Source organism: Myxococcus qinghaiensis, from assembly GCF_024198215.1.
GTDB lineage: Bacteria > Myxococcota > Myxococcia > Myxococcales > Myxococcaceae > Myxococcus > Myxococcus qinghaiensis.
The window spans coordinates 286,283-327,242 of record NZ_JAKCFA010000011.1 but is presented as its reverse complement, the minus strand read 5'-3'; the positions used below and the strand labels follow the sequence as shown (position 1 = coordinate 327,242).

Here is a 40,960-nt window from a genome sequence, read left to right as displayed (position 1 = left end):
CCGCCCGTGCTGCCCCGTCCTGCGTGCTGCCCCGTCCAACCCGCCGCCCGTCCTGCGTGCTGCCCCGTCCAACCCGCCGCCCGTCCTGCGTGCTGCCCCGTCCAACCCGCCGCCCGTGCTGCTTGCTACCCCGTGCTGCCCCGTCCTGCGTACCGCCCCGTCCAACCCGCCGCCCGTGCTGCTTGCTACCCGTGCTGCCCCGTCCTGCGTGCTGCCCCGTCCAACCCGCCGCCCGTGCTGCCCCGTCCTGCGTGCTGCCCCGTCCAACCCGCCGCCCGTGCTGCCTCGTCCAACCCGCCGCCCGTCCCGCCGCGCTTCGTGATGCCATCCCATAGCAGGGCGCGTGCCGCGTCCTTCGCCTCGGTGGATCCAAGCGTTTCCAAGGACTTGCGACACAGGCCCCGCAGCTGATCGGCCCGGGTCCGGTAAGAAGTCGGGTGAACCCTTCCGGAATGGGCACCAACTCCACCGCGTTGCCCCGGGATGCCCATCAAGACCCGTCGCTGGTGTGTGCCTGGCGAGCCCGATGATGGCTTGCGACTCCTCATCTGCCGCTACAGGCCGCGCGGCCTCCCCAAAGCCAAGGAGACCTGGGACGCGTGGCGCCGCGAACTCGCCCCCAGCCCCGACCTCTTCGAGGCCTTCTACGGCAAGGGCCAGGCGCCCATCACCCTCGATGCCTACCGAGCGCGGTACATCCAGGAAATGCAGTCACAGCGGGAAATCATCACAGAGCTGGCCGAGCGCGTGAACCGGGGTGAGACGGTGACGCTGCTCTGCTCCAAGGACTGCATCCTGGAGCCCGTCTGTCACCGCACGCTGCTCGCCGAGCTCATCGAAGCCGCCCGACGCTCCTGAGCTGCCGGAGCGTGGGCGGCCTCACCGCCGGGACATGGGAGCCGGTCGCTCCCTCGCCTGCCAGCGGCGTCCTTCACTTCCTCACGGCGCCGGAGCCGGCGCCGGGATTTCGTCGTCGTCCGCCGCTTCCCGCCGGGACTCGCCGCGCACCTTCTGCATCAGCACGTAGAGGCCCGGGATGAAGATGAGGTTGACGATGGTGGACACCAGCATGCCGCCGAACACCGTCGTGCCCAGCGAGTTGCGCGCCGCCGCGCCCGCGCCCTGCGCCGTCATTAGCGGCACCACGCCGAGGAGGAAGGCGATGGACGTCATCAGGATGGGCCGCAGGCGCACCTCGGCGGCCATCACCACCGCCTCCAGCGCGTCCTTGCCGCTCTCCCGCAGCTGCTCGGCGAACTCGACGATGAGGATGGCGTTCTTGCTGGCCAGACCCACCAGCATCACCAGACCCACCTGACAGAACACGTCGTTGGCGTAGCCGCGCAACAGCTGCAGCCCCAGCGCGCCCATGATGGCCAGCGGCACCGAGAGGATGATGACGAACGGGAGGCTGAAGCTCTCGTACTGCGCCGCCAGCACCAGGAACACGAACAGGAGCCCCAGGCCGAAGATGATGACGGTCTGCCCGCCGCTCTCCTTCTGCTCCAGGCTGATGCCCGTCCACTCCGCCGTCATGCCCTGGGGCAGGACCTCCGCCGCCAGCGTCTCCATCGCCTCGATGGCCTGACCGGAGGACACGCCCGGCGCCGCGGCGCCGTTGACCTCCGCCGAGCGGAACAGGTTGTAGTGACGGATGACCTGCGCGGACACCGTGGGCGTCACCTTCACCAGCGACTCGAGCGGAATCATCTCCCCGTTGTCGCTGCGCACGTAGAACGCGCCGATGTCCTGCGGGCTGTCGCGGTACTGCTGCTCGGCCTGCACGTAGACGCGGTACGTCCGGTTCGCGTAGTTGAAGTCGTTGACGTACTGGCTGCCCATGTAGACCTGCATCGTCCCGAAGACCTGCTCGATGGGGATGCCGAGCGCCTTGGCCTTCTGCCGGTCCACCTCCACGTCCAACAGCGGCGTGTCCGCGTTGAACGCGGTGAGCACGCCGCGCAGTCGGGCATCCGCGTTGGCCTTCGCCACCAGGTCCTGCGTGGCCGTCGCCAGCTCGTCCAGCGTGCGTGAGCCCGCCGTGTCCTCGACGATGTACTGGAAGCCGCCCACGCTGCCCACGCCACGGATGGCCGGAGGCTGGAAGGGGATGACTCGCGCGCCACCGATGCGGCTCAGCGGCCCACGCAGCCGCTCCACCATCGCCGCCACCGACTGGTTCTTCCCCAGGCGCTCCTCCCAGGGAACGAGGCTGGTGAACACCGTGGCCAGGTTGGGGCCCGTGCCCTGGAAGGAGAAGCCGCCGATGGCGAACATGGCGCGCACCTCCGGCTGCTGCTTGAGCACCTCCTCCACCTGGACCAGCACCTTCTCCGACTGGGCCAGCGACATGCCCTCCGGGCCCTGGATGGAGATGATGACGTAGCCCTGGTCCTCGTCGGGGATGAAGGCCGTGGGCGTCACGCGGAACAGCACCGCCGTGGCCGCGATGCAGGCCAGGAAGGCGACCAGGACGATGAGCGGGTGCTTGAGCAGCGCGCGCAAGCCCCGGCCATACCAGGCGCGCGTCGCGTCCAGCACCTTGTCCACCCAGCGGAAGAACACCCACTTCTCACCCACGTGATGCTTGAGCATCCGCGCGCTCAAGGCCGGGGTGAGCGTCAGCGCGCAGAAGGTGGACAGCGCCACGGACGCGGCGATGGTCAACGCGAACTGTCGGTAGATGGCGCCCGTCGTTCCAGGGAAGAGGGCCACCGGGACGAACACCGCCACCAGCACGACGGAGATGGCGATGACCGCGCCGGCCACCTCCTTCATGCCCTCGCGCGCCGCCTGCCGCGGCGTCAGGTGCCGCTCCACCATCAACCGCTCGATGTTCTCGATGACGACGATGGCGTCGTCGACGACGAGGCCCGTCGCCAGCGTGAGGCCGAAGAGGGTGAGGGTGTTGATGGAGAACCCCATCAACTGGACGAAGGCGAAGGTGCCCACCAGCGAGACGGGCAGGGTGAAGGCCGTAATCAGCACGCTGCGCCAGCCGTGCAGGAACAGGAAGATGACCAGGATGACCAGCGCGATGGCTTCCACCAGCGTCTGGAGCACCTCGTGGATGGAGGCGCGCACCGCGAGCGTGGTGTCCGTGCCCGTCTGGAACGTCATTCCCGGGGGGAACTGCGCGGACAGGCGCTCCAGCTCCTTGAAGACGCCGTCGCGCACGTCGAGCGCGTTGGCGGTGGGGAGCTGGAAGATGGCCAGGCCCACGCCCGTCTTCCCATTGAAGCGCAGCAGCGTGCCGTAGTTCTCCGCGCCCAGCTCCACCCGGCCCACGTCCTTCACGCGCACGGCCTTGCCGCTCGCGTCACGCATCAGGACGATGTCGCCGAACTCCTCCGGCTCCACCAGACGGCCGCGCGCGCGGACCGCGAGCTGGTAGGGCTGCTCTTCACTGGAGGGCGGCTGGCCCACCTGGCCCGCGGCCACCTGGAGGTTCTGCTCCTGGAGCGCGCGTGTCACGTCCTGGGGCGTGAGCTTGCGGCGCGCCAGCTCCGTCGGGTCCAACCACAGGCGCATGGAGAACTTGCGCTCGCCGAAGATGCGCACCTCACCGACGCCGCGCACGCGCTTGATGGCGTCCTTGAGATTCACGTCGGCGTAGTTGCTGAGGAACTTCGCGTCGTAGCGGTTGTCCGGGCTGGACAGACCCACCGTCATCAACATCTGGCTGGACGCCTTGTTGACGACGATGCCCGTCTGGTTCACCTGTGCGGGCAGGCGCGCGGCGGAGCGGCTGACGCGGTTCTGCACGTCGACGGCGGCGACCTCGATGTCGCGCGTGGGCTCGAAGGTGACGGTGATTTGGCTGGTGCCGTCGTTGCTGCTGGTGGAGGTGATGTAGCGCATGCCCTCCACGCCATTGAGCTCCTGCTCGATGGGGATGGTGACGGCGCTCTCCACCACTTCGGCGCTGGCGCCCACGTAGTTGGCCGTCACCGTCACCTGAGGCGGTGCCAGGTCCGGGTACTGGGAGATGGGCAGGGTGGGGATGGCAATCGCCCCCACCAGCGTCAGCAAGATGGAGCAGACGATGGCGAAGACGGGTCTGCGGATGAAGAAGTCGACGAACACGGCGTTCAGGCCCTCATTCTCATGGCGATATCCGAGCCTCGCGCTGCTGCCCGCGAAGCCCGGCCCATCCCCTGCTCAGCGGCTGCCCGCCGTGGCGGCACCGGACCCGGCGGCCGGAGCGGCGTCGGGGGACTTCACCTTCACGGCCATGCCGTCGCGCAGCGCTTGCAGCGAGGACACGGCGACGCGGTCGCCCTGCTTCAGTCCACCTTCGATGACGTAGGACAGGTCGCCCAGCGAGCCGAGGACGATGGGACGGCGCTCCACCACCGTCTTGCCTTCCTTGTCCTGCACCACCATGGCGAAGGGCTGACCGCTCAGGCGCACCACCGCGAGCGCGGGAATCTGCAGCGCGTCCCGCTTGGCGTAGACGATGCGCGCGCGCACCAGCTCGCTGGGGCGCAGGCCCACGGTGTTCTGGAAGGCCGCCTTCACCTCCACCAGCTGCGTGCGCGGGTCCGCCTGCGGCGCGACGAAGAACAGGGGGCTGGTGAGCACCACCTTGCCCTGCGAGTCCAGGACCTCCAGCACCGTGTCCGGCTTGAGCGCGCGGGCCCGCTCGGACGGCAGCGCCACGCTGACCTCCAGGACATCCGCCTGGGCAAGCGTCGTCAGCTGCGTCGTCGCGCCCACGAAGTCACCGATTCGCACCAGCACGTCGCCCACGGTGCCCGCGAAGGGCGCGCGCACGGCGTGGAACTGCAGCTGCACCTGGCGCTGGGCCACCTGCGCGGCGGCGGAGCGCGCGGCGGCCTCGGCGGCCTCCACCTGGGCGCGGCCCTGCTCCAATTCCTGCGCGCTGGCCAGACCCTCCTTGTAGAGGGCCTCCGTGCGCGCCAGCGTGGTGCGCGCCAGCTCCCGGCTGACGTGCGCGGAGCTCTGCTGCGCCTGGGCGCTGTCGAGCGCGGCCGTCTCCGTGCGGGAGTCGACCTCCAGGATGGGCGCCCCGGCCTCCACCTTCTGACCCGGCTTCACGTGGATGCGGCGCACGTAGCCGGCCACTTGAGGCAGCACGGTGATGTTCTGCCGCGACAGCAGCGAGCCCAGGTACTCCCCGGTGTCCCGCACCTCGCTGGGGGTCAGCGTCAGCACCTGCACCTCGCGAGGAGGTGGAGCGGCCGGAGCCGCCGCCTTGCCCGAGCAACCCGCCGCCATCAGCAGGGCGGTACTCCACAACGTCATCTTCAGCGCCTTCAGGGGGCGCACCCGCATCACCAATCGCACCGGGCCTCCGTCAAGAATGCGTCCAGGCGCGCCTGGACGAGCTCGAATTCACGCAGCGCCAGCGTCAGCTCCGCCTGGCGAAGGGCCGCTCCGCTCTGCACCAGCTCCAGGCTGTCGCCGCGGCCCACTTCAAAGGAACGTCGGGTGAGCCGGTCCGTCCGGTCCGCCAGCTCGCGCGACTCGGACGCCGTCTTCACCAGGGCCTGCGCCACCTCGATGCTGCGCCGGGCCTGCGTCACCTCGACGGACACGTCGCGGCGGCTGCCCTCCAGCGCCTCGGCCGCCTGCCGCTCGATTCCCTCGCGCTCCTTCACGAGGCCGCCGCGCAGGCCACCTTCCCAGAGGGGGACGGACAGCACCGCGGCGATGCTCCACGTGGAGAAGCGCCCGAAGCCCGGGTCCGTCGTCACGCCTTGCAGGTTGCTCGTCAGGCCGAGCGTGGGCAGGTAGCCCGCGGACGCCTGTCGGCGGCTGTCGCGAGACGCCTCCACCTGCGCGCGAGCGGCGGCCAGGTCCGGCCGGGCATCCAGGTCCTCCAGCGGGGTGCACGCCTTGCGCGCATCCTCCATCAGCCCGTTCAGGTTGAAGGACGTGTCCACGCCCACCGCGTTGCCGAAGCCCAGGGCGATGCCGAGCGCCTCGCGGGCCCGGCGAAGCTGCTCGTCACCCGCGACGAGCGCGCCGCGCGCCAGCGCCACGTCCTGGTTCACCCGCACCACGTCGAGCTGGTTGCTCGCGCCCAAGTCAAACGAGCGCGTCGTCAGGGCGGAGCGCTCCAGCGCCTGGAGCAGTCCCACGCGGTTGAGCTCCGCGGCCCGCTCGGCCGCTACGGTGGCGACCAGCGTGCGCGCCAGGCCCAGCGTGAGGCGGCGCCGCAAGTCCTGGAGGCTGGCCACCGCGCCGCGCTCGGAGGCCGACGCCGACGACAGGCCGCGCCAGGCGCCCACGTCCACCAGCGACTGGCTCAGCGACGCGGAGACGGTGCCCAGAATCGGCGCGGTGCCCGTGCGCCCATCCAGGGCCGGCGAGGGGAACACGCCCACCGCAGTGTCCGGGTTGAGGAAGTCATGCGTGGCGCTCGCCTGGGCGCGCGCGTTGGGCAGGAGCGTGGCCAAAGCCTGACGCCACCGGCCCTCGGCCCGTTGGACTCCGGCTTCGGCGGAACGCAGGTTCGTGGAGCGCTCCCGCACGAGCGTCAGCGCCTGCTCCCAGGTGCTCACCTGCTGAGGGGCGGGAGGGACCGGGGCCAACATCGCGTCCTCCACCTTCGGCTGAAAGGGGACGGGCGAAGCGACAGGAGGATTCGGCGCGGCCGGCGTCGAGGCGGCGACGAACGCCAGGAGGAGAACGGTGGGGGCGGACATACCAAGGGGGTAGGTGAGAGTGACTGCAGGTGCGACTCGACTCCCCCCATGCGACCAATCGCGTCAGGCAGATGTAATTGACAACCATTGTAGGCGACAACTATTTCTTCAGACGAATGACTTTCGCGGAGCACCTCGCCTCGCTGCGTCGCAGCGTTCGCCGCCACCTGACCGAGAAGCTCGGGGCGCGGACGAGTCGTCCGTTCAATCAACTGCTGGCGCTGAAGGCCATTTCCGAGGGCGTGCGCAAGCAGTCCGCGCTCGCCGAGCGGATGATGGTGGATGCACCCGCGGCGAGCAGGCTGGTGGATCGCCTGGAAGAGGAGGGGCTGGTGCTGCGGCGGGCCGGAGAGGACCGGCGCTGCTTCCGGCTGGAGCTGACGGCGGCGGGCGAGCACGACCTGGCCCACCTGCTCGACGTGCTGCGGGAGATGGACGGCGAATTGGGGGAGTACCTCCCGGAGCCGGAGCTGTCCGAGCTGAAGCGGCTGATGGAGAAGCTCCAGGTGGGCCTGACGATGCGCGCGGGCGGCCCGGACTCCTCTGATGGCGGTGGTGGCTGCGGCGGGGAGTGAGCGGACTTTCGAAACGACGAAGGGCCCGGCCCCCGGAAGTGAATCCGGGAACCGAGCCCCTCGGCTCGAAGCGGTGAGTCGGCCTGTCAGGCCTGCTGCGCGCTCTTCGGCTCGGCCTCGGCGGCGGCCGTGACTTCGGCGGCGGGGGCCTCGGCGGGCGCCTGCTGCGCGGCGGACTGGGCCTCCGACTCGGCGCGTACGCGAGAGGTCTCCTCGGTGCGCTGGTCGCTGGCGGCCATCTCCTCCGGGGTGAGCTCGGTGCGCTCGGCCAGGGTGCCCGTCTTCTTCTCCAGGTCCTTGATGGCGCGGCGCATGAGGTCGCGCTCCAGGAGCGTGCGGTTGAGCCGCTTCTCCAGGGCCTTGTACTTGTCCTTCATCAAGTCCAGGTCGCCCTTGGTCGCGGCGTAGACGCGCTGCTGCGTCTCGTTGCGGCCCTTGATGCGACGCACTTCCTTCTCCAGCTCCGCGGCGCGCGCGCGGTCCTTGTTCGCCGCCTGCTCCAGCCGGTCCATCTTCTCGCGGTCCGCCTCGCTCAGCTCACGGATGACGCGGCGGGGAGTCCGGTCCTCGCGAGCGGCCTCGGCCACCGGCGTCACCGGCACGGCCGCGGCCACCACCTGCTCACCCTCCTTGGCGGGGGCGGCGATCTGCTGCGCCACGGGCGCGGCGGCGGCGACGGGCGCCACGGCAGCGGCGGGGGCCTGCGGCGGACGACGGCCACGGCCACCTTCCGACTCCGCCTTCAGCCGCTGGTTCTCGGTGAGCACCTGCGCCAGCTCCAGGCGGGTCTGCTCCAGCTGCAGCGACGCGTTGCGCTCCACCTCGGCGCGGGCCTTGGCCAGGTCCTGCGTGCCCTTGTCGCCCTCCTTCTGCTCGAAGACCTTGCGCTTGGTCTGCTTGAGCTGCTCCTTCACTTCCTGGAGCGCGGCGCGCTGTTCATCCAGTTCCTTCTGCTTGCGCTGCAGCTCCGCTTCGGCCTTGGCGCGCGCGGCCCTGTGGTCGGCTTCCAGCTCGACGCGGGGCGTGTTGGAAGACGAGGAAGAGGACGGGAGCGCCGTCTGCTTCGCACCGCCGACGAAGAGGTTGAAATACAGCGAGATGGCGAGCCCGACTGCCAGGGCGATGACCAGGAGAACCACGGGACGACCTCCACGGGAGGGATATGCAAAAAGCGGGGCAGCCTATCGTCCAGCGCGGGCCCGTCAAGGGTGCGCAGGAAGGACGGCCCCGGTACCCCGCCTCCATGCCCTGTTCGGAGCAGGGGTGCACGTGCGAAATCGAAGGCTCTCTCGGAGGGCATTCGCCCGGACGGGGTCTTCCCCGCCCCGTCGGGAGCCGCGATGCTGCGCCGCGCCCGCGTCAAGCCCCCACGCTCCCATGCCCACGAGTGACACATGGCTCATCTGGAGCTGAGACCCAAGCAGCGCGTGTCGAGCTTCCGCAAGCTGGCGATTGGAAGCTGGGGGACGGCGTATGACCCCACCGTCTACGGCACGCTGACGGTGCGGATGGACCGGGCGCTCGTCTATATGGAGGCCTTCCAGCGGAGCACGGGCCTGCGGCTGACGGTGACGCACCTGGTGCTCAAGGCGCTGGCGGAGGCGCTGCGGCGCTGCCCTGACGCGAACGCGGTGCTGCGCTTCCACCGCATCTACCTGCGTCAGCGAATCACGGTGTCCGCGCTGTTGCGCTCGGAGGCGGGCTGGGCGCCGGTGCGGGTGGAGGACGCGGATCGGAAGGGGCTGCGCGACCTGGTGCTCGCCCTGGACGCCGGGCGCGCGGAGGCGGGGAGTCGCCGGGCCTGGCGCTGGGTGGAGAAGGTGCCCGCGCCATTGATGCGGTGGTTCACCGGCGGGGTGTCGTTCCTGGCGGTGACGCTCAACCTGGACCTGGGCCGCTTCGGCCTGCCGAGGGACGCCTTCGGCGCCGCCGTCGTCACGGACGTGGGGGAGCTGGGGTTGGACGCGGCCTATCTGCCGCTGGTGCCCTTCACGCGGGTGCCGGTGTTCCTGGCGCCTGGAGCGGTGCGCGACACGCCGGTGGTGGAGGAGGGGCGGGTGGTGGTGGGGAAGGTGATGAGCCTCAACGCGTCCATCGACCACCGCTTCATCGACGGCTTCCACGCGGGCGTGCTGGCCAACACGTTGAAGGCGCTGCTGGAAGACCCCGAGGCGGCGTTCGGGCCGCCGGACGCGCCGGCCTCGGGGGGCTGAAGCGCGGGGAGCCTGGGCGTCGCTCCCCGCGCGGGTGCTTCACGTCAGTACGCGTACTCCCAGCCGCCCCGGCCACCGCGAGCGCGCGAGCCGCCCGTGCGAGCGCTCATCGCGCGCAGCCTGCGCACCCGCTCGGGGATGGGCGGGTGGGTGGAGAACAGCGCCATCACGCCTCCCCGGTGCAGCGGGTTGACGATGAACAGGTGCGACGTCGCCGGCGCCCTGTCGTACGGCATCACCTCCGCGCCGCGCTCCATCTTGAGCAGCGCGTCCGCCAGCGCGTCCGGGTCTCCGCTCAGCTCGGCGCCCGTCGCGTCCGCGCCGTACTCGCGCGAGCGGCTCACGGCGAGCTGCAGCAGCGTGGCGGCGATGGGCGCGACGAGCAGCAGGCCCAGGTTGGCGAACGCGCCGCCGATGCCGCCCTCGTCGTCATCGCTCCGGCTGAGCATGGAGCCGCCGAACCAGAAGAGCATCTGCGCCGCGTAGCTGATGATGCCGGCCAGCGTGGCCGCCACCGTGCCGATGAGCGTGTCGCGGTTGCGCACGTGCCCGATTTCATGCGCGAGCACGCCTTCCAGTTCGCGCTGGTCGAGGATGTCCATGATGCCCGCCGTCACCGCGACGGCGGCGTGCTTGGGGCTGCGGCCCGTGGCGAAGGCGTTGGGCGCGCGCGTGGGCAGGATGTAGACCTTCGGCTTGGGCATGCCCGCGCGGGTCGCCAGCTTCTCCACCATCTGGTGCAGCCACGGCGCCTGCTCGTAGGGCAGCGGCTGGGCGCCATGGATGGCGAGGGCAATCTTGTCGCTGAACCAGTAGGAGCCGAAGTTCATCACCACGGCGAAGAAGCCGGCGAACATCAAGCCCTGGGCGCCGCCCAGTCGCTGGCCGATGACGAGCACCAGCGCGGTGAGGCCCGCGAGCAGCACCGTCGTCTTGAGCGCGTTGCCCAGGCGGTGCCACCCACCGCCGCCGTGCAGCGCCGGACGTCCGCCGCCGTTCCGGGAAGTTTCGTGGGTGCCAGTGAATGCCATGTCGTCTCGTTCCTTTCCCCCGTCAGGGGCTTCAGAAACGTAAACAGGCGGTCCGGCGCGTCAATGAAAGCACTGAAAAGGTCCCGTGAATCCAGGGGCTTACGTTGCCGCTTGGACGCAGGGCAGGGGAGCGGGCGTGCCGTCACCAGACAGGCCTGAGGGGGCCGCCCGACGGCTCGGAGCAGCCCTGGGGCGCGTGCCTGCCGAGGACCGCGCGCGAGCCAGGTCGGCCAGCGCGCGTCGAAAGGCGGGGCTCCCCAGTCGCTCAGGCCGCGTGAGTGCTTAGAGGGGCTCCGCTCGCGCGGCGCGCAAGGTGGGGCGCAGCCGGATGGGCGGTGAATCGGGCGCGGGGAGAATCCAAGGCTTGGGTGCGAGTCCGTCCACCTCGCGCGCCAGGTCCACGTTCGGGTCCACGAGCACCTCCGCCGGGCGCCCGTTCAACGAGACACGGACGTCCGCGCGGACCTCCACCGCGCCATGGCCCCGGGCCTCGAAGTCACGGGCGATGTGCCGGGCGAGCTGGAGCACGAGGTCGGGCTGCACGGACATCTCCCGCTCTTGCAGTCGCGTGAGGTGCTCGTTCGGCGAGACGTGCCACTCGCGGCCCGTCGTCGGTGAGCGGACGATGAACGTCACGCTGCCGTTCTTCTCCCGCGCCATCACCCGCCAGGAGAAGCGCATGCCCTGCTCGTGCCAGAGCACGTTGCCGCCATACAGGTGCGTGCGCAGCGGCACGGCGAGCTGCACCCCGCCGTACGCCACCGCCGCGCCGAGCGCCACCCAGGCCTTCCAGCCCGGCGCCGCGGACACGGGAGCCAAGGGCACGGGAGCGGAGGGCGCCGCGTCGCGCCGCATCAGTCCGCGCAGGCGCGCCCCCAGGCGGCGAGGCCAGGAGGACTCGAAGAACACGAGCGCCGCCGTCACCATGATGAAGGGGAACATGCCGATGGGGAACAGCACGGAGGTGGCCGCGTGGAACACGATGACCACCCCGTACGCGAAGGGGCGCAGTCGCCGCGACACCAGGAATGCGACAATGGTGGTGTCGAACAGGAAGCCGGACCACGCCGCGGCATAGGCCACCCAGCGCTGCTCCAGCAGGGGCCCCACCCACGGCAGGCTCGTCCGGGCCGACAGCCAGATGCTGAGCGGCTGCGCGTGCAGGAGCCAGTCGGAGGTGAGCTTCGCGAGGCCCGCGAACACGTAGACGACAGTCACCTGGAAGCGCAGCAGCAGCGTGCACCACGCGGGCAGCGTGTCACTCCGGAGCGCGGGCCTGCGCCACGCGTCCACGGAGAAGGCGCGGTGCGCGGGCACGAAGACGAGCAGCCCGAGGAGCAGGCTCACCAGGTAGTAGTGGTTCAGGTAGTTGCTGACGTCGACGAGCTGGACGTACGTGAAGGCGACGAAGAGCAGGACCGTGGTGGCCCGGTAGAAGAGGCCCGCCGACAGGAACACGCCCAGCACCGCCAGCGCGGCGAACACCGCATGCATCCACGGCGCGGGCAGCGCGGGCACCCAGTCGAAACCCCAGTAGGTGAAGTGGAAGCGCGGACGCACGAACAGCACGTCCACCCAGCCATAAGCCAGGAAGCGAATCGACGAGACGGTGATGAGCCCACCGAGCGCCACCCGGAACGCCACCAGCGCCGCGATGTCTCGCGGCGCCAGCAAGTGCTTCCAGAGGCGCTCGGCTCGGGAGGACGGCGCCTGCTCAGTCATTGTCCCCTTCGACGGACTGAGGCAGCTCCAGGTCGAGCACCGTGACGAGCTCCGTCTTGAGCACGTCCGTGACGCCCTTGAAGGCGTCGTGGAGCGCGCGCACGGACGGCTTGTCCTGGGCCAGCGCCTGCCGCAGGTCGTCCTCCTCGATGGTTGCAAAGACGGCCTCGGCGCCGGCGATGCGCTCGCGGAGCTTCTGCGCCAGCGCCTCCGCGCCCGCGGCCACCAGCACGTCGTCGAAGCCCGTGCCGGCGTAGCCCTCGCCGCAGCCCTCCGCGATGAGCCGGAAGCCCCGCACGTTGGCGCGCAGGTTCGCCTTCGAGCGACCCGCGAACTGCGACTCCAGGTGCTCCGGGCAGGTGTCCGTCGAGCACTCGCGCATGCCCAGGGGCCGCGCCAGCTTCAGGTCCTTGCCCTCCTTCTCGAAGTAGAACAGCGCGTCGCTCAGCGAGTTGAGCGCGGCTTGCGTCGACGGGAACACCGTGTTGCCGGAGCCCGCGGTCGCCAGCGTGTTGGCGAAGTTGTCCTGGTCCGCCGCCCACGCCTTCACCAGCTGCGTCGCCCGCTGATTCACGTCCTGCGCCACCGCGAGCGCATAGGCGCGCTTGCGCGAGGCCCGCTCCTCCGATGACAGCGCCGCCCACGTGCCCTGCGCGACGATGGGCGAGGTGCCCTGACACGCCGTGTCCTCGCCCTCGTGGAACAACAGATACTCCAGCGGGTACAGGCCGCGCCGGCTCACCAGCGACGTCGGGAAGCCCGCCGTCTCGTAGCTCTTGCTGACGACCTGCTCCTCCACCGCGCAGCGGCTCACCAGCGGCCACGAGTAGATGTTGTCACGCAGCTCCGCGCCACCCGCCGCGCCGCGAGGCGCCGCCGGCCCCACCTGCATGACTTCCGCCACCTGCCACACGTCCATGGCCGCGTGGAACGCCACGCGCGCCTCCGCCCGCGTCGTGGCGTCCGGCTGGGCCGCGTACCTCGACACCGCCCCCGTCAGCGCGGTGCTCGCCTCCAGGAACTGGCGCGCCGTCTTCTCCACGCAGACGCCCGTCGCCTTCAGCAGGTCCGCTCGCGTCGTGTCCGTTTCGCCCGGCCCTCCTCCCGGTCCCGCATCGTCCTTGCCCTTGTCGGACTCCTTGCAGCCCGGGAGCCACGTCAGGGCGGTGAGGAGCAGGAGCGCGCTCGTGCGGCGCGCGCTGAGGGGGAACGGCGACGGGGTCTTCATGGCGTCTCACTTGTCTCGATGAAAAGGAAGGGCTCGAAATCCTGGTTCTTGACACCCAGTGTGGATCCGTTTTACGAGCCGGCCTCGATTTTGAGAACGATTATCGTTAGCAGGTTACAAAAAATTACACGGAAGAGGGGCACACGATGAAGAGCAGGATGGAGCAGCGCAAGTCGTTCGCGGGGGTCGCGGTTCTTTCGCTCGCGCTGGCCGTATTCGGCAGCGCTTGTGGCGATGACGACGAGAAGGACCCGCAGAACACGCCGGACTCCGGCACGCCTGACTCTGGCACGCCCGACTCGGGCACCCCTGACTCCGGCACGCCGGACGCGGGCCCCGTGACGACGGTGTCGGACGCGGACATCGCGCTGGCGCGGTTCAACACGGACGGCACGCTGGACACGACGTTCGGCGCCGGTGGCACCGCGCGCATGGACCTGAGCAGCGTGGCGGGTGGAACGAAGGACTCCGTGTGGGGCCTGGCGGCGGATGCGACCAACCGGCTCGTCGTCTTCGGCTCGCGCCGTGGCGAGGGTGACCGCGTGGACGCGGACCGCGTGGTGGTGCGCTTCACGGCGAACGGCGCCCGCGACACGACGTTCGGCACCGACGGCGTGCACACGCTCAACATCTCCAACCTGAGCGACGGCGCGCGCTATGGCATCGTCCAGGCGGACGGCAAGATTGTCGCGTCGGGCTACACCAGCCAGCCGACGGGCGTGGGCACGCAGGCGGCCAACCGCATCGTGCTGGCGCGCCTGGATGACAAGGGCGTGCTGGACAACACCTTCGGTTGGAAGGGCGTCGTCAACAACGCGCCGTTCGGTCCCGTCAGCGCGAGCAACCCCGAGTGGGGCATGGCCGAGGCGTACCAGGTGGGCCAGTTCTCCGACGGCAGCTACGTCACCACCGGCTACGGCCGCAGCGCGTCCTCCGGCACGGTGGACGTGGTGAACTTCAAGTACACCGCCACGGGCGATCGCGACATGGAGTGGGGCACGGGCGGCGTCGCCCTGCTGGACCTGGTCAACGACAACGACCGCGGCCGCAACCTGGTGGTCCTCAATGACGACCGCGTGTGCACGGTGGGCAGCGCGACGCCGGTGGCGCAGAAGATCGCCGCCCTGGTGTTCATGCTGGACAAGAACGGCGCCCGCACGACGTTCAATACGGAGGGCTACAAGCTGTACGACTTCGAGCGTCCGGAGCAGGCGTTCTTCGGCGTGGCGAAGTCGGCGGACGGCAACTGGGTGGCGGCGGCGGGTTACCGCGCCGGTGGCGGAGAGGATGACGACGGCGTGCTGGCCATCATCCCGGTGGGCGCGAACGGTACGGAGGTCGCCAAGGTGGCGACCATCTCCGAGACGGACCATGACCGCTTCTGGTCCGTGGCCTTCGACTCGACCAACCGCGTCTACGCGGCGGGCTTCGTCACCGAGGGCGGCGACAACAAGATGGTGGTGGTGCGCTACACGACGACCGGCGAGCTGGACACCACGTTCGGCACGGGCGGCATCGTGAAGCACAACTTCATCGCCAGCAAGACGGAGGAGACGGTGCGCGGCATCGTCATCCAGTCCGACGGGAAGATCGTCGTCGCCGGTACGGCCGACAAGCAGTAACAGCATCAACGCGTAGCACCCAGTCCTGGAGCCGGGGAGTCGGTCCCTTTATGGGCCCGGCCACCCCGGCTTCCTGGTATCTGGCGCAGGGCCACGGCACACCATCGAGACAAGGGCGTACTTCGCAGATGGCATGGTTCAAGGACAGGCTGAGGCGGGCGCGGAGCTGGACTGCTCCGGTGCTCATGGTGGGAGTCGTGACGTCGTCGGCCGCCTGGTCCGTGCCACAGGAGACGGCTTTCACTCCGGACGCGCCCGTCGTCGTGCCTGCTCCGTCGGAGCCGGTGGCGTCCCCCGCGACGCCCGAGGATGCACCCCTGGCCCCGGCACAGGAGCCCGCCGTCGCCGGTGACATCCCGGCCCAGGCCTCTCCCGCCGTGTCTGAGCCCGGAGAGCCTGTGGCGACCGACCCCGCAGAGCCTGTCGTGGCCGAGCCCGTCGTGCCCGAGGCCGGTCAGCGGAAGTTCGAGAGCGTGGTGGTGGGGACCTCGGAGACGCGCACCAGCGGCTCGGTCCACATCCTCAAGCCCTCGCAGTTGGAGCGCTACGAGAAGGACGACCCCAGCGCGGTGCTGACGAGCGTGCCCGGCGTCTACGCGCGCGGCGAGGATGGCTTCGGCCTCCGGCCGAACGTGGGACTGCGCGGCGTGAATCCGGACCGCAGCAAGAAGGTGACGCTGCTGGAGGACGGTGTCCTCTTCGGTCCCGCGCCGTACTCCGCGCCCGCGGCCTACTTCTTCCCGCTCATCACCCGCATGCAGTCGGTGCGCGTGCTCAAGGGCCCCTCCGCCATCCAGCACGGTCCGCAGACGGTGGCGGGCTCCGTGGAGTTCCTCACCCGCGATATCTCCGCCTCCGAGTCCGCGTGGCTGGACATCGCCGGAGGCGGCTACCTGTACGGCAAGGCGCACGGCGTCTTCAGCGCGAGCACCGAGCGCGCGGGCTTCCTGGTGGAGGGCATCCACCTGCGCAGCAACGGCTTCAAGGAGCTGGACGGCGGCGGCACCACGGGCTTCCGGCGCAACGAGTGGATGGCGAAGGCCCGCTACCGCCTGGTGCCCGACGGAGCGGTCCGTCAGAGCCTCAACCTCAAGGTGGGCTACTCCGACGAGCTGTCCAACGAGACCTACCTGGGCCTGTCCGACGCGGACTTCCGGGAGAATCCGCTGCGCCGCTACGTCGCCAGCGCGTTGGACCGGATGAAGTGGCACCGCACCCAGGTGGCCGCCAGCCACGTGCTGGAGTCCGGCTCGCTGGCCCTCACCACCACGGCCTACCGCAACGACTTCTCACGCGCGTGGCGCAAGGTGAACCGCTTCGGCGGCACCGCCATCGCCACCGTGCTCGCGGACCCGACGAGCGCGCGCAACTCCATCTACTACGGCGTGCTCACCGGCCAGATTGACACGTCGTCCACGCAGGACACGCTGCTCATCGGCCCCAATGACCGCACCTTCGTCTCGCAGGGCCTCCAGAGCATCGCGCGGTGGACGACGACGACGGGCCCGCTGAGCCACAGCCTGGAGGTCGGCGCGCGCTTCCACTACGACAGCATCGACCGCAAGCACACCGAGGATGCGTACCGCATGGCGGGCGGCGCGCTCGTCTGGGCCGGCGCCCCCACGTCCACCACGGCCAACAACAAGGACGAAACCCACGCCCTCGCGCTGCACGTGACGGATGCCATCGCCTGGGGGCCGCTCGTCCTCACGCCGGGCGTGCGCCTGGAGGTCATCCGCTCGCGCTCGTATGACCGCATCACCGGCGAGGACACGGACGGCGCGCTCGAGGTGCTGATGCCGGGCCTGGGAGCCTACGGCGCGCTGACGCCGAACCTGGGCCTCTTCGCGGGCGCGTACCGGGGCTTCTCGCCGCCGTCGCCGGGCCAGCCCGACTCGGTGAAGCCGGAGAAGAGCATCAACTACGAGTCGGGCGCCCGCTGGACGCGCCGGGGCGAGCGCTTCGAAGTCGTCGGCTTCTTCAACGACTATTCGAACCTCACCGCCATCTGCACCTTCTCCAGCGGCTGCGTGGACGACGACCTGGACCGGCAGACGGACGCGGGCCAGGCCCACATCTACGGCCTGGAGGTCTTCGCGGAGAAGACCTTCCGCCCGGGTGGCGGCGTGACGTTCCCCCTGTCCGCTTCGTACACCTTCACGCGCACGGAGCTGCTCAACGACTTCCGCTCGGCGGACCCGCAGTTCGGCGACGTGAAGGCCGGAGATGAGCTGCCCTACGTGCCCCGGCACCAGCTCTTCGCGTCGGTGGGTGTGGAGGGCGCGCTGGGTGGCGTCATCCTGAGCGCGCTCTATGTCGACACCATGCGCGAGTCGGCGGGGCAGGGCGAGGCGGCGCCCGGTGAGCTGACGGACTCCCTGCTCACGTTCGACGTCAACGCGAACTGGAACTTCTCGCGCTGGGGACAGCTCTACTTCAGCGCGCGCAACGTGCTCGACGCGGCGGACATCGTCTCGCGCCGTCCGTATGGCGCGCGGCCCAACGCTCCCCGCACGGTGATTCTGGGCTTCAAGCTGTCGCACTGACGACACGCGCGCATGCCCCGGCGGAGCGCGGCCGGTGCATGAGGGGCCGCTTGCGGGTCAGAGGTAGAAGCGGTCCGTCACGCCGGCGGTGCGCTGGAGGATGGCGCTCCAGCCGAGCCACAGCTCGATGCCACTCTTCGCGGTCTCCGGCTCGCCCCCCAGCGCGCCAAGCGAGCCCGTGCAGCCCGCGAGCGTGCACAGCCCGGACTCCGTCAGGTGCTCGAGCAAGGCGCGCAGCGTGGGCATGCCCCGCGACTCGAAGCGGTCGGTGATGTCGGCCCGGCCTGGAAAGTCAGGCTCATCCAACTCGCCGCGCAGGAAGCGCTCGAGCGCCCACCAGAACAGATACACCTCCGCGCGTCGGCCGGAGGCTGTCGCCGCGGCGGCGATGGACAGTCCCTGGTGCACCCGGTCGTAATCTCCGCTGTGGAGGAAGACGACCACCTTGGGTGACGGGGGCGTGCTCATGCGGGCCTCATACCGTTCAGCAGCCCGAGCCGTCCATTGAGTCGCCACTGCGGGCCGCTCGGGCCCTTTGGCTTGCGCCCGTCCCCTTGCGCTTGCTAGGAAACCCACGAGCCATCGGGCACTTACACGCCCTGACGGACACTTGGGACGGGCTGCTTCTCACATGGTCGAGGACATCACAGCGCGACGTAAAGACGCTCACCTCGACCTGTGCGCCACCGGCGACGTCGAGCCCGTCGAGAACAGCACACTCCTGGAGCACGTCCACCTGGTCCACTGCGCCATGCCGGAGATGGCCGCGGACGACGTGGACCTCTCCACCCCGTTTCTTGGAAAGCAATTGCGCCACCCGCTGCTCGTCACCGGAATGACAGGCGGCACCGAGCGCGCGGGCGTGGTCAATCGTGACCTCGCATTGCTGGCGGAGCGCCATGGGCTGGCGTTTGGCGTGGGAAGCCAGCGCGCCATGGCGGAGGATGTGTCGCGGGTCGCGTCGTACCAGGTGCGGCAGGTGGCGCCCACGGTGGCGCTGCTGGGCAACATCGGGCTCTATCAGGCGGTGCGGCTGGGCGTGGACGGGGTGCGGCGGTTGATGGAGGACATCGGCGCGGACGGCATCGCGCTGCACCTCAACGCCGGGCAGGAATTGACCCAGCCCGAGGGCGACAGGGATTTCCGGGGCGGCTACGACGTGGTGGCCGCGTTGGTGAAGGCCTTCGGCGACCGGTTGCTGGTGAAGGAGACCGGCTGCGGCATCGGCCCGGACGTGGCCCGGCGGCTGGTGGAGCTGGGTGTCCGGAACCTGGATGTCTCGGGGCTGGGCGGCACGTCCTGGGTTCGCGTGGAACAACTTCGGGCGTCGGGCGTACAAGCCCAGGTCGGTGCTGAATTCAGCGCGTGGGGCATTCCCACGGCGGCGGCGGTGGCGACGGTGCGCGCGGCCGTGGGGCCGGAAGTCCGACTGGTGGGCAGTGGTGGGGTGAGGACGGGGCTGGAGGTGGCGAAGCTGCTGGCGCTCGGGGCGGACCTGGGCGGCATGGCCTTGCCGCTGTTCCGGGCGCAGCAGGCAGGTGGGGTGGAGGCGGCGGAGCAGGCGCTGGAGGTCATCCTGTCGGGGCTGCGACAGGCGCTCGTACTCACGGGAAGCAGAAGCTGCGCTGAGCTCAGGCAGCGACCGCGAGTGGTGACCGGAGTGTTGAAGGATTGGATGACGGCGCTGTAGTCGCCGTGCGCATCGACGCGGGAAGAAGGAAGACTCAACATGTCTGAGACGGTGACGTCCCGGCTCTCCGGGTTCCACAAGCTGCCGATGGACGAGCGCCTGGCGCAGCTCGCGCGCATGTTGCGGCTTTCTCCCACGGACGTGGAGCAGCTCCGCGGCACCGAGGCCCTGCAGCCGGCGCTGGCCAACCAGATGATTGAGAACGCGGTGGGCACGTTCTCCCTGCCGCTGGGCGTGGGGCTCAACCTCCAGGTCAACGGCCGCGACTACCTGGTGCCCATGGCGGTGGAGGAGCCGTCGGTGGTGGCGGCGGTGTCGTTCGCCGCCAAGATTGTCCGCGAGGCGGGTGGCTTCTACGCCGAGGCCGACGAGTCGATGATGATTGGCCAGGTCCAGGTGACGCGCTACGGCGACCCGACCGAGGCCACGGAGAAGATTCTCGCGCACAAGGAGCAGCTCCTCGCGCTGGCCAACAGCTTCCACCCGGCCATGGTGGCGCGCGGCGGCGGGGCGAAGGACGTGGAGGTGCGCGTGCTGCCGGCCCCCGAGGGCCCGCGCGGCGAGCCACTTCTCGTGGTGCACATCCTCATCGACACGCAGGAGGCGATGGGGGCCAACCTCATCAACACCGTGGCGGAGGGCGTGGCGCCGCTGGTGGAGCAGATCACCGGCGGCAAGGTGTACCTGCGCATCCTCTCCAACCTGGCGGACCGCCGGCTGGCGCGCGCCACGTGCCGGATTCCCCTGGCGATGCTGGCCGACTTCGAGATGCCCGGTGAGACCATCGCCGAGGGCATCGCCCAGGCCAGCCGCTTCGCGGAGGCGGACCCGTACCGCGCGGCCACGCACAACAAGGGCGTGATGAACGGCATCGACTCGGTGGCCATCGCCACCGGGCAGGACTGGCGCGCGATTGAAGCCGGCGCGCACGCGTTCGCCTGCCGTGGTGGTCAGTACCGCCCGCTGTCGACGTGGTACCTGGAGGAAGGCCACCTGGTGGGCCGCATCGAGCTGCCGCTGGCGCTGGGCCTGGTGGGCGGACCCATCAAGGTGCACCCTGGCGTGCAGATGTCGCTGAAGCTCCTGCGCGCCTCCAGCGTGCGTGAGCTGTCCATGGTGTTCGCGGCGGTGGGGCTGGCGCAGAACTTCGCGGCGCTCCGGGCGCTGGGCAGCATTGGCATCCAGAAGGGCCACATGGCGCTGCACGCGCGCTGCGTGGCGGTGACGGCGGGCGCGCGCGGCGACTGGGTGGAGAAGCTGGCGGACCTGCTGGTGAAGGCGGGCCACGTGAAGGTGGAGAAGGCGCGGGAGATTCTCGCCAGCCTGTCCGCCGAGGATGCCGCCGCCGCTACGGGCACGACCCTCTGAGCGCCGTGGGCACCCCGTCCTCGCTGTCCACGTTCGGCGCCGGCAAGGTCATCCTGCTGGGTGAGCACAGCGTGGTGTACGGCCATCCCGCGCTGGCGGGGCCGCTGTCGCAAGGCGTGAAGGCGCGCGGCGTGCCGTCCAAGAAGTGTCAGCTCTCCCTTCCGTCCACGCTGAGCCGAGGGCAGCGGGCGCTGCTCACTGGTGCCTTCGCGCGCGCGGCGAAGCTGGTGGGGGAGCCCCTGGTGAAGGTGACGTTGGACCCCGAGCTGCCGCTGTCGGCGGGCCTGGGCAGCTCCGCGGCGCTGTCCGTCGCGTGCGCGCGGCTGCTGTTGCTGGCGGCGGGCAAGCAGGCCACGCCGCCAGAGGCCGCGCGGCTGGCGTGGGAGATGGAGCAGGAGTTCCACGGCACGCCGTCCGGGGTGGACCACACCGTCAGCGCGGAGGAGCGGCTCCTGCTCTATCGCCGCACGCCCGACGCGGCGACAGTGGGGCGTGGCAGGACGGTGGACAGCCCCCGCCCCTTGAAGGTGGTGGTGGCGCTGGCCGGCGAGCGCAGCCCCACGAAGAAGACGGTGGGGGCGCTGCGGGAGCGGCAGGCGCGCTGGCCCGAGCGCTACCGGCGCCTCTTCACGGAGATGGGGCGGTTGGCGTCGGAGGGCGCGAAGGCGGTGGAGGCGGGGGACCTGGAGGCACTGGGGGACGCGATGAACGTCAACCAGGGACTGTTGGCCGCGCTGGGCCTGTCCTCGCCGCCGCTGGAAGAGATGGTGTATCGACTGCGTGGCCTGGGGGCGCTGGGCGCCAAGCTCACCGGAGCGGGTGGGGATGGCGGGGCCGTGGTCGGTCTGTTCCTCGAACCGGAGGCCGCGGTGGTCCAGCTCACCCGCCTCGGTGTGCGCTGCTTCAGCAGCCAGCTCGCGGGTCCGCGAGCGTCGTGAGTGTCCCCATGAAAGCCACTGCCCTGGCGCATCCCAACATCGCCCTCGTGAAGTACTGGGGGAAGCGGGACGACGCGCTCATCCTGCCGCACCAGTCCAGCCTGTCGCTGACGCTGTCGCCGCTGTCGGTGACGACGACGGTGGAGTTCGGCGTGTCGAGCGACGCGGTGGAGATCAACGGCCACACGTCGAAGGGCAGCGAGCGCGAGCGCGTGCTGCGCCTCTTGGAGTCGGTGCGCGCCCAGACGAAGGACGCGCTGGGCCCGGCGAAGGTCGTCTCGCGCGGAGACTTCCCCATGGCGGCGGGGCTCGCGAGCAGCGCGGCGGGCTTCGCGGCGCTCGCTGTCGCCGGACGCGCGGCGGCGGGCCTGCCGGCGGACTCGAGGGCCGCGAGCATCCTGGCTCGGCTGGGCAGCGGCTCCGCGTGTCGCAGCGTGGAGGGTGGCTTCTGCGAGTGGCAGCGCGGCGAGCGTCCTGACGGTGAGGACAGCTTCGCGGTGCAGCGCTTCGACGCGGCGCACTGGCCGGACCTGCGCATGGTGGTGGCGGTGCTGGACCGGGGCGAGAAGGACGTGAAGTCCCGCGACGGGATGAAGCAGACGGTGGACACCAGCCCGTACTACGCGGCCTGGGTGCGGGACGCGGAGGAGGAAGTGCCGCGCGCCCGCGCGCACATCGCTCGCAGGGATTTGCAGGCGCTGGGGGAGCTGTGTGAGCGCAACGCGTGGCGGATGCATTCCACGTCGCTCGCGGCCGACCCGCCGCTCTGCTACCTGAACGCGGCGACGCTGGGCCTCATCCAGCACCTGCGCGAGCACCGCAAGAAGGGCATCCCCGTCTGGTTCACGCTGGACGCGGGCCCCAACCCGGTGCTGCTGACGGACGCCGCGCACGAAGTCGCCGCGGAGGCGCTGGCGCGAGCGTGTGGCGCGCTGGACGTGATTCGCTGCGTGCCGGGCGGGGACGCGGTGCTCAAGCAGGAGCACCTGTTCTGATGGAGCGCGCCCTCTCCGCACCGGGCAAGCTGTTCGTCTCCGGCGAGTACGCGGTGCTGTGGGGCGGAGTGGCGCGGGTGGCGGCGGTGGCACCCCGCACCGCGGCCTACGTGCGGCGCCGCGAGGATGCGCGCGTGCATGTCTGCCTGGAGGAGGGCTCCCTGGGCGGCAGCATGACGCCCCGGGGCGTGCGCTGGGAGCGCGAGGTGCCCGCGGGCTTCTCCTTCGTGGCTCGCACGCTGGACGAGGCGCTGCGCGCGCACGGCCGCGCCAGCCAGGGCTTCGACTTCGCGGTGGCTCCCTCGGCGGTGGGGCCCAACGGACAGAAGCTGGGCATGGGTGGCAGCGCGTGCGCGGCGGTGCTGGCGGCCGAGGGCGCGCGCTACGTGCTGGAGGAGCGCTACGACGCGCTGAAGCTGGCGCTGCTGGCGCATACGCTGGGGCAGGGGGGCAAGGGCAGCGGCGGGGACGTGGCCGCGAGCTTCGCGGGCGGCGTGCTGCGCTACCGGCGCTACGACGTGACGCCCCTGGCCGACGCGAGCAATGGCGGCCGGCTGAGCGCGGCGCTGACGGAGTCTCCCTCGGTGGACGTGTGGCGGCTGCCGGTGCCCCGGGTGGCCATGGCGTATGCCTTCACGGGCGAGAGCGCGTCCACGCGGGTGCTGATTGGCCAGGCGGAGGCGCGGCTGGAGGAGGCGGGGCGTCAGGCCTTCGTCGAGCGCTCCAACACCGTGGGGCAGGTGCTGGAAGACGGCCTCGCGGGCTGGGACTTCCGGGGCTTCTCCGAGGCGGTGAAGGCGCAGCACGAACTCCTGTTGGAGCTGGGCCCTCTGGAGACGGAGGGCATGCGCCGCGTGCTGTCGATGGCCGCGGCCTACGGCTGCGTGGGCAAGCTGTCCGGCGCGGGGGGCGGGGACGGCTGCATCCTCTTCGCTCCCGACACGGAGGCTCGCGCGGAGCTGTGCAAGGGTTTGGAGTCGCGCGGCTTCCACACGCTGCTGCTGGAGGCCGAGCAGGGCGTCCGGGGCGAGACGCATGTGGATGCGCGGCTGCGCGCCTGGGTGGACGCGCGCGGCTGAGCCTGGGGCCCAGGCTCGGCCGAGGGGCTGCTCAGAACATGTGGCCGAAGGTGATGTAGATGCGCTGGCGGCCCGTCTCGGTGGAGCGGGCGTAGTCCATGCGCACCACGGCGGCGCGACGGGTGAGGCGCAGGCCGCCGCCGATGCCCGGGTGCCACTCGTGCCACTTCCCGTCCGTCACGCCCGGGTGCCACACGCGCCCCAGGTCCAGGAACATCACCGCGCCCACCTTCATGTTCTTGCCGAACACCTGCATCTGCGCGGCCTGGAAGCGCAGCTCCGTGTTGCTGAACGCCTTGATGTTGCCGGAGAAGCGGTTGCGCTCGATTCCGCGCACGCTGCTCATGCCGCCGATTCCCTCCGACACATTCACGCCGCCGGTGTTGCTCCACTCGAAGAACGGCACGTCGCCGAAGAGCATGTCCAGGGTGAGCCGCTGCGCCAGCGTCAGCCGCGACGACAGCCGCAGGTAGCGCCGCTCGCTCAGGGTGATGCCCACGTACTGGTAGCGGCTGCCCGTGGCCTGCCCGGACACGCGCAGGGCCAGCTCCTCCACGCCGCCCTCCAGCGGGTCCGTCTCGTCGTCGCGCGTGTCCCACAGCGCGCCCACGAGGAGCTGGCCGGTGGAGCCGCCTTCAATTCCGATGGGCTGCTGCTGCGTCAGCATGGACTGGTCTTCCGCGCTCACGCTCGTGTTGCGCCACGCGTAGCCCACGTAGGACTGGAGCGGATGCGTGGGGCCGAATGGCCGGCCACGGAGGCGAACCCATGCCCCCGGCGAGCCCTTGTCGAAGGTGTAGCGCTCGTTGTCCAGGTCGCCATTGAAGTCCGGCGCCGACAGGTTGCCCGCGCCGAAGAAGGGGCTGCGCAGCTCCCGGCGGTACTCGAGCCCCGCCTCCAGGCGCAGCGGACCGATGAGGCGCGGCCCGTCGTAGCGCAGGTAGTGGCTCTGCACCCCGCGGCTGCTGAACAACACCTGCGCGCCGATGCCGTGCGCATACGGCGTCTTCCCAGGGCCGTACAGGTAGATGCCGCCCACGGCGCCGTAGCTGATGCCGCTGTCCGAGCTGAACGTCATCATCGGCAGCGCGATGATGTCCGAGCCCGAGTCCGTCTTCGCGGGCGGCAGCCCCGGGGCCGGCCGTGACGGCGTCTGCACCGGAGCGGCGGCGAGGGTTGCGAGCAGGACGGCGGAGATCAGCATGGGGACCGTGGTGACGCCTCTCTGAGTCGGTTCCATCCCGACTGAAGGACGGCGCTACCTGCCCGCCTGCTTTCCAGGAGAGCTGCCTTCGACTGAAGGCGGCCGTCCCCCCAAGTGCTCATTTTGCCTGCCGGGGGAGGGGAGGCGTCAACGTGAGTGGTGTCATTACCCCAGCTTCATGGATGTGGGCCCACGGGCTTGCGCGACGCATCCGCGCGAAAGTTCCGCCCGCAGCGGCGCATGGACGTCGGAACCTCCTGATTGTCCATTTAGACGGGGTACCAAAGGCCCTGCTGGACGAGGCGATTGTCGCCGGGAAGATGCCGTTCTTCTCACGACTTATCCGCTCGGGTTCGTTTCATTTGGATGACGCCTTCTGGGGCGCGCCCACCTCCACGCCCTACTTCCAGGCGGGCCTGCTGTTCGGCATGCGCGAATCGAACCTGCCTGCCTACTCCTGGTACGACCGGGAGCTGGGCCGCGAGTTGAAGATGAACGTGCCCTCGGACGCGCTGCTCGTCGACCAACGCCTGCGAGGCGCGGGACGCGACAGCCTGCTGGACGGCGGTGGCCACGGGTACTTCTCGCTGTTTCGCGCGGGCGCGGACAACGCGTGGAGCATGAGCACGCTGGGCAGCTTCAAGCTGATGTCGCGCTCGTTCTCCTACGAGATGATGGGCCTGGCCGCGGGCCGCACGCGGGGCACCTGGGACTTCCTGCGCTCGTTCGGCATGGACACGTGGCAGGCGGCGCGCGAAGTCGCCCACTGGGGGCACTCCCTCCACGACTGGCGTCACGAGCAGTCCTTCCTGCTCAGCCGCGTGTTCCTCCAGCGCCTGGGCTGGAGCTTCGCGCACACCAAGGCGTTGGTGGACATGGTGCGCGGCGTGCCCGCCATCTACCTCGTGTACGGCAACTACGATGAGGTGGCCCACCGTCGCGGGCCGCGCTCGGAGCTGGCGCTGATGGAGCTGCACCGCGTGGACGCGTACCTCGCGGAGCTCTATGCGATGTCGCGCTCGGTGGAGCGGCCGTACGACGTCGTCATCCTCTCTGACCACGGCCACGTGGACAGCCTTCCGCTGGAGCAGCGTCAAGGAGTGCGGCTGGAGTCCATGCTCTTGGAGGGGGAGCGTGTCCCGCTGTCCGACGACGTGGCGCGCGGCCTGTGTGAAGGCCGTCCGCTCCCGGAGGTGGACCCCGTGGCGCGCGAGCCGTTCAAGCCCGTCATCATCGAGTGCGGCAACTTCGCCCACGTCTATCTCTCCGGCGCGCGCGAGCCGCTGGAGGCGCGCACGTTGCTGGCGCGTCACCCGGACGTGCTGGCGCGCGCCACGCGAAGCGCGGACATCGGCATCGTCGCGATGCGCCGGGGGAACTCCGCGGTGGCAGTGGTGCGCGGCGGCGTGTACGGCCCGGACGAAATCGAGCGCGCGCCCCTGTCGCCCGAGTACAGCCGCCGCGCGGTGGCGGACTTCCTCAAGGGCCTGCCGGCGATGAAGACCGCTGGAGACCTGGTCCTCTTCGGTGAAGCGGTGCAGCGGGGCGGCACGGTGGGCTTCGCCTGGGAGTTCGGCTCGCACGGCGGGCTGACTCGCACGGAGGCCAACAGCCTGGTGTGCTGGCCCGCGGATGCGCCGGTGGAGCTGTCCGGCCTGGCCCACTGCGTGGACCTGCACGAGCGGCTCGCGGAGGCCTATCGGGAGCCCGCCCTCCGGCTTCGGTGGGTCCAGTGAAGCCCGCGCCACCTCGCTCCAGGGGCACGTGGCCCCGACCTTCGGCGCGTGGCGTGAGCCTGCCCAAGGTGCTGCTCGCCGTGGTGGGGCTGGCCCTGTCCGTCGTCCTGCTCTCCACGGCCTTCTTCCGGTGGAACCTCCAGGGCGCGGGGCCGCTGCTCGTGCCGCGCTTCCCGCTGGGGGACTTCCTGAGGGACCTGCCCGGCCACCTCGTGTGGCTGCTGCCCTTCGTGCTGCTCCAGGGCTCCATCATCCCGCTGCGCGCGGTGCAGTGGCAGAGCACGCTGCGCAAGCGCGTGCCCTTCCGCGAGCGCTACCACCTGGTCGCCATTGGCGCCTTCGTCCACAACGCGCTGCCGGGGAAGCTGGGCGACATCCTCCGCTCGTTCCTCCTGTCGCGCACCGAGCGCATCCCCTTCCTGCGCTGCCTGGGCACCGTCGGCGTCTGCAAGCTGATGGAGTTCGCCGCGCTGATGCTGCTGGTGACGCTCTCCCTGCTGGGGCCCTTCGGCGCCACGCTCTCCCGCTTCCAGGGGCAGCTCAAGGTGGCGGTGTCCCTGTGCGTGGGATTGGTCGCCCTCGTCGTGCTGCTGGCCCACTGGTCCGCGCCGCTGGCGAACTGGATGCACCGCCGTCACCGCTTCCCGCGCCTGGAGGGCTTCCTCCACCACGTCAGCGACGGGCTGGGCTCCGCGCGCTCCTTCCGGGGCATGGGCAAGGTGCTCTTCTTCTCGGTGGGCCCGGTGATGGCGTCCGCGCTGGCCTACGGGCTGGCGCTGCACGGCATCGGAATCGAAGGGGGCCTCTTCGCGGGGGCCGTGGTGCTGGGCGCCATCTCCCTGGGGCAGGCGCTCCCCGGCGTCCCGGCTGGCATGGGTATCTACTACTTCGTCACCAGCTGGGCGGCCCGCAGCCTGGGGGCCTCACCGGAGGACGCGGCGGCCTTCGCCACGCTCACCCACCTGGGGACGGTGCTCAGTCAGGCGGGAGTGGGGGCCATCTCCGTCTACGTCCGGAAGATTCGAATCCGCGACTTGCGCAAGGGCGGCAGCCTGGCGCGTGAAGCCGCGAGCCACGTGGCCCACGAGTCCGTGGAGCCGGCGCCACCGTGAGGGTGGGGCGCTCCGAGCCCTGAAAAGCGAAAAGGGGCCCTGGTTTGAAACCAGGACCCCTTCTCAACTTTGTGCCCAGGAGAGGACTCGAACCTCCATGCCCTTGCAGGCGCTAGACCCTGAATCTAGTGTGTCTACCAATTCCACCACCTGGGCAGGTGGTTCTTCCTCGCGGCGTTGCGGCGTTGCTGCGATGGGGCGGACATATAGAAGTCCTGCCCCGCGCCGTCAAGAACTACGTAACAACCTCACTTCTTCAGCGGCCATTTCCCCTCGGCTTCGAGGGCGCGGCGGATGACGGGGTTCTCGTCCATGAACGCGGTGAGGGACTCCTCGGTGATCTCCACCGTGACGTCCTCCTGGCTGACCTCCGTCTGGCAGCTCAACCGCGAGTACGGGCGCACGTCGAACCCCATGTCCAGGCGGTCCGCCTCCGCGTCCGTTTGCTCGCTCAGCGAGTCGAGGCCCTTGCGCACCCAGATGTGACAGGTGGAGCAGCCGCAGACCCCGCCACAGCTATGGCCCACCTGGGCGCCGCACTGCTCGGCCGCGTCCAGGAGGATGGTCCCCGGGGGCACGTCCACGCTGACCTCGGCCAGGGGGCTCTTGAAAGTCACCTTGGGCACGTCAGTAGTCCTCCACCGACTGGCCGGCCACCACCTGGGTGATGGCCTGGTTCATCACCCGCTCGATGAAGGGGCGGCACGTCTCGTCCAGCGCGTGCACGGCCTCCTTCAGCTTCAGGTAGTCCTTGCCCTGGGCCGTCTCGCGCACCTTCGCGAGGGCCGCGTCGATGGCGGCCCGCTCGTCGCCCTGGACCAGCGTGCCGTGCTCGCGCAGCTGCCGGTCCGCCTCCGCCAGCACGCGCTCGGCGTCCACCCGCTGCTCCCGCAACTGCCGGGCCTGGATGTCGTCCTCCGCGTACTCGATGGAGTCGAGCAGCATCCGCTCGATCTCCTCTTCCGTGAGGCCGTGGCTCGGCTTGACGGTGATGGACTGCTCCGCGCCGGTGCTCTGCTCCTTCGCGGCGACGGAGAGGATGCCGTCCGCGTCCACCTGGAAGCGGACCTCCACGCGCGCCATGCCCGCCGCCAGCGGAGGGATGCCGGAGAGGGTGAAGCGCGCGAGGCTGCGGTTGTCCTCCACCAGCTCGCGCTCGCCCTGCACCACGTGCACGTCGAGGCCCGTCTGCCCGTCCTTGAACGTGGTGAACACCTGCGCCGCCGCCGTGGGGATGGTGGAGTTGCGCTGAATCAACTTCTCGGTGATGCCACCCATCGTCTCCAGCCCGAGCGACAGCGGAATCACATCCAGCAGCAGCACCTCGTCCTGACGGTCCTCGTTGGTGAGCAGGTCCGCCTGCACCGCTGCGCCCAGCGCCACCACCTGGTCCGGGTCGATGTCACCCAGGGGCTCGCGGCCGAACAGCTCCGCCACGAAGCGCCGCACCGCGGGCACGCGCGTGGAGCCGCCGACGAGGATGACGCCGTCCAGCTCCCCAGCCGCCACGCCCGCGTCCTTCAGCGCCCGACGGCACACGAGGCCCGTCTTGTTCACCAGGGGCTGAATCCACGCGTCGAAGTCCGCGCGCTTCACGGTGTGCGACTGGCCGCCCACGGTGACGGTCGCCTCGGGCGCGTCGGTGAGCGCCTCCTTCGCCTTGCGCGAGGCCGCCAGCGTCTGCGCGACGATGGAAGGGGAGGGCTCGTTGATGCCGAGCGCCTGGAAGACTTGTGACGCAATCGCCCGGTCGAAGTCGTCACCGCCCAGCGCGGAGTCGCCGCCGGTGGACTTCACCTCGAACACGCCATCCACCAGCTTGAGGATGGAGATGTCGAACGTGCCGCCGCCCAAGTCGTAGACGGCGAAGGTGCCCTGGCTGCCCTTGTCGAGCCCGTAGGCCAGCGCCGCCGCCGTCGGCTCGTTGAGCAGCCGCAGCACCTCCAGGCCCGCGAGCCGGCCCGCGTCCTTGGTGGCCTGGCGCTGGGCGTCGTCGAAGTACGCCGGCACGGTGATGACGGCCTGCTCCACCTTCATGGAGAAGTGGGCCTCCGCGCGGCGCTTCAGCGCGCGCAGGATTTCGCCGGAGACTTCGATGGGCGTCACCGGGTTGCCGCCGGCCACGTCGAAGCGCACCACGTTGGCGCCGGGCACGAACTTGTAGTGCGAGAGCTTGCGCGTCTCCGCGTCGTCGGGGCCTCGCCCCATGTAGCGCTTCACGGAGGCGATGGTGTCGGTAGGGTGCTCGCCGGCCAGAGTGCGAGCGCGAGCGCCGGTGATGACGCCGCCGTCCTTGCCGTAGTGCACGACGGAGGGGAGCAGCAGCGAGTCGCCCTCGTCCACCGGGACACAGCGGGGCTTGCCCTGCGCCACCGCGGCGACGAGTGAGTGCGTGGTGCCCAGGTCGATGCCCACGGCCTGGCCCTTGGGCTTCAGCGGGTCGTGGATCTGCAGGTAGCCGTTCTTGCTCACGACAGACTTTCCTCCTCGAACGCGTCCACCTGCTCGAGGAAGCGCGTGAAGTAGCGCACCCGCCCCAGCGCGTGCGATGCCTTTCTCACCTGGGCCGGCGCTTCCTCCGCTGGCCCCCCACCTTCCAGTGCCCTGAGGACACCGGCCGCCTCGTCGAGCGCCGCCTTGCGCCGCCCCTGCACCTGGCCGCCCATGGTCTGCACGCGGGCCAGGTCCTTCTTCTCCATGGCCCCGTCGAGCGCCTCGCGCAGCTCCATGACCTCCTCGAGGAACTCCAGGGGCATGTCCTTCTGCGCGCCCGCGTCCTCGCGGTCCAAATCCACACCGTGCAGCTTCAGGAGGTAGAAGGCGCGGCGCACCGGGTCCTTCAGCGTCTTGAAGGCCTCGTTGAGGGCGGTGGTGTTCTCCAGGGCCTTGAGGCGCTCGCGCGCGTCGGCCTGGGCCACGCGGTCCGGATGCGACTGGAGCGAAAGCTCGCGGTAGTGCTTCTCCAGCGCGGGCACGTCCACGTCATAGGCGCGCGGCAGCCCGAAGACGTCGAAGTGGGTCCTCACTCGGTGTGCTCCATGGGGGTGTGGGCCAGACAAACGAAAGGGGCCCGGCGGCTGGCCGGACCCCGCGTGACGGTGTCCCTTCCGGAAGGGAAGGGACGAAGGCTGTCCCCACTCAGACGGAGAAGCTCTCTCCGCAGCCGCAAGCGGCCTTGATGTTGGGGTTGTTCAGCTTGAAGCCGGAGGCCATGAGCGTCTGCTCGAACACCAGCTCCGTGCCGATGAGGTACAGGTAGCTCTTCGGGTCCACGAAGACGCGCACGCCGTCCCTCTCGAAAATCTTGTCGCGCTCGCGGGACTTCTCGGACCACTCCATGGAGTACTGGAGGCCCGAGCACCCGCCGCCCTTCACGGCCAGCCGCAGGCCGGCGTCGGGCGTCTGGCGCTGCTCCAGCAGCTCCTTCAGCCGAGCCACCGCGCTGTCCGCCACGACGATGCCCTTGGGGGCGGCCTTGGCCACGGGCGCGGGGCCAGGCACCGGGCTCTGCGTCGTCTGCTGGGTTGCCTGGTCGCTCATGGTTTCGCCTCCTGGAGTCGTGAAGTTCGCCGCACCAACACCCTTACGATGCCTGGGCCTTGCGCGCGGCGCGCTTCTTCTTGAAGTCCTCGATGGCCGCCTTGATGGCGTCCTCGGCGAGGACCGAGCAGTGGATCTTCACCGGCGGCAGCGACAGCTCCCGGGCCACGTCCTTGTTGGAGATGGTCATCGCCTGGTCCACCGTCTTGCCTTTCACCCACTCGGTGACGAGCGATGAGGAGGCGATGGCGGACCCGCAGCCGAACGTCTTGAAGCGCGCGTCCTCGATGAGCCCGTCGTCGGAAATCTTGAGCTGCAGGCGCATCACGTCGCCGCACGCGGGAGCCCCCACGAGGCCCGTGCCCACGTTCGGGTCTTCCTTGTCCATCGTCCCGACGTTGCGGGGGTTCTCGTAGTGGTCGATGACCTTGTCGCTGTAAGCCATGCCAACTCCTTCAACGGATGCTTCTCACCAAAGGTTCCGGGGAGCAATGCCCACCGGTCGAGGGGCCATGCGCCCCGCTGATTGCCTGGAAAGGCGCGCTAATGCGCCGTCCACTCGATGCTCTTGAGGTCGATGCCTTCCTTGGCCATCTCGTAGAGGGGGCTCATGTCGCGCAGCTTGCGGACCTTGTCGACGACGAGGTTGACGACGAAGTCGACCTCCTCCTCGGTGGTGAAGCGGCCCAGGCCGAAGCGGATGGAGCTGTGGGCCAGCTCCTCGTCCACCCCCAGCGCGCGCAGCACGTAGGAGGGCTCCAGCGAGGCGGACGTGCACGCGGAGCCTGACGACACCGCCACGTCCTTGATGCCCATCATCAGGGACTCGCCCTCGGCGTGGGCGAAGGAGATGTTGAGGTTGCCCGGCAGCCGGTGCTCCAGCGAGCCGTTGAGCACCGTCATGTCCAGCGCGTCGGTGAGCCCCTTCCGGAGCTTCTCGCGCAGGCGGAGGATGCGGGCGGCCTCGTCAGCCAGCTCCTCGCGGGCCAGCTGCGCCGCGTGGCCGAAGCCGACGATGGCCGCGACGTTCAGCGTGCCGGAGCGCATGCCGCGCTCGTGGCCGCCACCGTCGATGAGGGGGGCGATGCGCACGCGCGGCTTGCGGCGCACGTACAGCGCGCCGATGCCCTTGGGGCCGTACATCTTGTGCGAGGTGATGGACGCGAGGTCGACCTTCATCGCCTCCACGTCGAAGGGCACCTTGCCGATGCCCTGTACCGCGTCGCAGTGGAAGAGGACGCCCTTCTTGCGGCACAGCGCGCCAATCTCCGCGACAGGCTGCACCACGCCAATCTCGTTGTTGGCGAACATGATGGAGACGAGCACCGTCTTCGGCGTCATCGCCTCCTCGAGCTTCTCCAGGTTCACCCGGCCGTCCTGCTCCACGTCCAGGTACGTCACGCGCGCGCCACCGGTGGGCAGCTCCGCCCACTTCTTGTACGTCGCGTCGTTCTCCAGGTCGTGCTTCGCGGCCAGCTCCGCCACTTCCTCGGGCGACACGTCGCGCTCGGCCAGCTGTCCCAGGCGCAGCAGCTTCAGCTCGTCCAGGCGCTCCTGGCGCACGCGCTCCAGGCGCTTGCAGGTGTCCAGGATGGCCTTGTGCTCCGTCTTCAGGGTGATGATGTGGTCACCCTTCGACTTGTAGTACTCGATGACCCCCTTGATGGCGAGGTTGTCGGACTCGGTGGCGCCGGAGGTGAAGACAATCTCCTGGTCCGTCGCGCCGATGAGCTCGGCCACCTGCTGGCGGGCCTTCTTCACCGCGGCTTCGGCCTTCCAGCCGAACACGTGGTTGCGGCTGGACGCGTTGCCGAAGTCCTCGCGCAGATACGGGAGCATCACTTCCAGCACACGCGGGTCCAGCGGCGTGGTGGCGTGGTTGTCCATGTAGATCGGCAGCTTCAGCATCGCTTCCCACACCTTCCTGAAGGGGCTTACTGCTGCCCCCGCACCCCGGCGCCACCCAGGGGCGCGCTGCGGCGGGCATACACCGTCACACATGAATGTGGACCGGACTGGTCAATTATAAAATCGGGTGCCCTCGGGTCAAGCGAACATAAGGCGGACGAGAGACCTGCTGGGACTGGCCGGGTGGAGGGGATGTCGGCGGTGGAACGGCTGGGCCAGGGTGGATCACTCCCGGGTGCGCCGTCCTGGAGCGGGGTGGTCCGAAATGGCGCGACACGGCGGCTACTGTCGCCTGTAAGCGTCTGAATTCCCATGGAGTCCGCGCTGGCTGGGGGGCTGCAACCTGGGTGGTCCATCAGGAGGCAGGCATGAGCGCGAACGCGAAGCAGACGGCCCGGTCGAGGGAGCAGCAGGCGGAGTCCACGGAGCCCGGTCGGACACAGCTGGTCCGGGTGGAGGGCGGCTCCGGAGGGGGGATGGAGCGCAACCGCTACTCGGACGGCTGGCGCGCGGGGAAGCCGGCGGAGGACCCGGAGAAGATGAAGCGCTGGGGTCTCATCACCGCGCGGCCCAGCGAGTTTCTCGTTCACATGCGTCGGGGCCGGGTGCGCGACGTCAGCGGTCAGGGCGCCAGCTGCTTCAAGTGGCCGGGTGACTCGGTGGCGATTGTCCCCACCAGCATCCAGCGGCTCCAGTTCACCGCGGACCAGGTGACGAGCGAGAAGGTGGGCGTGCAGGTGACGGGCCTCGCGGTGTACCGCATCGCGGACCCGCTGGTGGCCTTCCGCATGCTCAACTTCTCCTTCCCGGAGCGGGCGCAGGAGAAGCTGGCGGAGCTCTTGCGGGAGATGTTCGTGGGCGCGGCGCGGCGCCTCGTGGCCAACCTCTCCGTGGAGGAGTGCCTGTCGCGGCGCAAGGAGGGCATCTCCACGGAGCTGATGCGCGAAATCGCGCCGGTGCTCTCGGGGAAGGGGCGCCTGGAAGACTCGGTGGACGCGGGCTGGGGCGTGCTGCTGGACACGATTGAAATCCAGGACGTGCGCGTCCTGTCGTCCACCGTCTTCGAGAACATGCAGGCGCGCTTCCGCCGCGAGCAGGAGCGGCAGGCGCGCGAGGCGGAGCTGGCCAAGGAGCGCTTCGTCCACCGCGAGGAGACGGAGGCCGAGCGACAGCTGAACCTCCAGCGCCTGGAGGCCGAGGACGAGGTCCGCCAGCGCAAGCAGACGGCGGACGAGCAATCCCAGCTGGAGACGCTGGCCGTGGCAGCGCGCGTGGCCGAGGCGAAGCTGGCCCAGGAGCGCACGCTGAAGCAGGAGCAGGTGACGGTGGAGCGTGAGGTCGCGCTCACCAAGCTGGCCGCCGAGCAGGAGGTCCGCCAGAAGAAGCAGGTCTCCGACGAGCAGGCCAAGCTGGAGACGCTCAACGCCGAGGCGCGGCTGTCGGAAGCGAAGATTGTCTCCGAGCGCGCGCTGGCGACGAGCCGCGCGCAGGTGGACATGGAGAAGCTGGCGCGCGAGCAGGAAATCGAGGTGACGCGCGCGCGCATCGCCCTGGAGAAGCTCAAGCAAGAGCAGGACGCGGACTTCGGCCGCGCGAAGCTGGAGCTGGAGAAGCAGAAGCTGGCGCAGGAGGCCGAGGCCGCGCAGGCCCGGTTCGAGCTGGTGCGCCTGCAGCGCGAGCAGGAGGCGGAGCACGCGCGTGCGCAGATGGAGCTGGAGCGCCTTCGCCGTGAGGAGGAGCAGGCGACGGCCCGGGCGCAGATGGAGCTGGAGCGGATGCGCCGCGAGCAGGAGCAGACGGCGGCGCGGCACGAGGGGCAACTGGCCGAGCAGCTCCAGGAAGTGGAGAAGCTCAAGGCCCAGCTCCAGGTGGTGCAGTCCCGGCGCTTCATCGCCGAGGCGGAGGTGACCATCGCGGAGCTGGAGGTGCGCCGGGAGAACGCGCGGCAGGAGCTGGAGCTGGCGCGGGCCCGCGCGCTGCGCGACATCGAGAACACCATCAGTCCGGAGGTCATCCAGATGACGCTCGCGCAGCAGTTGCCTCAGGTGGCGGCGGCCTTCCAGCAGAAGATGGGCGAGGTCCACGTCACGGCGGTGGATGGAGCAAATCCCTTTGGTTACATCGCCGCCGCGGTGGAGGGCGTCATGGGGCTGGCGCGTTCCGCGGGCTTGAAGGTGCCCGCCTCCTCGCTTACCCCCACGGCGCAGTAGCCCGCTGACCGGGGCCTGCGTATACAAGGCAGGCCCTTTCGGGAAGACGGAGCGAAGCGCGCATGAATGCCAAGAAGCTGGGATTGATGGCCGTGCTGGCCGGCGTGGCGGTGGCCGTGGTGCCGTGGCTGTTGCCCACCGGGCCCAGCACGGAGCTCGACGCGGCGCGTTTCCTCGAGTCCGGAAACCTCTTCGTCGGCGCGGCCATCGTCTTCGGCGGTGGTCTGCTCACCGCGCTGACGCCCTGCGTCTACCCGCTCATCCCGATTACGGTGTCCGTCTTCGGGGCCCGCAAGGCGGAGAGTCGGGGCAAGGCGCTGTTGCTCACCACGTCCTACATCGTGGGCATGGGCGTGGTGTTCAGCGCGCTGGGCATCCTCGCGGCGAAGACGGGCCAGGCCTTCGGTTCGATGCTGGGCCATCCGGCGGTGGTGACGGGGCTGGCGGTGTTCCTGTTGCTGCTCGCGTCATCCATGTTCGGCGCCTTCGAGCTGGCGCTGCCGTCGAGCCTCCAGACGCGGCTGAACTCGGTGGGCGGCGCGGGCGTGGCGGGTGCGTTCCTGATGGGCAGCGTGTCCGGGTTCCTCGCGGCGCCGTGCACGGGGCCGGTGCTGACGGGCCTGTTGGCCTTCGTGGCGAAGACGGCGAACACGACGCTGGGGGCCTCGCTGCTGTTCATCTACGCGTTGGGCATCGGCGTGCCCTTCTTCATCCTCGGCGTGTCCACGGTGCGGCTGCCCAAGAGCGGCGTGTGGATGGAGTGGGTGAAGAGCGTGCTGGGCATCGTCCTCGTCGCGCTGGCCTTCAGCTACCTGAAGGACGCGTCTCCCTGGGCGCGCGGCGTGGTGAAGCTGTTGGGCGCGGAGCTGGGCCGGGTGCCGGGCGCGATGGTGGCCTCCGTGCTGGCCGTGGTGGGCGTGCTGGTGGGCGCGGTGCACCGCTCCTTCAAGGAAGGCGCGCGGGAGTTCTCGTTCAAGGCGTTCGGCGTGGCGCTGGTGGTCGTGGCGCTGGTGATTCGCGGTGGCGCGCTGGACGCGGGCCCGGTGGGAGAACTGTGGGTGCGCCTGGGCGTGGCCGAGCCGCCGCGCGCGCCGTCCTGGCAGTGGCACCACGTGATGCCCGCCAAGCAGGCGACGTTCTCCGCGGATGCGTTCGAGAAGGTGCTGGCCCAGGCGAAGACGGAAGGGCGCCCGGTGCTCATCGACTTCTTCGCGGACTGGTGCGCGGCCTGCAAGGAGCTGGACCGCGAGACGTATCCGGCGCCCGAGGTCATCTCGCAGTCGTCGGAAGGGCAGTTCCTCAACATCAAGATTGACGCGACGAACAGCGAGGACGCGCTCGACGCGCTGATGGAGCGCTTCGGGGTGGAGGGCCTGCCGACGGTGGCCTTCGTGGCTCCGGACGGCAAGGTGCTCACGCGCCCGCGCATCACCGGCTTCCTGGAGCCCACGCCGTTCGCCGCGGAGATGCGCAAGGCGCGCTGCACCGACGGCGCGTCCTGCTGAGCCTCGTTCAGTCCCCGTCGTCCTCGTCGCACGAGAGGCTTGTCCCCCGTCCCCGGCTCGCGAGCACGCGGTCGATCATCAGCTCATGCAGCGCGTAGAGGGGCCTTGCCACGTCCTCGCCTTCCAGGTGGGCGAATGCACCGGCGATGGCCTCCAGCGTGGACATGCCATCCGGATGCGGAGGCCTGCGCAGCCTGCGTGAGTCCGCGGGCGGTGGAGGTAGCATCAGGCTCGGCAGCCGGCGCAGCGCGGGCACCCGCTGCACCATGCGCTTCGCTTGACCCCAGCTCCCGTCCAGGACGATGAGCCGCTTCGGAAGCGCGGCATCCGGCGCGGGCGCCTGCTGCGTCGTGGGGAACAGGAGCCAGGTGGCGCCGTCGTCTTCGAGCGTCGATACATCGAAGCGCTCGGCCGGCGAGCCATACGAGACGATGCGACACCGAGGCATCGCGAGCGCGGCCATGCGAGCCGTGTTCGTCGACTTCAGCGTCTCCTTGTGGTGACGGATGATGAGCAGCTCGGTGCGCGTGGAGACGACGGGCAGCTCGGCGCACAGGCACAGCGCGGTGGGCAGAAAACAGCGCGGACAGCGACCCGCGAGGTCCTCCGGAGTTCGAGACCTCATTTCCCCTGACGGTATCGCTCCATCAGCACGCGCGCCTCACGAAGCTTCTCCTCGACGTAGCGGTCGTCCGCGTCCGGCTCGTAGTCGGCGTCCGGCACATCGAGCTGGAAGATGGCGGACAGGAGGATGGGCGCCACCTCCAGCCACTCGGCCGTGCGGTTGAGCGCCGCCTGTCGCCGGCCCGCGAAGGTCTCCGGCCCGTCCTCCGGCCCACAGCGGCAGATGCGCGCCGAGTCGCCCGACACATCCACGTAGAGGCCCAGCACCTCCGCGTCGACCTCGGCCGCGAGCGCGCATGTCGCCTCGCTCACGTACGCGGCCATGGCCTGGGCCGCGGAGCGCTCGGTGAGCGAGCGCACCAGGTAGACCTGCCAACCCGCCTCGGTGAGCGCGCCCGATTCCTGGATGGGCGTCAGCTCCGCGGGAGGCGCCTGGATTCGTGACAGCAATCGCCGCACGGGTGCCTCCAGCCGCTCCAGTCGCGCGTTGGACGCGGGACAGAAGAAGAGGACGCGATACTCACGGCTGTCTGCTGCGGTTTCCATGGGCATACGGCGTCGCCAAGGCGCTGCACTGCAAGCAAGAGCTTCGTTCACCCAAGAGGACCAAAGGATTCCCCGACCTTGCAAGTGGGGAGTTCAGCGGAGACCCAGACCCCCGCGCCCAACACCAGCAGTCCGCCCGCCACCCCCACGGGGGAGAGGGCTTCCGAGAAGACGGCCCAGCCCACCAGGGAGGCCGTGAGAGGCTCCAGGTAGGTCAGGGCCCCCGCCGCCGCCGTGGGCACATGGCGCAGCCCGGCATTGAAGAGGACGGTCCCCATCAGTCCGCACACCGCGCCTCCGGCCAGCACCTGGAGCGTGGCCCCATCCATCGCCGAGGGCAAGGCGTCCCTCCCGGCGATGAGCAACAACACCCCCGCCGACACCGGCGCATGGAGCGACGCGACCGCCAGGGGAGAATATGCCCGTGTCGCCGCTTTCGTCCCCAGGACGATGGCCGCGTAGAACAGGGCGCTGCCCGCGCCCAGCGCCGCCGTCATCCCCGCGCCGCCCGTCCCATCCGGCCGGCCGATGAGCAGCACCAGCCCCAGCAGCGTCACTGGCGCGGCGACCAGGGCCCGGACGGAGCGCCGCTCGCCCAGCACCCAGGGGGCCACGAGCGCCAGCAGCAGGGGGGCCAGGTAATGCGTGAGCACCGCCACCGAGACGGGGCCGCGCTTCATGGCGGCGAAGAAGAGGCTGATGTTGGCCGCGTCCGCCAGGCCCACGACGAGCAGGGCCCCGGTCGCGCGCCTGTCACGCCAGGGGGCGCCGCGCAGGAGGAAGGGCACCGGCAGCGACATGGCGATGAGGGCCAACAGCGCGTTCTGGGCCCAGGACAGGCCCGCGGGCCGGAGGAAGAGGGACCAACACCCCCAGAGGGTGGCCCCGGCCGCGACCATGGCGAAGTGCCGCACTGCTCATGACTCCTGGTGACGCCGAATCGCCCGGGGGCGCCGACAGGGCGCGCAGCCTAGGAACATCTGCCACACTCCGTCCATGGGGCCCCTGTTCGCCTACAGCCTCGTGCCTGTCCTCTCGGTGTCGCTCCTCTTGTGTTTCACCGCCGCGTTTCGCGGCCGGGACGCACGGGGGCTGACGCTGTACTGCCTGGCCACGGCCGTCTGGAGCGGCTCGCTGCTCTTGATATGCGTGCCCCGGTATGCGTGGCTGGGAGAGCGTTTCGCCGCCAGCGGGGCCTTCACCGCCGCCGCATACCTCCATGTCGCGTACGAGGTCACCCGGCAGCGCTCCTACCGACAGGTGGCGCTGGCCTACGCCGTGGCGGCGGTCGTCACCGGAGTGGGCGCGCTCTTCCCGGAGGCGCTGTATGGACCGCTGGCGATGAAGCGGGGGCCGCTGTTCTGGCCCGTCATCGCGCTGTCGGTCTCCGCGGCCCTGGTGCCGCTGCTCCACCTGGCCCGCTCCTATCCTCGCGAGACGCCAGAGCGTCGGCCTCTCCTGCGCAGCCTGGGCATCGTCGGCGCGCTGGCGTACTCGGGTGGCCTGGGCACGGCGCTGCTCCTGTCGGGCGGCTACGCGCTGCCCTTCGGGATGTACGGCGTGCTGGCCTCGCTGCTGGTGCTGGTGCACGTCGTCAACTCCCACCAGCCTCCCGGTGAGCGTCGGCTCCTGGAGCGCAGCCTCGTGTACTCGGCGATGGCGGCGGTGTTGTCGGCGGGCTTCCTCTTCGGCGTGCTGACGCTGATGGCGGGCAGCGGGCAGCCCTTCCTGCTCGAGTACCGGGTGGGCGCCTTCTTCCTGCTGGCACTGGCGGCGCTCGCCTTCGAGCCGTTGCGGCAGGGCATCCAGGAGTGGCTGGGCCGTCGGCTGCTCAAGGGCCGCGCCACCAGCACGGAGCTGGTGGCGGCCCTGGCCGAGCAGGAGGCCCGCGCGGACCAGGCGGCGCGATTGGCCGAGCTGGGGCAGTTCACCTCCGCCGTGGCCCACGAGGTGCGAAATCCATTGGGCGTCCTCGCCGCGCACCTGAAGCTCCTGGAGCGCCAGGGCGTGGATGCGGACGCCGTCGCCGCCATGCGCGAGCAGATTTCCCGCGCCGGTCACTTCGTGGACGAGCTGCTGCGCTATGGCCGGCCCCGGCCGCTGGAGCTGCGCCGCGTGGACATGCTCGCCACCGTGGCGCTGGCGTACTCCACCGCGCGACAGGGATTGGGCGCGCTGGCGCCGGAGGTCTCTTTCGAGCTTCCAGACGGCGAGCCCTTCGAGCTGGAGGCGGACCAGTCCCAGCTGTCGCAAGTGTTTGTGATTGTCCTGGAGAATGCCTTGCTCGCGCTGCGCGACACACCCGCGCCTGTCTTGCGGGTGCGGTGTGAGCGCGCCGATGCGAGTCTCCAGGTCACCGTGGAGGACAACGGCCCCGGCATCCCTCCGGAGTTGCTCCCCCGGCTGTTCCAACCCTTCGTCACGGGGCGGCGTCGCGAAGGACCCAGGCCAGGAACAGGTCTGGGATTGGCGATTGCCCGGGGAATCCTGGAGCGTCATGGAGCTTCGGTGCGGGCCAGCCGCTCCGAGTCCCTGGGGGGCGCGAGCTTCGTGTTGACGCTTCCACAGTCGCAGCCTGTACCCCTATCCGTTGCCGCCTCCTGAAGTCATACTGTCCAAATGTAGACAGTTTGTCTCCTGGGTTTGCAGATGTCGCGGGAGTGCCGTGGCTGTGAGGAAAAGAGGTTGTCGGCAATAAAGCAGACCTGCCGCGTTCTCTGGTGAAAGGGAAGGAGGCGGCCATGAGGGCAAGGCCAAGATTGAGGGTGGTGGAGCCTCCGTCTGGAGTGCCGGGGACGGATTTCGAGGTCTTCGCTCGCCAGTTCCAACCCGTGTTGTTTGCCATTCTCAGGAAGTATTGTGTGGGTATCGAGCACGAGGTCGAGGACCTGGTG

General features: G+C 70.0%; 34 protein-coding genes and 1 tRNA gene (1 of these 35 only partly in view). 16 read left to right on the top strand and 19 right to left on the bottom strand.

What is annotated here, in order from left to right; all coding sequences use genetic code 11:
* Positions 1-483: 483 nt before the first annotated feature.
* Positions 484-858, top strand: coding sequence for a DUF488 domain-containing protein (locus LZ199_RS22715; protein WP_253995825.1), 375 nt, complete (start codon positions 484-486; stop codon positions 856-858).
* An 81-nt stretch (positions 859-939) separates the two neighbouring features.
* Here the strand turns inward: LZ199_RS22715 and LZ199_RS22710 are convergent, their stop codons facing one another.
* From LZ199_RS22710 to LZ199_RS22700, 3 genes are all read right to left on the bottom strand, one after another.
* Entirely contained in the window at positions 940-4,086 is a 3,147-nt protein-coding gene (locus tag LZ199_RS22710) for an efflux RND transporter permease subunit (RefSeq protein ID WP_253995824.1), read from the bottom strand.
* 75 nt (positions 4,087-4,161) lie between these two features.
* Entirely contained in the window at positions 4,162-5,310 is a 1,149-nt protein-coding gene (locus LZ199_RS22705) for an efflux RND transporter periplasmic adaptor subunit (protein WP_407667231.1), read from the bottom strand.
* Positions 5,298-6,674: a TolC family protein gene (locus LZ199_RS22700; protein WP_407667230.1), complete on the bottom strand. Its 1,377-nt coding sequence runs from the start codon at positions 6,672-6,674 to the stop codon at positions 5,298-5,300. The genes LZ199_RS22705 and LZ199_RS22700 overlap by 13 nt, the downstream gene beginning before the upstream one ends.
* A 116-nt stretch (positions 6,675-6,790) precedes the next feature.
* On the opposite strand from LZ199_RS22700, the gene LZ199_RS22695 reads away from it, so the two are divergent.
* A complete protein-coding gene (locus tag LZ199_RS22695) occupies positions 6,791-7,249 on the top strand; it encodes a MarR family winged helix-turn-helix transcriptional regulator (protein WP_253995822.1) in 459 nt (152 codons plus the stop codon).
* 86 nt (positions 7,250-7,335) lie between these two features.
* On the opposite strand, the gene LZ199_RS22690 is transcribed toward LZ199_RS22695, so the two are convergent.
* Entirely contained in the window at positions 7,336-8,388 is a 1,053-nt protein-coding gene (locus LZ199_RS22690) for a coiled-coil domain-containing protein (RefSeq protein WP_253995821.1), read from the bottom strand.
* A gap of 255 nt (positions 8,389-8,643) precedes the next feature.
* Here LZ199_RS22690 and LZ199_RS22685 point away from each other — a divergent pair, with 255 nt between their 5' ends.
* The gene (locus LZ199_RS22685; RefSeq protein ID WP_253995820.1) at positions 8,644-9,462 is read left to right on the top strand and encodes a 2-oxo acid dehydrogenase subunit E2; all 819 of its coding nucleotides are present in this window, start codon (positions 8,644-8,646) and stop codon (positions 9,460-9,462) included.
* 44 nt (positions 9,463-9,506) lie between these two features.
* On the opposite strand, the gene LZ199_RS22680 is transcribed toward LZ199_RS22685, so the two are convergent.
* The 3 genes from LZ199_RS22680 to LZ199_RS22670 form a co-directional block, all read right to left on the bottom strand.
* Positions 9,507-10,493 (bottom strand): zinc metalloprotease HtpX, encoded by a 987-nt coding sequence (locus LZ199_RS22680; protein ID WP_253995819.1) that lies wholly within the window; start codon positions 10,491-10,493, stop codon positions 9,507-9,509.
* Between the two features lie 282 nt (positions 10,494-10,775).
* Entirely contained in the window at positions 10,776-12,215 is a 1,440-nt protein-coding gene (locus LZ199_RS22675; protein WP_253995818.1) for an HTTM domain-containing protein, read from the bottom strand.
* On the bottom strand, positions 12,208-13,443 hold the full coding sequence (locus LZ199_RS22670) for an imelysin family protein (RefSeq protein ID WP_253995817.1): 1,236 nt from the start codon (positions 13,441-13,443) through the stop codon (positions 12,208-12,210). The genes LZ199_RS22675 and LZ199_RS22670 overlap by 8 nt, the downstream gene beginning before the upstream one ends.
* A 146-nt stretch (positions 13,444-13,589) precedes the next feature.
* Between LZ199_RS22670 and LZ199_RS22665 the strand changes: the two genes are divergently transcribed.
* Positions 13,590-15,065, top strand: a complete 1,476-nt coding sequence (locus LZ199_RS22665) for a hypothetical protein (protein WP_253995816.1) — start codon at positions 13,590-13,592, stop codon at positions 15,063-15,065.
* Between the two features lie 128 nt (positions 15,066-15,193).
* Positions 15,194-17,611: a TonB-dependent receptor family protein gene (locus LZ199_RS22660; protein WP_253995815.1), complete on the top strand. Its 2,418-nt coding sequence runs from the start codon at positions 15,194-15,196 to the stop codon at positions 17,609-17,611.
* A gap of 57 nt (positions 17,612-17,668) precedes the next feature.
* Here LZ199_RS22660 and LZ199_RS22655 read toward each other — a convergent pair whose 3' ends face one another.
* Positions 17,669-18,079 carry a hypothetical protein gene (locus LZ199_RS22655; RefSeq protein ID WP_253995814.1) on the bottom strand — a complete coding sequence of 137 codons (411 nt, stop codon included), beginning with the start codon at positions 18,077-18,079 and terminating at the stop codon, positions 17,669-17,671.
* 163 nt (positions 18,080-18,242) lie between these two features.
* On the opposite strand from LZ199_RS22655, the gene fni reads away from it, so the two are divergent.
* From fni to LZ199_RS22630, 5 genes are read left to right on the top strand one after another with little or no spacing between them, the layout of a single operon-like run.
* Complete coding sequence (fni, locus tag LZ199_RS22650) at positions 18,243-19,301, top strand: type 2 isopentenyl-diphosphate Delta-isomerase (protein ID WP_253995813.1); 1,059 nt, start codon at positions 18,243-18,245, stop codon at positions 19,299-19,301.
* Positions 19,302-19,340: 39 nt separating this feature from the next.
* A complete protein-coding gene (locus LZ199_RS22645) occupies positions 19,341-20,669 on the top strand; it encodes a hydroxymethylglutaryl-CoA reductase, degradative (protein WP_253995812.1) in 1,329 nt (442 codons plus the stop codon).
* A 5-nt stretch (positions 20,670-20,674) separates the two neighbouring features.
* Positions 20,675-21,607, top strand: a complete 933-nt coding sequence (gene mvk, locus LZ199_RS22640; protein WP_253995811.1) for a mevalonate kinase — start codon at positions 20,675-20,677, stop codon at positions 21,605-21,607.
* A gap of 8 nt (positions 21,608-21,615) precedes the next feature.
* A complete protein-coding gene (mvaD, locus tag LZ199_RS22635; RefSeq protein WP_253995810.1) occupies positions 21,616-22,602 on the top strand; it encodes a diphosphomevalonate decarboxylase in 987 nt (328 codons plus the stop codon).
* A complete protein-coding gene (locus tag LZ199_RS22630) occupies positions 22,602-23,681 on the top strand; it encodes a mevalonate kinase family protein (RefSeq protein WP_253995809.1) in 1,080 nt (359 codons plus the stop codon). Before mvaD ends, LZ199_RS22630 begins: the two co-directional genes overlap by 1 nt.
* A 31-nt stretch (positions 23,682-23,712) precedes the next feature.
* Here LZ199_RS22630 and omp85 read toward each other — a convergent pair whose 3' ends face one another.
* On the bottom strand, positions 23,713-24,885 hold the full coding sequence (omp85, locus tag LZ199_RS22625) for an Omp85 family outer membrane protein (protein ID WP_253995808.1): 1,173 nt from the start codon (positions 24,883-24,885) through the stop codon (positions 23,713-23,715).
* Positions 24,886-25,067: 182 nt separating this feature from the next.
* On the opposite strand from omp85, the gene LZ199_RS22620 reads away from it, so the two are divergent.
* Both LZ199_RS22620 and LZ199_RS22615 read left to right on the top strand, forming a co-directional pair.
* Positions 25,068-26,621 (top strand): alkaline phosphatase family protein, encoded by a 1,554-nt coding sequence (locus LZ199_RS22620; RefSeq protein ID WP_253995836.1) that lies wholly within the window; start codon positions 25,068-25,070, stop codon positions 26,619-26,621.
* A gap of 59 nt (positions 26,622-26,680) precedes the next feature.
* Complete coding sequence (locus LZ199_RS22615; protein ID WP_253995835.1) at positions 26,681-27,733, top strand: lysylphosphatidylglycerol synthase transmembrane domain-containing protein; 1,053 nt, start codon at positions 26,681-26,683, stop codon at positions 27,731-27,733.
* A gap of 72 nt (positions 27,734-27,805) precedes the next feature.
* Here LZ199_RS22615 and LZ199_RS22610 read toward each other — a convergent pair.
* The 7 genes from LZ199_RS22610 to LZ199_RS22580 form a co-directional block, all read right to left on the bottom strand.
* Positions 27,806-27,889: transfer RNA gene (locus LZ199_RS22610), tRNA-Leu, on the bottom strand.
* Between the two features lie 92 nt (positions 27,890-27,981).
* Complete coding sequence (locus tag LZ199_RS22605; protein ID WP_253995807.1) at positions 27,982-28,359, bottom strand: 2Fe-2S iron-sulfur cluster-binding protein; 378 nt, start codon at positions 28,357-28,359, stop codon at positions 27,982-27,984.
* 1 nt (position 28,360) lies between these two features.
* The gene (gene hscA, locus LZ199_RS22600) at positions 28,361-30,205 is read right to left on the bottom strand and encodes a Fe-S protein assembly chaperone HscA (protein ID WP_253995806.1); all 1,845 of its coding nucleotides are present in this window, start codon (positions 30,203-30,205) and stop codon (positions 28,361-28,363) included.
* On the bottom strand, positions 30,202-30,759 hold the full coding sequence (hscB, locus tag LZ199_RS22595) for a Fe-S protein assembly co-chaperone HscB (RefSeq protein WP_253995805.1): 558 nt from the start codon (positions 30,757-30,759) through the stop codon (positions 30,202-30,204). Before hscB ends, hscA begins: the two co-directional genes overlap by 4 nt.
* 112 nt (positions 30,760-30,871) lie before the next feature.
* Positions 30,872-31,273 (bottom strand): HesB/IscA family protein, encoded by a 402-nt coding sequence (locus tag LZ199_RS22590; protein WP_253995804.1) that lies wholly within the window; start codon positions 31,271-31,273, stop codon positions 30,872-30,874.
* Between the two features lie 43 nt (positions 31,274-31,316).
* Positions 31,317-31,718 (bottom strand): Fe-S cluster assembly scaffold IscU, encoded by a 402-nt coding sequence (gene iscU, locus LZ199_RS22585; RefSeq protein ID WP_141644221.1) that lies wholly within the window; start codon positions 31,716-31,718, stop codon positions 31,317-31,319.
* 98 nt (positions 31,719-31,816) lie between these two features.
* The gene (locus LZ199_RS22580) at positions 31,817-33,178 is read right to left on the bottom strand and encodes an IscS subfamily cysteine desulfurase (protein WP_253995834.1); all 1,362 of its coding nucleotides are present in this window, start codon (positions 33,176-33,178) and stop codon (positions 31,817-31,819) included.
* Positions 33,179-33,549: 371 nt separating this feature from the next.
* Here LZ199_RS22580 and LZ199_RS22575 point away from each other — a divergent pair, with 371 nt between their 5' ends.
* Together LZ199_RS22575 and LZ199_RS22570 are read left to right on the top strand one after the other, a co-directional pair.
* Complete coding sequence (locus tag LZ199_RS22575; RefSeq protein WP_253995803.1) at positions 33,550-35,391, top strand: SPFH domain-containing protein; 1,842 nt, start codon at positions 33,550-33,552, stop codon at positions 35,389-35,391.
* 62 nt (positions 35,392-35,453) lie between these two features.
* Positions 35,454-36,896 (top strand): protein-disulfide reductase DsbD family protein, encoded by a 1,443-nt coding sequence (locus LZ199_RS22570; RefSeq protein ID WP_253995802.1) that lies wholly within the window; start codon positions 35,454-35,456, stop codon positions 36,894-36,896.
* Positions 36,897-36,903: 7 nt separating this feature from the next.
* Here LZ199_RS22570 and LZ199_RS22565 read toward each other — a convergent pair whose 3' ends face one another.
* Genes LZ199_RS22565 through LZ199_RS22555 form a run of 3 tightly spaced genes read right to left on the bottom strand, consistent with a single transcriptional unit; the run spans position 36,904 to position 38,980 of the window.
* Positions 36,904-37,521 (bottom strand): tRNA-uridine aminocarboxypropyltransferase, encoded by a 618-nt coding sequence (locus LZ199_RS22565; protein ID WP_253995801.1) that lies wholly within the window; start codon positions 37,519-37,521, stop codon positions 36,904-36,906.
* Positions 37,518-38,066, bottom strand: a complete 549-nt coding sequence (locus LZ199_RS22560) for a hypothetical protein (protein WP_163862303.1) — start codon at positions 38,064-38,066, stop codon at positions 37,518-37,520. Before LZ199_RS22560 ends, LZ199_RS22565 begins: the two co-directional genes overlap by 4 nt.
* A 47-nt stretch (positions 38,067-38,113) precedes the next feature.
* Positions 38,114-38,980: a DMT family transporter gene (locus LZ199_RS22555; protein WP_253995800.1), complete on the bottom strand. Its 867-nt coding sequence runs from the start codon at positions 38,978-38,980 to the stop codon at positions 38,114-38,116.
* Positions 38,981-39,062: 82 nt separating this feature from the next.
* Between LZ199_RS22555 and LZ199_RS22550 the strand changes: the two genes are divergently transcribed.
* On the top strand, positions 39,063-40,670 hold the full coding sequence (locus LZ199_RS22550; protein ID WP_253995799.1) for a sensor histidine kinase: 1,608 nt from the start codon (positions 39,063-39,065) through the stop codon (positions 40,668-40,670).
* A gap of 137 nt (positions 40,671-40,807) precedes the next feature.
* Positions 40,808-40,960 carry the start of an RNA polymerase sigma factor gene (locus tag LZ199_RS22545; RefSeq protein ID WP_256569323.1) on the top strand. It continues 435 nt past the right edge of the window, so the window shows 153 of its 588 coding nt (coding positions 1-153); the start codon lies at positions 40,808-40,810; the stop codon falls past the right edge of the window.

Coding starts and splice junctions, on each gene's coding strand:
- LZ199_RS22715 (WP_253995825.1), top strand. CDS start 484: ATGCCCATCAAGACCCGTCGCTGGTGTGTGCCTGGCGAGCCCGATGAT.
- LZ199_RS22700 (WP_407667230.1), bottom strand. CDS start 6,674: ATGTCCGCCCCCACCGTTCTCCTCCTGGCGTTCGTCGCCGCCTCGACG.
- LZ199_RS22695 (WP_253995822.1), top strand. CDS start 6,791: ATGACTTTCGCGGAGCACCTCGCCTCGCTGCGTCGCAGCGTTCGCCGC.
- LZ199_RS22685 (WP_253995820.1), top strand. CDS start 8,644: ATGGCTCATCTGGAGCTGAGACCCAAGCAGCGCGTGTCGAGCTTCCGC.
- LZ199_RS22680 (WP_253995819.1), bottom strand. CDS start 10,493: ATGGCATTCACTGGCACCCACGAAACTTCCCGGAACGGCGGCGGACGT.
- LZ199_RS22675 (WP_253995818.1), bottom strand. CDS start 12,215: ATGACTGAGCAGGCGCCGTCCTCCCGAGCCGAGCGCCTCTGGAAGCAC.
- LZ199_RS22670 (WP_253995817.1), bottom strand. CDS start 13,443: ATGAAGACCCCGTCGCCGTTCCCCCTCAGCGCGCGCCGCACGAGCGCG.
- LZ199_RS22665 (WP_253995816.1), top strand. CDS start 13,590: ATGAAGAGCAGGATGGAGCAGCGCAAGTCGTTCGCGGGGGTCGCGGTT.
- LZ199_RS22660 (WP_253995815.1), top strand. CDS start 15,194: ATGGCATGGTTCAAGGACAGGCTGAGGCGGGCGCGGAGCTGGACTGCT.
- LZ199_RS22655 (WP_253995814.1), bottom strand. CDS start 18,079: ATGAGCACGCCCCCGTCACCCAAGGTGGTCGTCTTCCTCCACAGCGGA.
- fni (WP_253995813.1), top strand. CDS start 18,243: ATGGTCGAGGACATCACAGCGCGACGTAAAGACGCTCACCTCGACCTG.
- LZ199_RS22645 (WP_253995812.1), top strand. CDS start 19,341: ATGTCTGAGACGGTGACGTCCCGGCTCTCCGGGTTCCACAAGCTGCCG.
- mvaD (WP_253995810.1), top strand. CDS start 21,616: ATGAAAGCCACTGCCCTGGCGCATCCCAACATCGCCCTCGTGAAGTAC.
- LZ199_RS22630 (WP_253995809.1), top strand. CDS start 22,602: ATGGAGCGCGCCCTCTCCGCACCGGGCAAGCTGTTCGTCTCCGGCGAG.
- omp85 (WP_253995808.1), bottom strand. CDS start 24,885: ATGCTGATCTCCGCCGTCCTGCTCGCAACCCTCGCCGCCGCTCCGGTG.
- LZ199_RS22620 (WP_253995836.1), top strand. CDS start 25,068: ATGTGGGCCCACGGGCTTGCGCGACGCATCCGCGCGAAAGTTCCGCCC.
- LZ199_RS22590 (WP_253995804.1), bottom strand. CDS start 31,273: ATGAGCGACCAGGCAACCCAGCAGACGACGCAGAGCCCGGTGCCTGGC.
- iscU (WP_141644221.1), bottom strand. CDS start 31,718: ATGGCTTACAGCGACAAGGTCATCGACCACTACGAGAACCCCCGCAAC.
- LZ199_RS22575 (WP_253995803.1), top strand. CDS start 33,550: ATGAGCGCGAACGCGAAGCAGACGGCCCGGTCGAGGGAGCAGCAGGCG.
- LZ199_RS22570 (WP_253995802.1), top strand. CDS start 35,454: ATGAATGCCAAGAAGCTGGGATTGATGGCCGTGCTGGCCGGCGTGGCG.
- LZ199_RS22565 (WP_253995801.1), bottom strand. CDS start 37,521: ATGAGGTCTCGAACTCCGGAGGACCTCGCGGGTCGCTGTCCGCGCTGT.
- LZ199_RS22560 (WP_163862303.1), bottom strand. CDS start 38,066: ATGGAAACCGCAGCAGACAGCCGTGAGTATCGCGTCCTCTTCTTCTGT.
- LZ199_RS22550 (WP_253995799.1), top strand. CDS start 39,063: ATGGGGCCCCTGTTCGCCTACAGCCTCGTGCCTGTCCTCTCGGTGTCG.